This is a genomic window from Streptomyces diversicolor (assembly GCF_057537855.1).
In genome coordinates, this window is sequence record NZ_BAAJXA010000005.1 from 172,567 (window position 1) to 230,237 (window position 57,671).

The 57,671-nt window shown below is 71.9% G+C and carries 25 protein-coding genes and 1 pseudogene (2 of these 26 only partly in view); 19 read left to right on the top strand and 7 right to left on the bottom strand.

Annotated elements, in window-relative coordinates; translation table 11 throughout:
• Nucleotides 1–728 carry the 5' portion of a helix-turn-helix domain-containing protein gene (locus AC27LF_RS07815; protein ID WP_479656335.1) on the bottom strand. Its footprint begins 103 nt before the window's first position, so 728 of the gene's 831 nt are visible here — the first part of the coding sequence; it begins with the start codon at nt 726–728; the stop codon falls past the left edge of the window.
• 137 nt (nt 729–865) lie between these two features.
• On the opposite strand from AC27LF_RS07815, the gene AC27LF_RS07820 reads away from it, so the two are divergent.
• Nucleotides 866–1,135 carry a hypothetical protein gene (locus AC27LF_RS07820; RefSeq protein WP_479656334.1) on the top strand — a complete coding sequence of 90 codons (270 nt, stop codon included), beginning with the start codon at nt 866–868 and terminating at the stop codon, nt 1,133–1,135.
• Nucleotides 1,132–1,416, top strand: a complete 285-nt coding sequence (locus tag AC27LF_RS07825) for a hypothetical protein (RefSeq protein WP_479656333.1) — start codon at nt 1,132–1,134, stop codon at nt 1,414–1,416. Before AC27LF_RS07820 ends, AC27LF_RS07825 begins: the two co-directional genes overlap by 4 nt.
• A 114-nt stretch (nt 1,417–1,530) precedes the next feature.
• On the opposite strand, the gene pglW is transcribed toward AC27LF_RS07825, so the two are convergent.
• Entirely contained in the window at nt 1,531–6,129 is a 4,599-nt protein-coding gene (gene pglW / locus AC27LF_RS07830; RefSeq protein ID WP_479656332.1) for a BREX system serine/threonine kinase PglW, read from the bottom strand.
• Nucleotides 6,130–6,317: 188 nt separating this feature from the next.
• Between pglW and AC27LF_RS07835 the strand changes: the two genes are divergently transcribed.
• Both AC27LF_RS07835 and AC27LF_RS07840 read left to right on the top strand, forming a co-directional pair.
• Nucleotides 6,318–7,436 (top strand): AAA family ATPase, encoded by a 1,119-nt coding sequence (locus tag AC27LF_RS07835; protein WP_479656331.1) that lies wholly within the window; start codon nt 6,318–6,320, stop codon nt 7,434–7,436.
• Complete coding sequence (locus tag AC27LF_RS07840) at nt 7,433–8,104, top strand: DUF4276 family protein (RefSeq protein ID WP_479656330.1); 672 nt, start codon at nt 7,433–7,435, stop codon at nt 8,102–8,104. Before AC27LF_RS07835 ends, AC27LF_RS07840 begins: the two co-directional genes overlap by 4 nt.
• 711 nt (nt 8,105–8,815) lie before the next feature.
• Here AC27LF_RS07840 and AC27LF_RS07845 read toward each other — a convergent pair.
• Both AC27LF_RS07845 and AC27LF_RS07850 read right to left on the bottom strand, forming a co-directional pair.
• Nucleotides 8,816–9,775: a helix-turn-helix domain-containing protein gene (locus tag AC27LF_RS07845; protein ID WP_479656329.1), complete on the bottom strand. Its 960-nt coding sequence runs from the start codon at nt 9,773–9,775 to the stop codon at nt 8,816–8,818.
• Nucleotides 9,776–10,072: 297 nt separating this feature from the next.
• Nucleotides 10,073–10,705 (bottom strand): annotated as a pseudogene (locus AC27LF_RS07850) (trimeric intracellular cation channel family protein); the annotation flags it as partial.
• A gap of 730 nt (nt 10,706–11,435) precedes the next feature.
• Between AC27LF_RS07850 and AC27LF_RS07855 the strand changes: the two are divergent.
• Both AC27LF_RS07855 and AC27LF_RS07860 read left to right on the top strand, forming a co-directional pair.
• Complete coding sequence (locus AC27LF_RS07855) at nt 11,436–12,566, top strand: hypothetical protein (protein WP_479656328.1); 1,131 nt, start codon at nt 11,436–11,438, stop codon at nt 12,564–12,566.
• Between the two features lie 211 nt (nt 12,567–12,777).
• Nucleotides 12,778–13,770 carry an STM4015 family protein gene (locus AC27LF_RS07860; RefSeq protein WP_479656327.1) on the top strand — a complete coding sequence of 331 codons (993 nt, stop codon included), beginning with the start codon at nt 12,778–12,780 and terminating at the stop codon, nt 13,768–13,770.
• Nucleotides 13,771–13,919: 149 nt separating this feature from the next.
• Here AC27LF_RS07860 and AC27LF_RS07865 read toward each other — a convergent pair whose 3' ends face one another.
• Nucleotides 13,920–17,249: a right-handed parallel beta-helix repeat-containing protein gene (locus tag AC27LF_RS07865; protein ID WP_479656326.1), complete on the bottom strand. Its 3,330-nt coding sequence runs from the start codon at nt 17,247–17,249 to the stop codon at nt 13,920–13,922.
• Between the two features lie 231 nt (nt 17,250–17,480).
• Between AC27LF_RS07865 and AC27LF_RS07870 the strand changes: the two genes are divergently transcribed.
• Complete coding sequence (locus tag AC27LF_RS07870; protein ID WP_479656325.1) at nt 17,481–18,746, top strand: S8 family serine peptidase; 1,266 nt, start codon at nt 17,481–17,483, stop codon at nt 18,744–18,746.
• Between the two features lie 332 nt (nt 18,747–19,078).
• On the opposite strand, the gene eccCa is transcribed toward AC27LF_RS07870, so the two are convergent.
• Nucleotides 19,079–23,125 carry a type VII secretion protein EccCa gene (gene eccCa, locus AC27LF_RS07875; protein WP_479656324.1) on the bottom strand — a complete coding sequence of 1,349 codons (4,047 nt, stop codon included), beginning with the start codon at nt 23,123–23,125 and terminating at the stop codon, nt 19,079–19,081.
• A gap of 563 nt (nt 23,126–23,688) precedes the next feature.
• Between eccCa and eccD the strand changes: the two genes are divergently transcribed.
• The 12 genes from eccD to AC27LF_RS07935 all read left to right on the top strand — a co-directional run bounded on the left by eccD (nt 23,689) and on the right by AC27LF_RS07935 (nt 57,469).
• Entirely contained in the window at nt 23,689–25,089 is a 1,401-nt protein-coding gene (gene eccD / locus AC27LF_RS07880) for a type VII secretion integral membrane protein EccD (protein WP_479656323.1), read from the top strand.
• A gap of 171 nt (nt 25,090–25,260) precedes the next feature.
• Nucleotides 25,261–26,850: a type VII secretion protein EccB gene (eccB, locus tag AC27LF_RS07885; RefSeq protein WP_479656322.1), complete on the top strand. Its 1,590-nt coding sequence runs from the start codon at nt 25,261–25,263 to the stop codon at nt 26,848–26,850.
• 336 nt (nt 26,851–27,186) lie between these two features.
• Nucleotides 27,187–27,564 carry a hypothetical protein gene (locus AC27LF_RS07890; RefSeq protein ID WP_479656321.1) on the top strand — a complete coding sequence of 126 codons (378 nt, stop codon included), beginning with the start codon at nt 27,187–27,189 and terminating at the stop codon, nt 27,562–27,564.
• Nucleotides 27,565–27,625: 61 nt separating this feature from the next.
• A complete protein-coding gene (locus tag AC27LF_RS07895; RefSeq protein WP_479656320.1) occupies nt 27,626–27,946 on the top strand; it encodes a WXG100 family type VII secretion target in 321 nt (106 codons plus the stop codon).
• A 143-nt stretch (nt 27,947–28,089) separates the two neighbouring features.
• Nucleotides 28,090–28,581, top strand: coding sequence for a type VII secretion system-associated protein (locus tag AC27LF_RS07900; RefSeq protein ID WP_479656319.1), 492 nt, complete (start codon nt 28,090–28,092; stop codon nt 28,579–28,581).
• 69 nt (nt 28,582–28,650) lie between these two features.
• Nucleotides 28,651–32,277, top strand: coding sequence for an AAWKG family protein (locus AC27LF_RS07905; protein ID WP_479664355.1), 3,627 nt, complete (start codon nt 28,651–28,653; stop codon nt 32,275–32,277).
• A gap of 19 nt (nt 32,278–32,296) precedes the next feature.
• Nucleotides 32,297–32,788 (top strand): YbaB/EbfC family nucleoid-associated protein, encoded by a 492-nt coding sequence (locus AC27LF_RS07910; protein ID WP_479656317.1) that lies wholly within the window; start codon nt 32,297–32,299, stop codon nt 32,786–32,788.
• Nucleotides 32,789–32,831: 43 nt separating this feature from the next.
• A complete protein-coding gene (locus tag AC27LF_RS07915; protein ID WP_479656316.1) occupies nt 32,832–33,179 on the top strand; it encodes a hypothetical protein in 348 nt (115 codons plus the stop codon).
• Nucleotides 33,180–33,215: 36 nt separating this feature from the next.
• On the top strand, nt 33,216–51,941 hold the full coding sequence (locus AC27LF_RS07920) for a lonely Cys domain-containing protein (RefSeq protein WP_479656315.1): 18,726 nt from the start codon (nt 33,216–33,218) through the stop codon (nt 51,939–51,941).
• A 35-nt stretch (nt 51,942–51,976) separates the two neighbouring features.
• Nucleotides 51,977–52,702 (top strand): type VII secretion system-associated protein, encoded by a 726-nt coding sequence (locus AC27LF_RS07925; protein WP_479656314.1) that lies wholly within the window; start codon nt 51,977–51,979, stop codon nt 52,700–52,702.
• 193 nt (nt 52,703–52,895) lie between these two features.
• The gene (locus tag AC27LF_RS07930; RefSeq protein ID WP_479656313.1) at nt 52,896–56,174 is read left to right on the top strand and encodes a hypothetical protein; all 3,279 of its coding nucleotides are present in this window, start codon (nt 52,896–52,898) and stop codon (nt 56,172–56,174) included.
• Nucleotides 56,175–56,221: 47 nt separating this feature from the next.
• Nucleotides 56,222–57,469, top strand: a complete 1,248-nt coding sequence (locus tag AC27LF_RS07935; protein WP_479656312.1) for an RICIN domain-containing protein — start codon at nt 56,222–56,224, stop codon at nt 57,467–57,469.
• A 103-nt stretch (nt 57,470–57,572) separates the two neighbouring features.
• On the opposite strand, the gene AC27LF_RS07940 is transcribed toward AC27LF_RS07935, so the two are convergent.
• Nucleotides 57,573–57,671: the final stretch of a serpin family protein gene (locus AC27LF_RS07940; RefSeq protein WP_479656311.1), read on the bottom strand. Its footprint extends 1,101 nt past the window's final position; 99 of the gene's 1,200 nt are visible here — the last part of the coding sequence; the start codon falls outside the window, past its right edge — the gene reads right to left on this strand; the stop codon is at nt 57,573–57,575.

A 57,671-nucleotide genomic window follows, 5' to 3' on the forward strand; every position in this document is an offset into this window, starting at 1 on the left:
TCTACCAGGGCTGGTTCCTCGATCAGTTGGCCGACGCCGGGCCCTTCCGTATACACGACGGGGGGTGCATCCGGGAACGTCATGATGGATACCAGGCCATTCATGAATGCATCAGCCGCGGCTGTGAATGGGAGCACCTGCACCAGAGCCTCCCGACGGTGCACCATGTCCACGATGTGACGGAGCTGGTGACTCATCACCGCAGGTCCTCCCATAGGCACACGCAGCACTGTCTCGTGGAGAACTGCCCACAGCACGGGCCGTGTTGGTTCATCCAGGATTCGTTGCCGGTCGAGTCGCACACCGACGTACCCCTCGATCACGTCGTCACCGGCGAGAGGCAGAGTGGCTCGCGTGACGGCCCGTGCATACGCCTCCGTCTGCAGCAGCCCCGGCACCAACATCGGCGCGTACTCACTGATCGTCTTCGCCAGCTTCTCCAGCTCCGCCGCGTCCGCGAAGTAGTCCGCATGCTTGGACTTCCGGGCCAGCTTGCACAACCGCTGAAGATGCTCGCCCGAGCCCAGCACCCCGTCCAGCAGCTTCGACAGATCCGGCTGCGGCCGTCGCGTCGCCGACTCGAACTGGCCGATGTACGTGCCCGAGCAGAAGACGCGCTCGCCGAGCTGCTCCTGTGACCAGCCCGCTTCCTCCCGCAGGCGGCGCAGTTCGGCACCGTAGAACGTCCTCGGTGAGGTGTACGGGTCCAGGTGCTTGGGCTGGGTCATGGCCAACGCTCCTACGGCGCAAAGGTCTTGCTGGGTTGATCTCCCTGGTGAGCGTAGTTCCACACGGTCACGCTATGGGTGCGAACAGTGACATTCGCTCCGATCGTGCGAAGGCCGAAAGAAAGGCGCCGCCCTCCATGAACGCATCCCAGAACCAGCACGAGCATCAGACCCAAAGCCAGACCCAGACCCAGAACCCCGACCCGCTCACCGCCACCACCGACGTCGTACGCGACCTGAAGCAGGCCCTCGCCGCCCTCGCGATCACCCTGCCTTCGCTCGGCGTCGACCTCGCCTCCTGCATGGTCACCACGCCCACACCCCGCCCCCTCGTCGAGCTGGGCCGCTGCACCCCGGAAACGGCCCAGCGGCTCACGGCCGCGCTCCGGAAGGCGGAGGGGCCGTGAACGACGTACAGCCGAGCCCGAGCCGGAACCTGGACCTGAATCCGAACCCGGGCCCGGAACCGCAACCACGCCTCGCCCCCGGCACCGTCGTTCGGGACGAGCGGCGCGACCGTATCGGCGAGGTGATGGGAGCTGAGGGGCCGTACCTCCAGCTGCGCCCCCTCGGCGGTGGCCGGGAATGGGACGCCGAGCCCGACCGGGTCCGGCCGGCGACGGCTGCCGAGCGGCTCAGCGCCGCGGTGGCCGCCGCCAACGCGGTCAGCCGGGGCGAGCGGGCGTAGCCGCCGTACACGCTGCACCTGACCAGCCCACACGACTCCGCACCCGGCCGGAGCCGTACGACCGTGCCCCGGCCGGAACCGGCACGACCACGCAACCGCGCGACCGGACCACGGCTACGCGGCGCGGCCACCGCCGTTCCGGCCGGTCCGGTGCTGGTTGGTGACCCAGGCGTCCACGAGTCTGACCCACTCCTCGGGGTCCTGAAGCGGGACGGCCTCACCGTCCAGCTTCGGCGCCGCGGTCGGGTCGACCACCGAGGACAGCAGCCACAGGCCGCGCTGCCCCGGCCCGCCGGCCCGCGCGGTGTCCGAGAGCCGTTGCAGGACGCCCATACCGCTGTACCGGGCCATGACCGCCGCGTCATGGAGCAGCAGCGGACGGCGCTCACGGGAAGCGCCACCGGACGTGGCATCAGCCTTGCCGGACGTGAGCGTGGCCGTCAGCTGCTGCTCGACCGGCCCCCACGCCGCTGCCGTGTACTCGGCGAACTTCAGCGCCCCACGCGAACCGGGCTCGGCGATGTCCGCCTTGAGCAGGGTCTCCCAGGTCGGCTTGGGGCGGGCGGACACCAGGCGATGCAGCGAGCGCAGGTACAGCGCGCTCACGTTCACGGGCTCGGCGGCGAAACGGCCTCGCTGCTCCTGAGGCCGGACCAGCTCGTCCAGTGCCAGCTGGTAGCGGTCCATGCCCGCCGTCAGTACACGGAAGCCGGGCCGCTCCCTGGCGAGCAGCAGCTGATCCTCGGCACGGTCGGCGGCCTGCAGTTCCGGTGTCCGGTTGGCCCAGCGCAGTCCCGCCCGGGTGCCCCGGGTGGGACTGCGCTGGGTGACGACAGATGTCGGGTCCGCGGAGCCCGCGTCGCGCTTCGGATAGAACTTGCCGCGCTTGGTCTTCGGGTCCGTGCGCCACTGCACATCGAAACCGGCCTGGCGCAGCAGCTTGCCCAGCGGGTTGTAGTGATCGGGAAGCGGTGTGCGCAGCTCGGGAAAGCGGGCCTTGACCCGGGCGTGGACGTTCTCGATGGTCAGTCCGTGCTGTTGTTCTTCGGGGGCGCCGGTCAGGGGCTGGATGAGTCCGGCCTGGGTGAGGCGCAGGGCCCGTACGGGCGGCAGATCCCGTGAGTAGATCTCAAGCCGCGCGTTGGCGGCAGCATTGCGGGCAGCGGCGGCGGCCAGCGTGACCATGCGGGTCTCGTCCAGGGCGATACGCAGACGGGGGTGCCGGGCATGGAACGCGTCGCTCGCAGCCGTCACCTGTTCCAGTACGGTGCTGGGGCTGGCCAGAGTCCCGCGGTCCGCCAGGCTCTCCGCGGCCTTGCCGAGCCGGTCCGCGTAGTCAAGGAGGGAGGGACCGGAAGGAGTGTCGGGGCTGTCTGTGTCCTCGTCGACCTCCAGCGCGATGAGCATCACATTGTCGCCGGAATCGCCGTGCCGCCGCCCGCGCAGGCGTCGCGGGGTCATGGCCCAGTCCACTTCGTACGCCGCACGTGCGGCGGCCATTCCCAGGGCCGTACGCACCACGGGGTCGGCCTGCATGGTGCCGCGCTTGGCGACCAGGGTCTCGGCCAGCTCGGCAGCGGACGCGACCCGGCCGAGGTCGGCGAGTACCTCGACGACCTCGTTGCGCAGCTCGACCAGTGCCTGTTCCCTGACCCAGCGTTTGCGCTGGTCGCCGACGATCTGGTTGATCCGGCTCTCGGTGACCTGTTCGCTGGTGAGCGGGGCGACCGACTTGTACAGGGGCCAGTTCGGCAGCCCGTCCGGAAGGCTGCCCTGTTCGTCGGGGAGGCGTAGCAGCAGGCGGATGGCTTCTACCTCGGTCGCGTTGCGTCCCTTGGGGGCGGGCTTCGGCACGAGCAGGGTGACCAGGGCGTCCAGGCTGAGGCGGCGCAGCGGGAGCGTGCTGCCCGCCTCCTGCTGCTCGGCCCTGGCTTCCGCGACCTCGTCCGCCGAGTCGCTGCGCTCCGCTGGGGACAGAGGCGAGGGCTGCCGTGCGTTGAAGGCGATGCGCCACTGCTTCAGGCGGGAGTTGATCTCGTCGCGGGTCCGGGCTCCCAGGCCCGGCTGGTTGACCAGCCGCCGGGTCGAGTAGTCGAGCAGATCTCCGACGGTGTTGAGGCCCAGATTGTTGAGGAAGGAGACGGCCCGCTGGGAGAGACCGGAGACGGCGAGACTGGTCTCCCGCTTTGCCTGCGCGGCGGCTTCCTCCCGCTGGGCGGCCTCGTCGGTGCCTTCGTCGGCGGGCAGTTCCCCGATCGCCTCTTGGTGCTTCGAAGGGCGGCCGACCGCAGGCTGATCGGCGAGAAGGAGGACCCGCTGCCACTCCTTCTGCATTTCCTGCAGATCGGGGAAGCGCTGCCGTACGTCCCGGTGGAGAGCCCGTCGGAAGAACTTCACCAGTCCGTCGCGGAGGGAGGGATCGAAGGCCTCCGCGGCGACCAGCGGGTAGGGCCACTCCTTCGGATCGGTCTGGCGAGGGATGGTCTTGCCGTCGCCCCACACCGGCAGCTCGCCCGAGGCCATCTCATGCAGGGTGACGGCGAGCGCGTACCACTCGGCATGGGCGTCGTACCGGCCGCGGGTGATGATGCCCACGAACGGGTCGAGGTAGCCGTCCGTGCCTGAAGTGATCTGATCGACGGGGGCGTTGGCCAGTGAGAAGTCGAAGAGGACCAGCTGCTTGGTGCCATTGGGGCGGACCCGGATGGCGATGTTGTCCGGCTTGAGGTCGCGGTGCCACACACCCTCGCCGTCGAGGAAGTCGACAGCGGCGAACAGGTAGGTGGAGTACGTCCTCAGCTGGTCCGGCAGCAGCCGGCCTTCCTCCCGCAGCTGGCGGGCCACCGTGCGGTCGCCCGCGTGATCGAGAACCAGCACTGTGCGGGGACCGATGACGACGGGCTCGGGCAGGGCGAGCCGGATCACCTTGGAGTCATTGCGGAGCTGGGCGAGAATCCCCGCCTCGCGGCGCAGTACCTTGGCGTAGTCGTCCTTGCGGGCGATCTTCAGGACGACCTGAGCGCCGTCCCGCTCCGTGTCCTCGGCGAGCACGGCGCGGCTGGTCGAACCCTGCCCGAGACTGCGCCTGATCAGGAAGCGGCCACCGACCAGATCCCCGGGCCGGGCCTCCAGCGGGTCGCTCTCCTCGGCCGGGGCCTCTGAGGGCTCGGATTCGTCCGGTGGCGCCAGATCGAGATCGACGGAGTCGAGCATCTCCAGGAACTCGGCGACCGTACGGGTCCGGCGTGCCGGACTGTAGGCGGTGGCGGACTGGATGAGCTCGTCGACGTAGGTGGAGAGGCCGTCGACCAGGGAAGACGGAGCCAGGCCGTTGCTGTGCTCCAGCCGGGCGATGAGCTCCGCCTGGCTGGATGCGGGTGCCCTGCCGGTGAAGAGCAGATAGCCGAGTACGCCGAGCCCGAACACGTCCAGCGCCACCGGGTCGGGGGCGCGGGCGGTCAGCTCGGGGGCCAGATAGGGGTCGGCGGCTTCGGAGACGTACGCGGCGACATTGTGCGAAGGGACGATCTCGTGCCCGCTGGTCAGAGCCCCGCCCGAGCCGCCTGAGGCGGAGCCCGACGCGCGCCGCACCGCCGTCTGCCACTCTGCGATCTGGAGCTGCGGCCGGAGCCAGCGCTGCTCTTCACTCTCCCCGCGGCCACGCGGGCCGGGAAGGACATGCACGGCACGGGCACACAGGGTGCGGTGGTACAGGCGGTGCCGGTGCGCGAAGTTCAGGGTCTCGGCGAGCTGGCGCAGCAGGCCCGCACGGCTCTGTGCGTCCAGCTTGCCGCCGTACTGGACGAGATAGTCGTCAAGGCGGAGCGTGCGTGGATCATACTTGTAGACCAGCGCCGGGCCGGCGCTGTGGCCGCTCTCGTCGAAGTTCTCCAGAGCGACGAGACCCGGGTGCTCCAGACCCTGCAGGACCTGGGCCTCCCGCTCCGCGGTATGGCTTATCGACAGCCTGGTCTGCTGATCCCCGCCCCGCTCGCGCAGATAGATCCGCACCCGGCGGACCTTGCGCATCGAGTCGTGGTGCCCCAGGTAGTCGGCCCAGTTCGCTCCCGTGTCGAAGGGTTTGCGGTCCAGCCGGTACGTACCGACGTGGAACTCCGCGTCGGAACGGCCGATGCCCACACTCTCCAGGAGCTTGCCCAGGTGCTTGGAGAGCTGCGGATCGATGCCGCTCTTCACATCGTGGGCCGGGCGCTGGATCTCGGCCAGGACACTGGGGAGAGTGCTGTGGCCGTCCTTGCCGAAGACGCCGGCGAGGTCATTGGCAGCGAGGTTGACACGGAGTCCGGGAGCGGTGAAGAAGATGAGCTCCTGGACGTACGGGACCGGGCGGCGGATGCCTGCCCGCTGCATGGCGTCCTTGAGGAGTCCCTTGAGCTCCTTCGCCTTCTGATTGGCCAGGTGCCGAGGGTTGCGGTGCACCCTGGGGTGGCCCTCGGCCGTTGTCTGGACCCAGCTGGCTCCCGAGGACGTGACCGTACCTTGCCAAGCCTTCAATTCGATCAGGAAGAGACCCGCAGGGGCAGCGACCAGTAGATCGACTTCGCGGACGTGGCCGCTGTTCGCGGTGAAGGTGAAGTTGGACCAGGCGCGGTAGGGCTCGTTGTCGGGGAGTCGTTCCTTGAGATACAGCAGACCACCGCGCTCGTGCTGGAACTGCGATTCGGTGATTGTCGTCCACCGGCCGTCGCGCATGGTCGCCTTCCTTTCCTTCCCACAGGCTTTTGCCTGATTGGCCTGATCAGCGCTCCAGAGTATCCGCACCTGCTGACTGGCGGCCCGTGGGCGGGCCTCCGTTGTGGATGACGGGTGGAAGGCGGCAACAGGTCGGTTGCTGTTGTGGTCCGAGGACCAGGCCCGGTCGCGCCGCATAGGGTGAGGACATGCGTTACAAGCTCTCTGAGGTGTTCATCGAAGGGTTCACCTCGATCCGCTCCAGCACGCTCACGCTCGGTGATGTGACCGTGCTGGTCGGTGCCAATGGCGCGGGCAAGAGCAATGTGGTCGGAGCTCTGGAACTTCTCGGGCGGATGGCGGACGAGCAGCTGGCCCTGGAGGTCGGGCTCCGGGGTGGAGCGGGGGCCATGCAGTACGCGGGGCCGCGGGCCGAAGAGGGCATCCGGCTCAGAGTGACTGCGCCTCCGTACCGCTACGAGGCGCATCTGGTGCCTGCCGCCAACGATTCCTTCGTCTTCGCGACGGAGAAGGGCCACTTCCACGAGCCGGGCCATGGACGACCCCTGAACGAGAGCTTCGGGCAAGGTCACCGGGAGTCCCTCCTGCGGGAGAAGGAGATCGAGCAGCTTTCGCGCCTGGCCGGGCCGATGCGGGCGATCCTTGCCGGTTGCCGTGTCTTCCACTTCCAGGACACCAGCAGCAACGCACCCGTCAAGAAACTCGGATACACCGCGGACAACGAGGCACTGCGACCCGACGCGAAGAACCTTGCGGCATTCCTGCTGCGCCTGCATGACAGCGAACCGAAGGCGTACCGCCGGATCGTGCGAGCCGTAAGGACGGTGGCGCCGTTCTTCCGGGACTTCCTGTTGCGCGAGGAGCCGGGGGGAAACATCCGGCTGCGCTGGCTGCAAGAGGGAGTGGATGCCATCTTCCCGGCAGAGGCGCTCTCGGACGGAACCCTCCGTTACATCTGCCTCTGTGTGTTGCTTCTCCAACCGGATCCGCCTGCCCTGCTCACTCTGGACGAGCCGGAGCTGGGGCTGCATCCGTACGCCATCGTGCAACTGGCGGACATGCTGCGCTCCACGGCGACGCGAAGCCAGGTCGTCATCGCCACCCAGTCGGTGACTCTGCTCAACCAGTTCTCCCTGGACGACATCGTCGTGGTGGAGCGGGAAGACAGGGCGACGACCCTGCACCGCCCGAAGCGCGAGGAACTCCGGGACTGGCTGGAGGACTACTCACTCGGTGAGTTGTGGGAGAAGAACGTTCTGGGCGGTCGCCCGGTGCCCGAACTGCCGCTGCGAGGGCGCACGGCATGATCACGGTGGGGGTGCTGTGCGAAGGACAGACGGAGGAGACCATGGTCAGGGATTTCCTGGCCCCTGAACTCTTCAACGCCGGAATCAACCTCGTACCGACCATCCTTCTGACCGGGACGACTGCGGGCGGGTCGTCCGGACGGGGCGGCGTCAGTAAATGGTCGAAGATCGAGAAAGACCTGCGGAATCGGCTGTCCAGCACACCGCACTGGGCTGCTGTGACCATGCTGATCGATTACTACGGACTGCCGCAGGACAGCCCTGGCATGGCGGACCGGCCGAACGGATCGGCGAGGCAGCGCGCGGAGCATGTGGAGCAGCGGATCGCGGAGCGGATCGATCACCCACGGTTCATCCCGTATCTCGTCCTTCATGAGACCGAGACGTGGGTTCTCGCGGCGGCGGAGCACTTGGCGGACTGGTACGACGACCCCGCGCTGGGGGGTGAGCTCAAGAGACAGGTCGACGCGGCGGGTGGACCCGAATATGTGAACGATGGACCGGACACTGCCCCGTCGAAACGGCTCCTGCGTCTGCGCCCAGGGTACCTCAAGACCCAGGACGGCCCGGTGGCGGTTGCAGACCTTGGTTTGCCCGCTTTGCGTGCAGTATGTCCACACTTCGACGCCTGGATCGGCAGACTGCTGGCGCTGACGGGCCAGTGGTGAGGGGCTGCGTTCCGGGGCGTCCGTGTGATGACACGTCCTGACCGTGGTTTCGGATCCTGGCGCATCGCCGAGGTCGTCCTCTTTCGCTCCGACCTGTGCGGGTGACGCCGGAGGACCGGACCACGGTCTGGCGAAGCGGCGCTCGGGCGGAGGCTTGCACCTCCGCAGCAATTGGTGGACGGGCGGTGACGACGATCGGCGCTGGCCGATCTGGGCCCGACGCGGTGGCGGGCGGGATTCGGATGGGTGCTGGCAGGGCGTCAGTCCGCATGGTCCGCATGCTTGATCGTGACTCCCGGGCAGACGATCACCGCAGTCGCAGCGGAGCCGTCGACGTTCCGGTTCATCGTGTGAGCAGCTGAAAGAACACCACGTCGCTGATCTGGGGAGGGGGGAGAGAGTCCGTGCCGGGGCGTGCGCTGTCCAGGGCCTGGTGGCAGGAAGGGGTACGGGCGAACGCCCTCCCCATGCCTACTTCGCGGCTCCGGGATTCACCGATCGCCGTCACGGAGTTCCGGTCCCCGCTGCGGCACCACCCAGGTCGGCCAGGGACGTCGGACGCGGCACCCTGCCACCGGCTCGCCCTGGTCACGGCGCATCACCGCGCCTGCACCACGGAAGTAGCCTGCGGGTTCGGAGCCGTCCGGTGTCGGCCGTGCGCGGTGTCTCGCAGGCTGCGGCGAATCTGGTCGCGATCATTGGGCTGCCGGTTCAGACCGGTCTGTTCGAGTGTGCGTATTCGGTGGGTGTCTGGCCGTAGTGCTTCTTGAAGGCCCGGGTGAAGTGGCTGGTGTCCGCGAACTGCCAGTGGGCGGCGAGTTCCGAGATGCTCGGCCGACCGGACGGCGTGGTGAGCGCGCGCCGGGCCTCTTCCAGCCGTCGGCGGCGGATGTAGGCGGTAGGTGACTCTCCCGATGTGGCGAAGGCCCGTTGGAGGGTGCGGACGGAGACCTTCAGCTCGCGCGCCAGCATGGTGGGGGTGAGCTCGGGGTCGGTGAGACGGCGGTCGGAGAGCTCTTTGGCTGCCTGGGCGAGTGCGGGGGCCAGCAGGGGCTCCGCGTCGTCGAAACGCTGCCAGAACACCGCTTTGGCCAGTTCGATCAGGGTGCTGTGGGCGGCGTGGACGCCGGCCGGGCCGAGGTCGGCGACGGTGGCGTGGACCATGTGCGCGTGGGCGGCCAGGAGGCGCACTTCAGCGGTGTCCGCCGGTCCGGTGATGTTCCGCTTCTTGAGGAGCGGCGCGAGCGGCTCGGCGGGAAGGACGAGGAGTTCCCTCGTGGTGTGCGGCGCCGTCTCGAAGTGAAACGGCCGCCCGATGTGACGGAAGAGGAACTGCCCGGCCGATATGGTCTGTTGGCCGCGATCGGGTGATCCGCCCACCATCCACGTACCGCGCCGGACCACGTGCAGCCATACCTGGTCACCCCCACCCGCGGGTGCCGTGGTCCGGAGGGCGGACGCGGTGTGGATGTCGGTGATCACCACGTCACGCAGCCTGGCGACACGGGCCCTGGCCCGGAGGTCGTCGACCGCGGCCGGACTGAGACTCGGCAGCGGGATGACAGCGCCTACCTGCGTCTCCCACGCGTCGCGGAAGGCGTGGTAGCCCCGCGGTACCGCGCCGGGGACGGTGGAGTCCAGGGAGAACGCCCCACGCGATCCGTCAGCCACCGCTCCGGCACCGTTCCTCACCTTACGACCCGCTTCCGTGCGGCTCTCGATCGTCTATTCATCCTGTGGGGTCTGGTCTCGTTCCCTCCGCTCTCGTTGCACGGGCCGGCGGAGGAGAAGCCGCGGGTCGCGGCCGGGGTGCGGGGGCTGAACAGGGGACAGTGTGCTCTTGTCCCTTTCCGGGGAGGGCAGTTGGACCGTATCCGGTTCTGTGAAGGGTGACGGTGCGGAGCCTGCGGCCGGTTTCACCGTTGGCAACTGTTGCCGCATGCCTGCGAACGGATTGCGCCAGAAACGGGCACGGGGGGTGCGCCAGTTGTAGCGCAGGGCCAGGAGCCGCAGTCCGAAGGCGAACAGCGAGGTGCCGATGGCGGTGCCGACGTTCAGCAGCCCGGTGTAGTACAGCAGCGCGGTCGAGATGGCGCCCGCGAGGGCGGGCAGTGCGTACAGGTCACGGTTCCAGCGGAGCAGCGCCGGCTGTTCCAGCGCCAGGAGATGAGCGAGCACGCCGCCGCCGACGGCGCTGGCGCAGCCGAGCGTGACCGCGGCGGGAATGTTGAAGCCATGGGCGAGAGCCTTGATCGTGCCGGTGACGCTGAAGAGCCCGAGCGCCGCCGCGTCGGAGACGTCGAACAGCCTGCCCTCGGCCACTTTCTCGTCATGGCGCAGCCGGTGACCGAAGTACACGATCGCCGCTGCGGCGCAGGGCGTGAAGAAGTAGCCGAGATCGGTGAAGGCGACGGGGGTGACCCTGAGCACCAGGTCGCGGAAGAGGCCGCCGCCAAGGCCCGCGGCCTCGCTGAGGATGACTGTCCCGAAGATGTCGAAGTCCTTGCGTACCGCGAGAAATGCCCCCGAGAGGGCGAAGGCGAAGATACCGAAGAGATCCATCACATACTGGACGGCTCCGCTCAGTTCCTCTATCGGCATCGGACAGGGCCTTTCTGAAGGTCGGTGAGGAGGTGGGCTCTGAAGGCGCTGGGCATGGCAACGATGTCGCGGGCGGTTCCGTGGTGTTGTCCGCGTGGAGGTTGCCTGGTGCGGCGTCTTGTCCGTCGGGCGGTCGCCATGTGCGTGAAGGGGGGTGCTTCTGCCGGGGCAGCGCCTGGGCCTGCTGTCGGGTGCCGTGAAACGCCGTGCGCCACGGCGTCGGCGTCGCAGGTATCGCCGCAGTCTAGTCAGACGTTTTTGGCACCGGGCCTGTTCCTGGTGGTGCTGCGCGGCAGTTCACCTGCAGTTGTTCCTCTGGGGCATTCCAGTGGCGCGCATATTCCACACGGATGACGCTGTGGTTCAAGCGTGTGCGGCGCACCCCTGCCTAGGCTGCGACGGGTACCAGCCGCCCGGCCTGCTCGGCGCCCGGCACATACCTGGCCTGACCAGCCACCACCACGAGGACCACCAGATGAAGCACGTGCCTCCGCCACGATCCACAGCCGGTCCTTCCTCGGCGAGACGGCGGTTCGCCTCCATGGGGGCGCCGGCTTCATTCACAGCTCGTCAGCCCTCCCCTGACTCCGGTGGCGAGATACCGCAGGTCGACGGAGCGGCCGGCTCGGGAAATCCACTCGGATCGAATGCCTTCTGAATCGCGGCACGTGACGCCTGCCTCCGTGGGCATCACCGACCGGTGCCTCGCCAGTACTCCAGGATCACCGACATGACGCAGCGGGCACAGTCCCCCGACACCTGGTTCTATCCGCCCGAACTCAAGAACGACCTCAGGAATACCGGGCTGCCGCAGGAGATGGCGGACGAGACGCTTGCCTGTGCCTGGGAGTACGTCCGCTGCATCGTGCCGGAATTCACCGACTGGGACCGCTACCTCGCCCTGGTCCGGATCATCGCCGTCGCCACCCTCGCGGAAGTCCGCGGCTCCCTCGTCGACGTCACCGCCGGCGATCACCTGCTCGGCTACGACCTCGACGAACTCCTCGACACCCTCTTCTCCGGCACCCCCGGCCACCGGGACATGGCCCGTGAGTGCCGGGCCAACCTGCTCATCAGCGCGGAGAAGTCGAGCGGCAGACACGGATCGGAGCTGTTCCGCCGCTACGCGCACGCAGCGGCCCGGTCTCCGCGCGACTGGATCCGGATACGTGACTGCGACGCTCTGGCGCGGTTCACCATCGCCGGAGCGCTCGCCTGCAACGGCCTGCGCGACGCATGGTTCAGCGAGGACGAGTTCCGTGTCCTCGCGGGCCTCGGCGACACCCTCTACGACGCGGTTGCCTACTACAAGCACCGAGCCGAAGGAGAAACCAACAACACGTTCGCCTACGCCGGTGTCGAACTGCGCGACGACTGCTTCCGCCGGTACCGGGAGCTTCTTTGGGCGCTCGACGCGACGACGGCGCACGAGCCGAGATTCCGGGTGGCCATCAACTTCCTGCGCCCGTTCGGCGGTCCGATCCACATGATGATGCGGCGCTACCGCTTCACCGATGACGGCCTCACCATCGGCCTGCCGGAGACCGAACGCGTCGTGCACCAGACGCGACAGAACTACAAGCTCTGGTATCGCAACGACGCACGGGACAACACCCAAGGCCCGCGCTATGCGGACGTGATCGCCCAGGAGGAGCGCATCCTGTTCCCCGGGTTCCGCGCCATGCTGGAGAACTCCCGCACGCCCCCTTGCGATCGATGCCGCTACCGGGATTCCTACGCAGCCGAAGGATCCGGCAAGTTCGGGGGTGTGGAGCTCTGCGACGACTGCCGCCACGAGTGGCGGATCTACCTCACCGACTTCCCGGACAGAGCCGCCGAGGTCCTGCTGCTGCCGTCATGACGCCGCGACGAGGCGCCCCGCCTGAGCCTTCGCCATCGTGTGACGGGGATGGGCCGGCGCCGCGTCGGTTCCTCCGCCGCGCTGTCCGGAGCCGTCCATGCTCCCCTCGAAGCCGATGGACCGTCACCGGCCCAACCCGCCTGTTGTCAGACGCCGTTGGTAGAACTACCGCGCATCCCCCGTGACCCGTCGTATCGCAGGAGCAGCACGAATGAGAACCCAAGACCACCATCTTGAGGAGCTGTACGGTCTCCCCGCTCTCACCTTCCCCGGGCCCGGTGAGACGGCAAGGCCGACTCAGCCCGACGCCGTGGCCTGGCGGATCGGCCACAAGAGGTGGGAAGCCACGGAGACATGGGAGGACGCCTTCGCCCGCTTCTGTGCCGAAGTCGACATCACACGGGTCCGTGCCCTGATCATCGGCTGCTGGGAGGACCCGGAAGACACCGATCCCTCCGAGGTCGTCGAAGCGCTGCTGGCCGTACGCGACCGGCTGCCCGCGCTGCGGTCCGTATTCCTCGGGGACATCACGGACGAGGAGTGCAAGCTCTCCCGCATCAGCCAGACCGACGTCACACCGCTGTTGGCGGGCTTTCCCGCACTGGAGGAATTCCATGTGCGTGCGGGAGAGGGCACCAGCATGGGAGAAACCCTGAGACTGAGGTTTCCCGCCCTGCGTCATGACGCGCTCCGCAGGCTGACCGTGCAAAGCAGCGGTCTGCCGGCTGACGTCGTACGCGGGGTGGGGGCGAGCGAACTGCCCGCGCTGGAGCACCTTGAACTGTGGCTGGGCGGCTCGGACGACGGTGCGGACTGCGCGGCGGCCGACCTGGAGCCGATTCTGTCCGGTGCCCGGTTGCCCCGCCTGCGGCATCTGGCCCTGCGCAACAGCGACATCCAGGACGAGGTCGCCGTCGCGGTGGCGACGGCCCCGGTGGTCGCGCGGCTGGAAGTGCTCGACCTGTCCATGGGCACCCTGGGCGACGACGGCGCCGCCGCCCTCCTCGACGGCCCGCAGTTGACCCACCTCAAGAAGCTGGACCTGCACCACAACTATCTCAGCGAGCCCCTTCGGCGGCGCATACGCCAGGCGCTCGAACCCGCGGGTGTCGAGGTGGACCTCGACTCGGCCGACGCAGAGTCCAGCGAAGAGGACGACGGCACCGTCCTGCGGCACATATCTGTGGGACCGCTCAGCTACTGAACCCTCTCCGACGTCGCCAGGGCCGCCGATGTCGACCCGCCGGCACGAAATCCAAGGGCCGTCCCGTTGATTCGAGTGCTCCTGCACACTTCCGGGGAACGGTCGTCATGAACAACCGACCGGCTGCCCGCGGCCCCGCGAGTGGGCGGCTACGGGGTGGGCAGGTCTTCCACCAGGAGGGTTTGGAGTTGGGGCATGGTGGGGGAGGTCATCGCGGCCAGGCGGCGGGCCTGGCGGGTGGCCATCTGTTCGACGGTCTGGCGGGCCAGCCGTGCGTTGCCGAAGGAGCGGTCCCTGGGCTGGGCCTCGAAGAACGCGAGCAGGGCCTGCGGGACGTCGGGGGCGCACTCGAAGCCGGAGGCGGCGGCGTGCTGCTGGACGATGGTGACCAGTTCCTCCGAGCTGTAGTCGGGGAACTCGACGTGCCGTGAGAAACGGGAGGCCAGACCGGGGTTGGAGGCCAGGAAGCGGTGCATCTCGTCGGTGTAGCCGGCCACGATCACCACGACGTCCTCGCGGTGGTCCTCCATCAGCTTCAGCAGCGTGTCCACGGCCTCCCGCCCGAAGTCCGCGGGCGACCCGGGCGGCGTGAGGGTGTACGCCTCGTCGATGAACAGCACGCCGCCGAGCGCCTTTTCGAAGACCTCCTGGGTGAGCTGGGCGGTGTGCCCCACATAGCGTCCGACGAGGTCGGCGCGGGCCACCTCGACGAGTTGGCCGCGGGGCAGCACGTCCAGCGAGCGCAGCAGCTTCCCGTACAGCCGGGCCACCGTGGTCTTGCCGGTGCCGGGCGGTCCCGCGAACACCAGATGCCGGTTGATACGGGAGGCGGGCAGCCCGGCGGCCTGCCGTTGCCGGGACGCCGACAGCAGGTTGATCATGTCGGTGACCTCGTGCTTGACGGTGTCGAGGCCGACCATCGCGTTGAGTTCGTCCAGCGGTGAGGTGGCCCGATGGCCGGACGAGGCGGCCCTGACGGCGGCTGCCGCGGCCTCGCCGACGTCCTCGGGCAGCAGCACCGTCAGATCCTGTTCCCCGGCCTCCGGGAGCGAGGCCAGCCGGAACGCCTGCCGGTCCACCATCTCCTCGAACACCTGCCGGGCCACCCGGCCGTTGCCGAAGTTGGGGCCCCGGTGCATGTCGGCGAAGTGCGTGGCGAGCGCGTCCCTGGTGTCGGGGGCGAGTTCGTAACGGTGCCGCTCGCACAGGCTCTCCACGATGGTCACCAGCTCGTCGACCGTGTAGTTGACGAACTCGATGGTGCGCGCGAAACGGGAGGCAAGGCCGGGGTTGACGGCGAGGAAGGAGTCCATCTCCTTGGAGTAGCCGGCCGCGATCACCACCACGTCGTCGCGGTGGTCCTCCATCAGCTTGACCAGGGTGTCCACGGCCTCACGGCCGAAGTCGGCACCGGAGTTCTTGCTGTCGGAGGCCAACGTGTACGCCTCGTCGATGAACAGCACGCCGCCGAGCGCCCGGTTGAACGTCTCGGTGGTCTTGATCGCCGTACCGCCGACGACCTGGGCGACGAGGTCGGCCCGGGAGACCTCCACGAGGTGGCCGGAGCGCAGCCCGCCCAACTCGGCCAGGATCGAGCCGTACAGGCGGGCGACCGTGGTCTTGCCGGTGCCGGGGGCGCCCGCGAAGATCAGGTGCCTGCTCATCGGCGGGGCCGGCATGCCGAGGCTGGCCCGGCGCTGGGCCAGCCGGGTCAGATTGACCAGGCTCTTGACCTGGTGCTTGACCCCTTCCAGCCCGACCAGGGCCTCCAACTCCTCGACGGGGCCCTGCGGTTCGGCGGGCCCGTCGTCCTTGACGGCCGGACCGGCAGGGTCCGCGGGGTCCGCGGGGGCCGGTGGCGGTGCGCCGTCCCAGGCGTCCCGGGCGCCGTTCGCCACACTGGACAGCCGGTCCACGGTGAGCATGCCGTCCCGTGCGGTCTGCCGCAGCCCGGCGCCCCGGTTGTCGCTGACCGTGCAGTCACGCACGGAGACCCGTTCGGTGGTCTCGACCCGGATGCCGTCGGCCTGACCGCTGGAGACCTCGCAGTCGCCCAGCGCGGCCCGCGCCCCGGCGGCCAGCAGCACGCCGTGCGACCCGGAGGAGGTGATCCGGTTGCGGACGAGGGACACCTCGCCGCCTTCCTCGACCCGGACGCCCTCCGCCGCGCTGCCGTCCACGACGGTGTCGCGGAGATCGGCCAGGCCACCCCGGGCGACGAGGACACCGGGCCCCGCGGCGTCCGACAGACTGCTGTTGCCGAGGTGCGGGCGGCCGTCGTCGGCGACCCGCAGGGCGGCGCCGCCCGCCTTCTCGACCACGCAGTCCTCCAGCCGGCCGCGTCCCCCCTTGACGACCTCCACGCCGTGGCCGCCGGCCGCCACCACGCGGGCCCGCCGGATCAGCGGGTTGGCCCCGGAGAACACGGAGATGCCGACACCGGCGGCCGACGTCACCTCAAGCCGGTCGAACTCGGCCGCCGACTCCCCGGTCAGCAGCACCGCGGACGCCGCCGAGCAGTCCCGTACCACGGTCCGGGTCAGCATCGGCGCCGCGCTCTCGGTGGCCAGCACGGCGGGTCCCGCGCAGTCGGTGAACGCGCAGTCCTCGTACGTCCCCCGGGCCCGCCCGGTGACGGCCAGGCCGCTGCCCTTGGTACGGCTCACCCGGCAGTGCCGCAGCACGGGTTCGGCGCCCGAGGAGACCAGGATGCCGTGCTCGGCGGTGGCCAGGACGTCGAGTTCGGTCAGTTCCGGGCGAAAGGCGCTGGTCACCAGGGCGCCGATCGCGAGGTCGTGCACCCGGGTACGGAGCACCCGGGTGGCGCTGTGCTGCTCCAGCGCGATACCGGGCTTGTCGGTGGCGGAGATGTCGCAGTCCTCGACCGCTCCGCGGGCCTGGCCGTTGGCGAGGACGCCATTGCCGCGGGTGTCCCGCATCGTGCAGCCCCGTACGGTGGTGCGGGCGTTCTCGCTGATGACGACGGCGGAGCTGCCGAGGTTCTCCAGTACGCAGTCGGCGACGACGCTCTCCTCGGACGAGGTGTCGACGACGCCGGCGCCCTCCGGGTTGGTGATCCGGCAGCCGCGCATGGCCAGCGAGCCGGTGTTGCGGCTGAGCACCGCGGTCCAGCCGGTGCCGGCGATGTCGCATCCGTCGAGGGCGACCTGGCCCTGGAAGGCGTCCACGACCGGGACGTCGTCGCCGTCCGGGCCGCGCAGCACCAGATCGGTGAGCATCACGGCGTCGGCCGCCAGGGTCACGGCGGAGCCGGAGCGGGGCGCGATCTCCACGCTGCCGCGCGAGCCTTCGGCGACGATGGTGACCCGCCGGGAGATCCGCAGGTTCTCCTCGTACCGCCCCGGCAGGACGCTGATCACCGCGCCCGTACGGGCCTTAGCCAGGGCTTCGCTTATCGTTCGGAAGCTGTCCGGCCCATCGGGCCTTTCGGGACCGACCGAGAGCAGCTGGCGTGCCACGCTCGAATCTCCTCCTCGTCAGCGACGTCAGGGCGACGGCGGTCAGGTGGGGCGACAGGGGACAAGTAAACAGACTGTAGGACCGGGCGGTGAACAGCAGGCGGCGGCAGGGCGTCGCCGGGACCGCGGCGGATCCTCCCCGGGGGCGGTGCGGGTCGTGGTGCTGGGATCATCATGCCCGTTCGAACGTCAGCCCGGGCGCGCCGGGGGCGTCCCCTTATCATGCGCCTCATGAGGCAACCCCGGTTTCTCCGGTCCCCACGGCTTCCCCAACCCCCCTGCCCCCGCTTCCACTTCAGGCTGTCCGCGGGGCTGGGGGCGCTGGCGGCGACGGCGGCGTGCGCCCTGTACGCCCCGGCGCCCGCCATGGCCGCCTCCCCCTCTCCCGGCCCCTCGTCCGCGGCGTCCGCGGGCGGCGGCACCGGCCGGACGAGCCTGCCGACGATCCCGCTCACCCTCGGCGACGACGACCCCTGCACCGCCGCCTCGAACCGTACGGCGCAGGCCGCGACCTGGGCCCAGCGGAGTCTGTCGCTGCCCCACGCATGGCAGCTGTCCCGAGGCACCGGCATCACCGTGGCGGTGGTGGACACCGGGGTGTCGGGCAAGGCGGCGGCGCTGTCCGGGCGGGTCACCGCCGTCGGGGACGCCGCCGACGACTGCGTGGGGCACGGCACCCTCGTCGCCGGCCTCGTCGCCGCCGCGCAGACCGATGGCACCGACATCCACGGAGTGGCACCGGGCGCCCGGGTGCTCGCCGTGCGCGGCACCGACGAGCGGGGCGACGCCGACGCCGAGCGGGTTGCCGAGGGCATCCGCGCGTCCGTCGACAACGGCGCCCAAGTCGTCACCGTGTCCGCGGCGTTGACCACCGGCCAGGCCGAACTGACGGCCGCCGTCCGGTACGCCACCGATCACCAGGTCCTCGTCGTCGCCGCCGCGGCGCCCGACATCGAGCCCCGGGACGGCGAGGGCGCCGCGCGGTACTGGCCGGCGTCCGCGCCCGGCGCCCTGTCGGTGGTCGGCGTGACGGCCGACGGCGCCCCGCTGGACAGCGCCGCCGGTCTCGCCGGGGCGGACCTCGCCGCCCCCGGCGGCCCGGTGGTCGGCATCGGGCCGCGCGGCTCCGGGCACTACATCGCCGCGGGTTCCTCCACGGCCGCCGCGTTCGCCGCCGGGGCCGCGGCCCTGGTGCGCGCCTACCACCCCGACCTGACCGCCGCCGAGACCGCCGAGCGGCTGACCGCATCCGCCGCCCCGACCGGGGGCGCGCCCCGGCTCGACCCGTACGCGGCGGTCTCCATGGTCCCGCCCGGCTCCGGCCCACCCGCGGCCCCGCCGAGCACGGCCCCGCTGCACCTGCCCGAAGTGTCCACCGCCCCCCGTGACCGGGCACTCCTGTCCGCCGGTGCCATGGCGATCCTGGTCCTGCTGGTGGCCGCGGCGGCGACAGTGATCCCCCGCGGCCAAGCCCGAGGCTGGCGCCCACCCCCCTGACGCACCTGCGGTTGCGTACGGCGGTGGCTGTTGCTTGCCCGTGTCTGCGGGTGCCGCTGCGCCCACCCGTGCCGCCCCAGCGGCACGCCTGCCCGCAGCTATGCGGCCCGGTCAGCGGTCGCGCCCCGCAGGGGCGCGGGGAACTGCGCGAGCAACCACGACGGGCCTGCGGTTGCGTACGGCGGTGGGTGTTGCTGGGCGGTGGCAGGGCCGGCTTCGTCCGCGAGCGCTCACGGGGGTGCGCCCCGCAAGGGGCGCGGGGAACTGCGCGAGCAACCACGACGGCGCCGCGGATGAACGACGGCCCGATACGGCCAAGCCAGCGCGGCGTACTAGTCGGTCTGGGCCGTCTGGACCAGCGTCATGGCCCGGCGGGCCACCCGCATGGCGCGCCCGCGCGGCAGGATACGGGGCTTGATGTTCCCGAACAGATACCCCTCGGTGGGCGGGCAGGACAGCAGCAGACCGGGCGAGTTGACCTCCTGGAGGCGGCGCAGCAGGGCCTCCTGGAGGCCGCGCCCTGCGCCGGACGCGGAGCGGGCGACGACCATGTGCAGTCCGACCTCGTAGCCCAGCGCGAGATGGTCGAGCAGCGGCATGAAGGGGTTGTTGCCGGGCCCCGCGCCGATCATGTCGTAGTCGTCGGCGAGGACGAACAGCCGCGGCCCCGTCCACCAGTCGCACCGCCGCATCCGGTCCGGGGTGATGTCCGGCCCCGGCACCCGGAGCCGGATCGCCCGTGCCGCGCCGCTGACCAGCTCGCGCAGCGCGTCGATGGATACGGCGTGCCCCAGCCGGTACTCCTGCGGGACCGCCTCCACCAGGTCACGGCGGTAGTCCACGACCAGCACCCGGGCCTCCTCCGGCGTGTACCGCTCGGTGATGGCGCGGGCGACGAGCCGCAGCAGATTGGTCTTGCCGCTCTCGGTGTCGCCGACGACGAGCAGATGCGGGGTGACGGAGAAGTCGTGCCAGGCGGGGGCGAGTTTGTCCTCCTCCACGCCCAGCGCGACGCGCAGCCCGCCCTCCGCGGTGGTCTGCGGGGCCGGGAGTTCGCCGGCGGCCAGCAGCTGCGGCAGCAGCCGCACCTCGGGCGCCCGCGGACCCGTCCAGTGCTCCTTGATGTCCAGGATCAGGGCGGACGCGCCGGCCGCGAGGTCGTCGGCGCTCTCCACGCCGTCGATCCGCGGCAGCGCCGACAGGAAGTGCAGTTTGCCGTCGACGGTCAGGCCGCGTCCCGGGGCGGCGGGCACCGTCCTGGCCCGGCGGGTGTCCACCATGGACTCGATGGGGTCGCCCATCCGCAACTCGATGCGGGTGCCCGACTGGTCGCGTACGGCGGCGGCCAGCTCCACCCAGCGGGCGGTGGTGACGATCAGGTGGATGCCGTAGTTGAGACCGCGGGCGGCGATCCGGGTGAACGTCTGGATCAGGTCCTGGTGGTCCTGGCGGACGGTGGACCAGCCGTCCACGACCACGAACACGTCGCCGTGCGGCTGGTCGGCGAACTCGCCGGCCGCCCGGCGGGCGCGGTACTCGGGCATCGAGGCGATGCCGTGCTGGAGGAAGAGCCGTTCGCGGTCCTCCAGGATGGCGGTGACCTCGGCGACGGTCCGCCCGATCCGCTCGGTGTCGACCCGGGCGGCCACCGAGCCGACGTGCGGCAGTCCGACCAGCCCGGCCAGTGATCCGCCGCCGAAGTCCAGGCAGTAGAACTGCACTTCACGCGGGGTGTGGGTGAGGGCAAGCGCCGATATCAGGGTCCGTACGACGGTGCTCTTGCCGCTCTGCGGGCCGCCCGCGACGGCCACATGGCCGCCGGCGCCGGACAGATCGACCGTCAGCAGGTCCCGTACCTGGTCGAAGGGGCGGTCGACGATCCCGACGGGCACCGAGAGACGGCCGCGGCCCGGCCAGCCCACCGTGGTCAGGCCGTGCTCGGGGTGCGGCGCCAGCGGCGGGAGGATCTGGTCGAGGGACGGCGAGGCGTCCAGCGGCGGCAGCCACACCTGGTGGGCGGGCGGTCCGGAGCCGCGCAGCCGGTCCAGGGCGACCGCCAGCAGCGTCTGCCCGGCGCCGGGCTGCTCCTCCTCGTCCGGCACGGCGTTCCCGTCCGGTACGTCCGGTGCGTCCGGCAGCTCCGGATGGTCCGGCGTGTCCGGTGCCGGGCGCGGTGCGATCCAGTCCGTCGTCCAGGGGACGACCTGGCCGGCCGCCCGCGCCTGTGCCACCGGCCCGCTGCGGTGCTCGTAGGGCCCGGATACGTACGCGGCACGGAACCGGGTCAGCTCCTCCACACCGCTCTTCAGATAGCCGCTGCCGGGCTGCGGCGGCAGATGGTAGGCGTCCGGCACGCCCAGCACACCCCGGCTCTCCATGGCGGAGAAGGTGCGCAGGCCGATGCGGTAGGACAGATGGCTCTCCAACTGGTGCATCCGGCCCTCGTCCAGCCGCTGCGAGGCCAGCAGCAGATGCACGCCGAGGCTGCGCCCGAGCCGGCCGATCATCACGAACAGCTCCATGAACTCCCGGTGCGCTGCGAGGAGTTCGCTGAACTCGTCGACGATGACGAACAGGCTGGGCAGCGGCTGGAGCGGGGTGCCCGCGGCCCGCGCCCGCTCGTACTCCAGGGCCGAGGTGTAGTTGCCGGCGGCGCGCAGCAGCTCCTGACGCCGTATCAGCTCGCCGTGCAGGGCGTCCTGCATGCGGGAGACGAGCGCGACCTCGTCGGCCAGGTTGGTGATCACCGCGGAGGTGTGCGGGAGTTCGTCAAGGCCGAGGAAGGTGGCGCCGCCCTTGAAGTCCACCAGGACGAAATTGAGGGTGTCCGAGGAGTGGGTGAGCGCGAGGGCCAGCACCAGGGTGCGCAGCGTCTCGCTCTTGCCGGAACCGGTCGCGCCGATCAGCATGCCGTGCGGGCCCATACCGCCCTGCGCGGCCTCCTTGATGTCCAGCTCCACCGGGCTGCCCTCGGCGCTGATGCCGATGGGCACCCGCAGCCGGTCCGAACCGGCGCGGCGCGCCCACAGCTCCCGCGGGTCGAAGCGGTGCAGGTCCGTGAGGCCGAGCAGCGACGTCAACTCGATGTCCGCGGACATCGGTTCGGCGGCGTCACTGCCGAACGCCATGCGGTACGGGGACAGCCGCATCGCCACCGCCCGCGCCATGGCCGGTCCGAGCCGGTCGGGACGGCCGAGCAGCGTGTGCTGCTCCTGGCGGTTGCGGTCGGTGCGCACCAGCGAGACGGTGCCGGCGGTCCGGTTCCGCCGCACGGCCCCGGCCTCGTCCTCGCTGAACTCCAGGCGCAGCGTGGAGCGTCCGGGACGCCAGGTCAGCTCCCCGGACAGGTCCAGTACGACGGCGTTGCGGAACCCGGCGCCGTCGAACCGGTGGCCGCTCGGCACGCTCCCCTGGTCCACCACGATCACCGTGAACGGCTCCTCCCGGCCGGGCACGGCCTCCGGGTCGAACGGCGGCCGCTCCTGGAACTCCGCGCCCAGCAGGTCCTCAAGGCCGGTCATGGTGGACACCACCAGCCGCACCGGACCGGCGCCGTCCTGCTCCTCGGCGTGCAGGGCGTGCGGCAGCCACTTCACCCAGTCCCAGTCCGCGCGCCGGTCCTCGGACACGCAGAAGGCCAGCCACAGGTCGTCGGGTGAGTGGAACACGGCGAGCTGCGCCACCAGGGCCCTGACGGCGCCCCGGATACGGTCCTCGTCGCCCCGGAACAGCACCCGTGACCAGGCCCGCAGGGACAGCGCGATGGGCTGGTCGGGGACGGTCGCGTAGGCCCGTATGAAGCTGCGCAGGGCGTGCGCGGACAGCGGTTCCAGGTCCTCTACGGGCTTGGTGGACATCGGCGCCAGGCGCAGTCCCAGCCGCTGCCCGCCCACCGCGAGCCGGGCCTCGCCGAAGTCGTCGTGGCCGGGCCTGCGTTCCCACAGCCGGGAGGTGCGGGCCAGCGACGACAGCGCGGCGGGTTCGGGGTGCCGCCAGGACAGGGCGTACTGCTGCTGCACGAACGCCCCGCGGACCTGGGTCCGGGTCTGCCGGAGGTAGCGCAGGTAGTCGCGGCGTTCGCCCTTGAGCCGGCGTTTGCGGTCGCCGGCCTTGCGCATCACCTGGCCGAGGATCATCAGGCCGGAGGCGGTCACCATCAGGGCCAGGGCGGTGTAGCCGAGGGTCGAGCTGCCGGTGCCCATGCGGATGAACAGCAGCATCATCGAGGCCGACATCATGCCCATGGGCAGGTAGTTCCACACCGCGGAGGTGTCCGGCACGATCTCCGGCAGGGTGGGCGGCTCCTGGAGGCTCAGCTCTCCCTCGGGCAGGTCCGGGGCCCTGCGACGGGCCGGACGGCGGAAGAGAACCACACTCAAGGGACAGCCTCCTCGGCGGCGAAATCAAACGGCGGGCCGGTCGAAACGATCGAACAGAGCGGAACGGTCGCACGGACGGTGCGGTCGGCTGGTCGGGGCGGTCAAGTGGGCGGTTTGGCTGAGAGGTTGGAGGGGGACGGGCGGAGTGCTCGGGTGGGCGGGGCCTCCGCATGCGGTGGGGTTTGCCTGGTGTGAGCTGAGTGCCGTGTCGTTCGCCGGGTGGCGTGGTCGGGTCGGCTGTGTGGGCGGTGGGTGGAAGGGTGACCGGGCGGTGTGGGCCTCCGGGTGGGGCGGGGCGGGTGCACCGGAACTGTAAAGGGCCTCCGTTGGGGAACTCGTAAGGGGGCGTTCGGTGGCGGGGTTCTTCCGGGGTGGATTCCGCGGAGCGGATGTCCTGGGATGGGCCACCCCGGGCGGGGCCGGAAATGATTTTGTAGGGTACAGCCGTCCGATTCCAGACGCCGATGTCGCGCGTCGGTCCCGGCACCCCCACTGCCACAAGGTTTCTTCCATCCTCATTGCCCGAAGGCCCCTTGCCCACAATTCGGAGAGACGAGCGAGCCTTGACCGACAGCACGGTGGCACATCTGTGCCGGATCACGGTGCGAGCACCCGAGAAATCCATGGACCTGGCCGTACCCGGTGACGTACCGGTGGCCGATCTGCTGCCCGCGCTGCTCGACTACGCAGGCGAAGACACCCAGGAGGCCGGCCTGGAACACGGCGGCTGGGTGCTCCAACGCCTGGGCGGTGCGCCCCTCGACGAGGAGGCGACCCTCGACGAGGCGGGGGTCCGCGACGGCGAGACCCTGCACCTGAGGCCACGCGCCGACGCACTGCCCGAGCCGCACTTCGACGACCTGGTCGACGGCATCGCCACGACCATGGAACGCCGCCCGTTCGCCTGGACCCCGACGGTGAGCCGGCGGGTGCTGATCGGCCTCACGGTGACCGCGCTGGCCGCCGGCTCGGTCCTGCTCGCCCTGCCGGGCATGGACTTCGCGCTGCGCGTCGGCATCCTGTTCGCCGGCGGCCTGCTGATGCTGGCAGGCGCTGCCTCGGCGAGCCGGGCCGTCGGCGACGCGGGCGCCGGCGCCGCGCTGGGCGTGATGGCCACCGTGTACTGGACGCACGCGGGCTGGCTGCTGCCCGGCGGCACCTTCGAGGGCGACCAGGCCGACCAGGTACTCGGCGCCCGGCTGCTGGCCGCGTCCGCCGCAGCGGCGGGCGGCGCGGTGCTGGCGCTCGCCGTGGTGGCGGCCTTCACCCCGCTGTTCCTGGCCACGGCCGCGATCGCGGCGGGCGGTGCGCTCGGCGGGCTGCTGCTGGTCCTGTTCGACCTGACGCCGCAACAGGCGGCCGGGGTGACCGCCCTGGTCACCGTGTTGTTCGGGGCTTTCACGCCCGCGCTGTCCTTCCGGCTCTCGGGTCTGCGTACCCCGCCGCTGCCGACCAACGCCCAGCAGCTCCAGCAGGGGATCGACCCGCACCCCAGTGCCGATGTGGCCGCCCGCACGGCGGTCGCCGACGTGTGGATGACCGCGCTGTTCGCGTCCGCCGGGCTGCTCAGTGTGGCCTGTATCGCCGCGCTGGTCCGGCCGTTCGGCTGGCCCGGCGGTTGCATGGCCGCCGGGCTTTCGCTGCTCCTGCTGCTGCACGGCCGCGGCATGGGCAGTTCCTGGCAGCGGCTCGCGCTGATCGGCCCCGGCGTGCTCGGCGTGGCCGGCCTGGTGGTGTCCGCGGCCCTGGCGATCTCGCCCGGCTCCCGACCGGCCCTGCTCGTCGGGCTGTTCGCCACGGCGACGGCGTGCGCCATCGCGTCCTGGACGGTGCCGGGGCGGCGGCTGGTGCCGTACTGGGGCCGGGCCGCCGAACTGCTGCACTCGGCCGCGGCGATCAGCCTGCTGCCGCTGGCCCTGTGGATCCTCGGCGTGTACGGGTTCCTGCGGGCGCTGGACCTGTGACGCCCTTCGTGGACCTCCGAGATCTCGACGCCGAGTGTTCACGGCTGACCGCGGACGTCCGAGACCTCGACGCCGGGTGTTCACCGCTGACTTCCGAACGCCCGGCTCCTGAAGCTGCGTTGAACTCCGAGCCGCCCACCTCCTGAGCCCGACACCTCCAGGGAGCAAGACGTGCAGAACAGACGCGACCAGGTCCAGGCGCACATGTTCGTCATGGGGCGGCTGACCTCGGGGCTGCTGCGCACCGATCTGGACGCGCCGGAGAGCCCCGTCGGCCGCACCAACCGGGGCCTGGCGATCGGCATCGTCGTCGCGCTGCTGGTGTCGGCCGGCGCCTTCGTCTACGGCCTGATATCCCCGTCCACCACCAACTCCTGGCGGGTCCCGGGGACCTTGATCGTGGACAAGGACACCGGCGCCCGCTACTTCTACCAGGACGGCGAGCTGCGCCCCGTGCTGAACTACGCGTCCGCGATGCTGCTCGCCGGTGCGAGCGGCGGCGGGATGTCCACCACGGCGGTCGGCACCGAGTCGCTGCGGCACACCCCGCGTGGCGCCGCCGTCGGCATCAGCGGCGCACCGGACGTACTGCCGGACGCCGGAGCGCTCGCCGACTCCCGCCCCTGGCTGGTGTGTTCGGCGCCCGAAGGCGGCGCGGGCACGGATGCCACCGTGCTCTCCGTGGCCTCCACCGCCACCGAACGCCCGCTGCCCTCCGGCAGTGCGCTGCTGGTGGCCGACCCGTCCGGGAACCGTCATCTGGTGTGGCAGGGCAGGAGACTGCGGATCGACACCGGCAGCAGTGCCCTGGAGGGCCTCGGCTACGGATCCGCCGAACCCCGCGAGGTGTCCGCCGCGTTCATCGACGCCCTGCCGGCCGGTCCCGACCTGGCCCCGCTGGACGTGCCGGGCCGTGGCAAGGCCGGACCATCTCTGGGCGGGCTCGACACCCGGATCGGTCAGGTCTTCCGCACCAGCGTGCCGGGATCGGCGCGGGCCCAGTACTACCTGCTGCGCAACGAGGGCCTGGTGCCGCTGACGAACACCCAGGCGGCGTTGCAGCTCGGCGATCCGGACACCGCCAAGGACGCGTACGGCGGCGGCCCCGCGAGCGCACGACAGCTGGAAGCGGGCGCTCTCAAGGGCCACTTGGCGGCCGGCGGCGCGGGTACCGGCTCGGCGGCCGGCTCCGCCGAGGCACTGCCGAAGTCGCCGCCCGCCCTCGCGACGGTCGGGGAGGACCAGGGGGTCTGTGCGGCCGTGACGCCCGGCACCGCGGCCGGAACCGGGGTGCGGGTCGGCGTCGCGGTGGTGGCCCGGAGCGCGCTGACCCCGCTCGCCCAGCGGCCCGCTGTCCCGACGGCCGCCGCTTGCCTGGCCGTTGACGGGGTCGTGGTCGAGCCCGGCGGTGGCGCACTGGTCCGGGGAAGCAGCGCCGCCGGTGGCGACGCCGGGGGCAGCCGGTACCTGGTCACGGACACCGGGGTGAAGTACCGGGTGCCGACGGACGGCGACGGTTCCGCCCTCGGCTACAGCGACGGCCAGGTGCGGACCGTGCCCTCACTGCTGCTGTCGATGCTGCCGACCGGACCGGACCTCGCGGCGGCGGACGCGGCGGTCGCGGTCGTCGCCGCGAACGCGCGCAGCGCACCGGTGGACGCGGGCTGCACAGCCTCCCGACCGCGGCCGGGCGCATCGCCGGCACCGGGTGGGAAGTCGGAATCGCCCGAGAGGTCCCAGCGGACCGAAAAGGCGCGGTGACACCCGTCACCGTGGATGCGATGACGGCAACTCCCGCTCACAAGAGCGTATTTGGCCCTTCAAATGTCTTATCGGATACCTGAAGGTGACGGGAAGGTGAATGGGGGTGGAGGTGGTATTGATGCTTGTGCGTCAAGGGCCAAGAACTGTTGCACCATGAATTTGCCGCTCTTTAGGCTGGCAGCGAATCAAAACGGTCGGGAAAAGAGTCATGAAGCTCCTCCGGTCCTTTGCGTCGGTACCTGAACCAGCGTGCGCCGCACGGCGGTTCGGCCGGGGCGACGGTTCGACCAGCCGTGGGCCGGAGGCGGCGCCGTGGAGCAGGGAAGGGGCAACATGAGCGAGACCGGCGGTCAGCAGTCATCGGAATCGTCCACCCGTAGCGGGATCCAGGCGCTGGAGCAGGCGTACAGCGGCGTCCAGCGCATCCTTCAGGACGTGGAGGGCACCAAGAACAACCTGTCGAAGTCCTACCAGGGTTCGGACGGCGGCGCCTACGGCAGGCTGCTCGACCTGTGGGACGACCAGGTGGTCATCATCCTGAACAACCTCGAAGACATGATCGACAAGCTCAACACGAGCCTGGTGCAGCACAACCTGGCCCAGGGCTCCGGCAACGAGGCCATCGACCAGGCGTTCAGCGCGAGCGAAGCAGCCTTCGACGCCCTGTCGAGTTCCGGGACCATCAAGCCCGCCACCTCCCCCGTCGTCTGATGCCCGCGGCGGTCACCGCCGGTCCCGCCCCACTGGCACCCCCACGAGATGAGGATCGCCCATGTCCGACCTGAACGACGGCTACATCCACGTCGAGTACAACCCCGTCACCAACGCCGCCGACGACATGGTCCAGCAGACCCGGGCCATCGAAGGCACCCTGAGCAACCTGGAGATGGAGCTGAACGCGCTCAAGCAGACCTGGTGGGGTGACGACGCGTCGGTCTACGAGGAGAAGCAGACGGCCTGGGACAACGCTGTCATCAAGATGCAGCAGCTGCTGAACTCGCACGCCGACCTGCTGACCGATGTCTCGGACAACTACCGGTACACGGAGCAGAACCTGAGCCAGCTCTGGTCCGAGGTGTCCATCGGCAGGTGAGCCGTGTCGTGAGAGCCACCGCCTCCGGCAGCAGCAGGGCACCGTCGGCCGGAGGCGGTACCACGACGTGACACACGGCACGCACCCACACTCGGCCTGCCGTCGCCGCGGTACCGGGGACATCCGTAAGAGGGGAAACAGCCATGGCGGACCTGAGTCACCTGGACAAGACGTCCCTCCAGTCGTTCATCGACGGGGACCTCACGACGTTCATCGGGGACCTCAAGCAGATCCTTGAGGGCGATCCGTCCATGCGGGACCTGGCGGACGGCGTCACCACCAAGGACACCGTGGTCGGAATCTCCGCGGGCAAGCCGATCATGATGGGTCTGATCGCCGACGACGACCTCGTGTCCGGCGCCGCCTTCGCCGACGCGCTGGCCACCAACATCGATGCGGTCGTCACCGTGCTGGTGGGGCAGCAGGACACGTTCGACGAGATCGACGAAGCGCTGCGCACGACCGTCGACAAGCTGTTCAAGGCACAGGGCGACAACCTCGGCGACATCGAGGCGGACAAGTTTTCCGAGATCCTGTCCGACACCGGCTTCTCGGGCGAGTCGGACAGCGGTGATCACGGGGACTCGTCCGGCGGTGACAAGGGCGGCAAGGGAGGCAAGGGCGGCGACAAGTAGCTCCCACCCTGCCCTTCCGTCTTCTACCTCTCACGCCCACCCACCGGTTCCATCTCCGGGAGTCCCCCCATGGCCGACGAATCCGATCACTGGGCCAGAGCCGTCGAGTCGTTCACCGGCTACAAGATGCCCTCCCGTCACGACATGTTCAAGGACGTGACGGCCCTTGAGCCGAACGGCAACGCGCCGTTGATCTCGGTCAAGATCGAGGACCGCGAGTTCATGGAGATGACGGAGAGCGCGTACCAGCTCTACTCGGGACCGGACGTCGACGGGCACGACTTCGTGATCCACTTCTTCCTGCCGGGCAAGGAGGACCCGGACAAGGTGGATGTCGACGACTACTCCGAGGACGAGCTCAAGGAGAAGATCTACCCGAGGCTCCGCAAGGTCGTCATCGACTTCGTCGGTCCGAACGGTGCGGACGTCAAGCTCAACTACCTGAGCCCGTTCAGCTGGAGCGAGTACGACAGCAGCTCACTGGTCGGGATGAAACACCCCATGGGCCAGTACGTCGAGGGCGCGGGGAGCGCGCTGTACCAGCTCGGCTACCGGGGCATCACGAGCCACAACAACATCGACTTCGAGTCCAACGGCGTGACGGTGGACGTGTCCCGGGCCATGGACTTCGAGTCCTTCACCAGGACGGCCCAGGCGTACGACCGGGTGGCCAAGTTCTTCATGGACCACGCCGAGACGCTCAAGCAGTGGAAGGAGTCCCTGGGCGAGGACACCGCGGCCTGGAAGGGCAAGGCGGCCGAGGTGTTCGCCGATCTCATCGACGGACTGCACAAGAACTACGGCGGGTTCGCCGACCAGATGCATCCCAAAGGCTTCTCCGCCAAGCACGAGTCGATGTGGGACTACTACGCGTCGTCGAGCCTTCAGGGAGACGCGATCCTGGGCGCGGGCAACGCCGTGTTCACCGGGATCCGTGACCTGTACCAGGCGTGGACCGACTGGGAGACCGGAACCAACTCCGACTGGACCGCGCTGAGCACCGGCGAGGACCCCGTGGAGTATCTGCCGGGCCTCGGCAGCCCCTACGGCATCCTCTACTCGATGCTGGAGTCGGCCCAGACCTGGGCCTACAACCACAACGCCAGGTTCGCCGTGGAAGGCACAAAAGAGGGCACCAAGTCGACGTACTACTCGGGCAACTACACCGGCGCCGGCAGCTGGCACGACACGAAGACGACGACGCACTTCTACGTGCTGAGGTCCGAGGCCGAGCAGGTCATCCCCGGGCTCGGCAACCTCAACGACGTCTCCACGTGGGCCGGTCTTGGCACCAAGGCGGTCGACTCCTGGAACAAGGGCGTCGAGGAGCACCTGGCTCCCACGGCCGACAAGGTGCTGTCGAGCGTCAACAACGCCTTCATCGCGGCCCGGCGCGTCATCGACGAGGTGCTGGAACCCGAGGTCACCAACTTCTTCGGCGGGTCGGGCGGAAGCGGTTCCGGCAGTGGCGGCAAGGACGGCGCCCAGGACGCGATCGACAAGGCGAACAAGGCCGCTCAGGACGCGATCGACAAGGCGAACGCGGCTGCGGACAAGGCCAGGGACGAGGCCGAGGCGGCGATCAAGAAGGCCAACGACCAGGCAGAGAAGGCCGTCAACGACGCCAACGACCGGGCCGACACGGCCATCGACAAGGCGAACGAGGCGGCGGAGAAGGCCAAGTCGGACGCCGAGAAGGCGGCCAACGACGCCAACAACCAGGCCAAGGCGGCCATCGAGGAGGCCAACAACCAGGCCGACAAGTCGAACGCCGACGCCAACGCGGCCGTCGACAAGGCCAACTCCGAGGCCGACAAAGCCATCCAGGACGCGCACGACCAGGCCGACAACGCGGCCGACAAGGCGAACTCCGACGCCAAGTCGGCGATCGACGCGGCGCACGACCAGGTCGACAAGGCCGTGGACGAGGCCAACAACCAGGCGCGCTCCATCATCGGCGACGCCAACGACCAACTCCAGAACGGCAACCACCAGTCCGGCGTCCCGCTCGGGCCCACCAGCGGCTTCGTGACCTCCGCGCCGCCGGCGGACCGCTCCTCGGGCGACTCCCGCCGGCGCACCGGCGGCGTCACCGTGCAGAACCCCGACGGCAGCGAGACGACCACCTACTCCGACGGCACCGAGGTGACCACAGGACCGGACGGAACAGTCACCGAGACCGGCCCCGACGGCACCGTGACCGTCACCAAGCCGGACGGCTCCGTGACCGTCACCGCCCCCGACGGCTCCGTGCGGACGACGGGCCCGAACGGCGAGAACTCCGGCCTCCCGGGCGGCCGGACGACCATTTCCGGCCCCAGCGGCGAGATCACCGCCTCCCCGGACGGACACACGACCATCTCGGGTCCGAGCGGTGAGATCACCACGGACCCGGACGGTTCCACGAGCGTGGACGGCCCGAGCGGCCGTACGACCACGTCCTCGGACGGCACGGTCACGGTGACGGGCCCGGACGGCAGCACCATGGTGACGTCGCCGGACGGCAGCACCACCGTCACGGCTCCCGACGGCAGCAGCACGGTGACCTCTCCGGACGGCAGCAGGACGGTGACCTCGCCGGACGGCAGCACGCGGGTGACGTTCCCGGACGGGAGCGTGCAGGTGACGGATCCCGGCGGCAGGGTCACCACTACCCATCCCGACGGCAGCGGCAGTGTGACTGCCCCCGACGGCAGCAGGACCGTGACCTCGCCCGACGGCGGCAGGACGGTGACCTCGCCGGACGGCAGCACCGAGGTGACGCTGCCGGACGGGAGCGTGCAGGTGACCGACCCGGGCGGCAGGATCACCACGACGTATCCGGACGGCAGCGCCATCGTGACCGGGCCGGACGGCAGTACGACGGTGACGTCCCCCGACGGCAGGACCACCGTGACCTCCCCGGACGGCAGGACCACCGTGACGCCCCCGGACGGCTCGACCACCCACACCAGGCCGGACGGATCGACCACCGTCGGCAACCCCCACGACTCCAGCAGCGGTTCCGGCCCCGCATCCCATGTCGACACCCGCTACCCGAGCGGCGGTTCGGGGCGCATCGACATCAACACGCCGCACTCGTCGTCCGGTTCGCACGCCACCTACCCCTCCATGCCCGAAACCTCGGGCAATTCGTCGGGCCTCGGGTCGGGCGGCGGGCGCTCGTACGGGTTCGGGAGCGACGGGGGTTCCGACGGCTACGCGTACGACGACGCGGCCGCCGCGGCGCACTCCGGATCGGCCACCGGCTACGACGGGACCGGCTCAGGCAACCCGTTCACGCAGGGCGACCACGGCGGCGCGGGTTCCGGCGCGCTGGGCGCGGGCGGCTCCGGGAGCGGGGGCGGAAGCCCGATGATGCCGCCGATGGGCGGCATGCGCGGCGGCGGCGAGTCCCCGACCGAGCGCGAGCGGTCGAGTCCCGGGCCCCGGGTCAGCAGGGCGGCCATGCGGCGCGGTTCGGCGTCCTCGCAGGCAGCCGCCGGCCGCCGGGCCGCGGCGACGCCCGACGAGGAGGTGGAGGAGGACGTGATCACCACGCGTTCCGGCGCGCCGTTCGTGCCCGCGGTGCCACCGCCCGCGCAGCGCGGCCGGGCCACCCAGAGCGGCGACCGCGAGCGGGTGGCCTGGGTGGCCGAGGACGAGGACGTCTGGGGCACCGACGAGGGCACGACGCCCGCGGTGATCGGACGATGACAGGAGGGTGGGGCCGGCCATGAGTGACCACATCGAGCGGCTGGAGAAGCGGCTCGCGCAGGCGAACGCGGAGCTGGAGTCCGTACAGGCCGCCGTGGCGGAGGCCGAGCGGCGGATGGGCGCGTTCTCGTCCACCGTGGTGTCCAAGGACGGTTCGGTGGAGGTGACGGTCGGCGCGCAGGGCGAGTTGGCGGGCCTGCGGTTCCTGGACGGCAAGTACCGGTCCATGCCCCCCGCGCAACTGGCCGACGCCGTGCTGGACACGGTGCAGGAGGCGCGCTCGCACTTCGCCCGCGCGGTACGGGACCTCTTCGAACCGCTCACCCGGCCCAGTGAGACGCTGCCCGAGCTGCCCGGCATGGAGATCGACTGGGACCGGCTCGTCGGGCCCGCGGCCGACGCGCTGCCCGGGGAACCGGAGCAGCGGACGGCGAACGACCGGCTGCGCGACGAGATCGACGAGGACGACGACGCGGTCCGCCCGGCAGGCGGGGCACAGCGCCGCCGGTGAGCGGTGTCGTCGCGGGGTTCCGACCGAGAGCCAGGAGGCAGATGTGAGTGACGAGGATTCCTTCGAGGTGGATCCCGAGCGCATCCACCAGGGCAGCGCGCTCATCACGGAGTTGGGCTCGTACGCCTGGAGCATCCTGGCCCAGTTCACGAGCGCCATGGCCGACACCAGTTGGACCGGCGACGACGAGAACGGGCACAAGATCCTCAGCAACTTCGTGGAGAACCGGGACTCCACCACGGGCACCCTCCAGTCCCTCGGCGAGGCGCTCGAACGGACCGGCGAGGCCACGTTGATGAACCTGGAGAGCACGAAGGGCACCCAGGACGGGATCCTCGACGCGATCGGCGAGCAGTCGGGTGAGTACGGCGGCGGCGGCCGACGAGGCTAGCTCATGACGCTCAAGCCCAACGCATGGCAAGAAACCATGATCTTCATCCTCACGGGAGAGCGGTTTCCCAGGACGGACGAGGACGAGGCCAACATACGCAACCTCGACTACCTGGCCACCAAGGGCAACGTCGACATCCTGAAGGGGAAGATACGCGACGCCGTCAAGTACGTCGGCGACGCGCTGCCCGGTGACGTCGGGGCGAGCTTCATCGACTCCATGAACGAGGTCCTGCCGTACCTCGACAAGCTCACCGACGGCATGACCGAGGTGGCGGGCGGGCTGCGGAAGACGGCCATGGACGTCCGCGAGGCCAAGTGGCAGCTCATCGCCGAACTCATCAGGCTGGCCGTGGAGATCGCCGTGCTCACGGCGCTGTCGTACTTCACCGGCGGCACCTCGCTCAGCGCGATCGCCGTGCGCAAGCTGGTCGCCAAGGCGCGGATGCTGGTGATCCTGCTTGAGCTGAGCACACGTCTGCATTTCCTGCCGAGCATCACGGGGGCGATCGAGGAGGCGTTCCAGACCCTGGTGGTCCGGCTGGCCCTGATGAAGTGGGGCCCGGACGGCCAGCGGCCCGACGGCATCGACTGGAAGGACGTCGGGATCAGCGCGTTCGTCGGCGGGTTGGCCGACGCGTTCGCGTCGATCTTCAGCAACGTCGCGAAGGACATCACCGGCTTCATCGACAAGGTGTTCGACAACACCCTGAAGGACCCGCCGAACAAGTGGGGCAGGAACTTCGGCCCCGACGACATCAACGGCCCCGGTAGAAACCGGGGTGGCGGCAATGACGTACCGAACGGCAACCACCACGACTTCCCCGGCGGGAACCGCGGCGGCGGCCCGGACGGCGTGGATGGCCCCAAGGGCGGTGGCGGGCACGGCGACGGCAAGGGGCACCACGATGACGAGCACGACTTCGATCTCAAGGACCAGCCCTTGCAGTTCGTCGCCGACGGCGGGGCGGAGTGGCTGGCCGAGGCCATCACCATGGGGGCGTTCTACGGGAACTTCGGCGCGAGTTGGATGACCTTCGTGGGGGCCGGGCTCAGCGAACGGGTCGAGGCGGGCCTGGAGGCGGGCATCGGGAAAGTCTTCGGCTCGCTGCATGACCTCACGTTCAAGGCCCCCTCGCCGAACGGCTTCAGGGACACGAACTCTCGGGACTGGGGCGACAAGCGCTCCGGTGGTACGGATGGCAGGTACGGCCGTGGTGATACGTCCGGCAGTCGCGGGGAGGGCGGCGACGGGGGCGACCGGGGGGCCGACGGCAACGGAGCGACGAACGGCCGCCCGCCGTCGCTCGACCTGACGAGCAGCCCGACGAACTTCGGCACCGGCCTCGACGCCGAGGGCTTCGACGGGGGGAGCGAGGGGCACTTCGAGAGCGGCACCGCGAACTTCACTGGGGGCGTGGGGAACTTCGGGAGCAATGCGGGGGGCTTCACCGGGGGAGCAGGGCGCTTCGAGAGCAACGCGGGGAACTTCGCCACGGAGACGGGCGGCTCCGATGCGAACCTCGGGAGCTTCCACGGGAGTTCGGGCGGCTCGCACACCAGGGGCAGTGGCGCTGTCGACACGGACGTCCACGCACAGACGCCCCGTGGCGATGCCACCGGCGGAAGACCGGTCACCTCGTCCGCCACGGTCCCGGACGTCCCCGGCCGTTCCGGTCAGAGCCAAGGGCCGGGGGAGGGACGGGGGCCGGGGGAGTACCAGCCGCACGGGCAGGATCAGCCGAACGGGCAGAACCAGACACGCGCGCAGGATCAGCCGCATGGGCTGGACCAGCACGGCCGGCAGTCCACGGCCGACGGGAACTCGGCCGACACCACGACGCGGGCCCCCGGCAACCGCCCGCCGACCGCAGGCAGCGACGCCCCGCGCATTCCGGTGTCCTCCACGGGGTCCTCCCAGGGCCTGCCCGGAGACTCAGGCACCGGCAACGGTCACCGCATGCAGCACGGCGACGTCGACCGTGACAGTGGTGACAGTGAGGTCGGGGAGAGGAGCCCTGACAGCGACTCCGAGACCCACACCCAGACCCAGCTGCGGACTCCGGACCAGACCCGGAGCCGGGACCAGGTCGAGACACCGGAATCGGAGGCGAGCACCGGGCCGCCCAGTGCGTCGCCCCCGGTTTCCCCGTCCGTTCGGTCCCCGTCCCCGGTGACCACGTCCTCCGGCGCCGGCCATGCGACGGACGTGCCCGGGCAGCGCGCGCCGAACCCGTCCGGCACCACCCCGGACGGCAACACGAGGGGCAGGACCCATCTGCCGGAGGTCGACGGGCACGACGACTTCATGGGCGGCGAACACGTCGACACTCCGTCCGACGCGGACATCGCCTTCATCCGTGACCAACACGCCCAGGCGGTACGGGCGTTCACGGACGCCGTGCACTCCATGACCGAACTCCGGAACGGTACGGGGACGGATGCGGGCACCGGCGCCACCGGCCTTCACAAGGCCATGACCGACGCCGGGCGCGCCTGGGAGGACGTGGTCCGGATCGAGGGCCACCTGCGGGACCTGGGTGTGGATCCGTACGGCCCGGTGCCGGACTCCCGGCCCGACGGCGGTCCGGTCGTGTCCCACGACGGCGTCGAGCGTGCGTGGTTCGCCCAACAGGTCTCCGCCGAGGATCTGCCCACCGGCACGCCGGATTTCGCGGTCGACGGCATGGTCGGTCTCGACGCGCTGCGGGCGGCCGGGATCACGATTCCAGCCGGGATGCTGGTGCAGGAACAGCTCGGTGTCGAGCAATTCCCCTTGCAGGGCATCGAGTTGTCCACCGTCGAGCAGGCTCGGCTGTTGATGCTCGGTCCGGGGCCGTGGACGCAGTCGCTCGACGTCATCGCGGCGAACGTGACACGGCGGCTGTGGGGGGAGGCGTACACGGACTTCGTGAACTCCATGGCGGGGGAGGCGAACGGGAGCCCGGCCGTGGACCCGTCCCGCGCGTGGAACACGGCGACGGTGCTGGTGCTGCCGGTGGAGGCGCACCCCGTGGTCGCCGACTTCCGGTATGCCGGGGCACCGTACCGGGACGCCGTACGACAGGTCGCCGACCTGCTGGTGACGGGCGGGGACCCGCGGGCGGCCACCGATCTCGCCGACCGCCTCCGGACCGGGTTGGGCCAGCCGGCCCGTAACCGCGGCGGCGAGCGGACGCCCACCCACCCCTCTCCCCTCAAGCACCCGGTTCCGCCCCTGGTCACCATGTCCTCCGCACCGCCCCCGGCGGCGGACACGTCTTCGGACGCCCCGCCGGTCCCGGTCGTCACGTCGTCAGAATCGCCGCCGGTCGCGGACACGTCTTCCGACGCCCTGCGGGTTCCGGTCGTCACGTCCTCCGACATCCCGCCGGTCAAGCACCCGCCCACCGGCCTTCCGCCGGTCGCGGACCCATCCGCCGACGACACCCCGCCCGTCACGGACCCGCCGACCACCGGCACCCCGCCGACCACCGCCCCGCTCTCCGGCACCCCGCCCACCACCGCCCCGCGGACCCCCAAGTCCGTCGGTCCGAAGGCGCGGTTCTCTGCTCGCGGGGCGCGGGGCGTCGAGCCCGTCGTGCGGGCGGCGTCCGACGCGTCCGCCGGGCCGACGACCAGCGACAGCGCGCCCCCAGCCGGCCGTTTCCGGTCCGCCGCGCCCCGGCGTACGCACTTGTTCGCCACCCCGCTGAGCACCGTCCCCGAGGACGCGCCCCTGAAGGTCCCGCCGCCCGCGCCGCCCGTGCCGCCCGCGCCGCCCGCGCCGCCCGCGCCGCCCGCGCCGTCCCCGGCGGCCTCGCCGCCCCGCGGTGACCGGCCGCCCACCTGGGTCGGCCAGGACATCGACCGGCGGCGACCGCCGCGCATCGACCGCGAACTGCCGCCCGCCCCCGTGGACGGCGGCGGACCGGTGCGGTTCACCGACGGGTCCCGGCTGCCCGCCTACATGGGCGGCATCGCCGCCCTGCACACCGGGCTCTCCGCCGACATCGTGCGCCGTTCCTACACGTTCGGCCAGAGCGACCCCGTGCTGCGCGGCACCGACCAGGTCGCGGCGGAGGTCGTCGGCCGGCTCCCGGGCCGGGTGGCCGCAGCCCCGCCCAAGAAGCGGTGGGGCGCCGCCGGGCGGCCCCTGCGGGAGGACGTACAGCTGCGGCTGGCCCGGAATCCGCGCGGCTTCTTCGGCGACGGGCAGCGGTTCACGTACCGCACCACAGGCGGCCGTACCCGCGTCGTCACGGTGACCGCCCGCCCGTACGGGAACTGGAGCCGGTTCACGTTCGGCTACGCCAATCCGGTCAAGGTCGACACCATGCAGCGGACCACCACCACGACCGGCAGGACCGCCGTCAACAGCACGTCCACCTCACTGGTGCCGCTGGTGCCGCTCGGGCCCGCCAAGGAGCAGTTCCACGTGTGGGGGCGGATCCACTTCCGCAAGTCCTGGGGCAAGCGGGCGCAGTACGCGATGCAGAACCAGACGCTCAACCAGATCGAGACCCGTACCACCGACGGATCCCACCCCCACCTGGGGGACGTCTGGTACGACGTCAAGGTCACCGACCGCCTGGGCCGTCCCGTCGACGAGGCAGGCAGGGCCGTCCGGGACGGCAGCACCCGGGCCGTCGGCTTCGGTTTCGCCGTCCGGGACGGGGTGGGAACCCGGATCGCCGACAGCCTCACCCATGACAAGCCGCTCCCGGAGTCGCTGCCCGACCGGATGAACCTCGGCGGCAGACCCTCCTACCGCCTGGTCAACACCGAGGCGTACGGTCCCGTGGCACACATCCGCGACTGGACGCTGCAACAGGCCGGGGTGAAGTCGGACAGCGTCGCGGGTGCGCAGCTGAGCGACTTCTTCTCCACCGACGGCTTCCACCGGATGAGCCGGGTGCTGAACGCGGGCCGGACCACCACACCGCCGCTGTTCCGTGACTCGGCGGGCCAGTCACCGCTCGGCGTCTTCTCGGTGGAGGTCCGCTCCGGCGACGCGGTCCGCATCAGCGAGACCAAGGCCGCCGAACTGCGGGACATCACCCAGTCCACGATCCGCAACGAACGGGTGGTGGGCCGGTCGAAGAACACCGAGATCGGCGGCTCCGTCGGGCCTTCCTTCCAGTTCTTCGGCCTGGAACGGGGCGCCTTCGACCTGCGTCTGCTGTTCGGGATCAACGCCCGTTACGGCAGTTCCCGCGGCCGTGCCTCCACGACCGGCGGCACCGGCGCCGTCAAGGCGGCGGGACAGGCCAAGGGCGACCCGACCGGTCTCTACATCGTCCAGAAGACGATCACCGTCACCGCGCCGCCCGACACCAAGGCCCCGCTGCCCGACCAGCGGGGCGACGGCGGAGAGCGGCGCGGCAAACTGCGCAAGAACCCGCCGGGGACATGGAGCCTGCCGCCGCGCAGCCAGACCTTCCAGACCTGGGCCGTGGAACGGCTGACCCGTACGGAGGCCCGGCGGCTGGCCGGCCTCGACGGGGGCCCGCCGCACGGTGCGGAGCCCGCCGTGCCGCCGTACCTCGCCGAGAACGACCCGACGACCCTGGGCATGGCACGCCCGGAGGAGTTCACCTTCGCCGACGGTGCCTTCACCCGCACCACCGGCGGCCGGGAGCGCACCTTCCCCGAACACCTCGCCGAGCAGGTGCTCGACCAGGTCGCCCGGGCCTACCCGGACCTGGTCGCGCCGCCGGCCGAACTCAACCCGGACAACCCGCGCTGGCGCGACGCCGACCACTTCCAGATCGTGCTCTCCAACACCCTGGAGGTCCTGAACACCCTCACCCACCACAGCATGGCGGGCAACCTGGAAACCATGATGACCAGCGGGCTGCGCATCGCGCTGGTCGACTCCGGCCGGATCACCCGGGGTCTGCGGTACGTGTGGATCGACGCCGAACTGACCGGGCGTCGGTTCGAGGGGACGCAGAAGGACCTGAAGCTGCGGTTCAGCGCGCCCGGCAGCGAGAACCTGGGCGGACAGCAGAGCGGCGGGCGCGGGCTGCACGTCGGCGCTGAGGGCCTGCTGTCGGTGCGCGACTCCGGCACGGACAACATCGGCGTCCCGCTGCACGCGGGCACGGCCTCGCTCGGCGGACGGTACGGCACCCGGCACGACTCCGACAGCTCCCACGGCCCGAGCGTCACGCACGAGGCCATGTCCATCGGCACCAAGGGCTCCCACCTCTACAGCTACCAGCTCACCGTCACCGCACGGCGGGGCGGCTTCTGGCGGTTCCGCAGCCTGCTGCGCGGCATCCTCTTCCTGAACCTGCTGGGCACCCAGCCGTTCGTGTTCACCGAGCGGGAGAGCAATCTGATCGGGCCGGCCCCGCACGGTCACCCGCCGGTGGTCGGACGGGTGCTGCTGAGCATCCCGGTGGACCACGTCCCCACGGCCCGTACCACACCCCGTGACCCGCACCCCCTGCACGGCACGCCGCTGCGCATGCCGCCCCGCCTCGCCCGGGACCTGGCCCTGGCCACCCCCGCCCTGTTCGACCAGGCCGCGCGCCGCCGCCCCCAGAAGCACCAGAGGCACCCCTTCCTCACCCTGGCCGTCACCTCCCACCCCGGGCTCGCCCAGGCCGCCCAGGAGACGCTGGAGGAGGCGTCCGACGCTTCGTGGCTGCTGTCGCAGGAGGGCGCCCCCTCGCACGACGCCGCGCTGCGGGCCTTCCAGAGCCAGTACCTCACCGCCAACTTCGACCAGACCTCCGGCCCGCTCGCCTGGCGGGTGTCCGGGCTGTGGGACAAGGCGCCGTACCTGAACCGCTCCTCGGTCCTCGCGCACCGCACGACCATCGTGCCCGACACGCTCACCGCGCTGACCGGTCCCGTCCCGGTGGACACCGAGACCACGATCGGCGGCATCACCCCGGTCGCCGGCCGCAACGCCCGCGTCAGCACCCTGTTCTTCGGCGGCCAGCTCGGCTATCTGCACTCCCACCACACCGGGCCCGGAGTGACCGGCACCTACGGTGTCGCCGTCAGCCCGTACCGGCTCGACCGCTCCCGGGTGCTCACCGTGTCGCGGTCCGCCGTCGCCGAGATCAACCGCAAGGACTTCAACCGCCAGGTCCTGGTGAGCGGTGACGTCCAGCACGAGATCGCGGCCGCCTCCTCCACGGTCGGCCAGAAGGCGCTCGGCCGGCGCTGGGTACCGCGCCGGCTGGCCGGGGCCGCCGGGCGGCGGCTGCGGGTCGACGACGGCTGGACCGGACACATCCCGGAGAAGTCCGCCTACCGGCTCGGCCTGCTCACCGACCGCTGGAGCGGCGACCGCCACGGCGGCGTGCCGCTCTACACCGGCCGCTCCTGGTCACCGCAGCCGTGGCTGCTGGACAACCCCTTCGGGGGCTTCCCGGTGAACTCACTCAACGCGGCGTCCGTGCTGCTCGACTTCGACCGGCAGCTGCGCCCGCTCGGCTGGTCCAAGGCGGACCGGGACGCCGTCCTGCGGCTGATGTCGGACCGGGTGGTGCGGGCGCTCGGCAAGGAGATGGTCGGTGCCGGTGCCTCGGTCACCGCCGGTATCGGCCGCTGGGGCTCAAAGAGCGTGCAGTTCTGGGTCGGCGGGCGGCAGGCCAGGGCCCGCGCGGAACTGATCCCGGTCCGGGTGCCGCGCACCCGGGCCGACGCCGACGGTGCCGGGCCGGGATTCGGGGGCCTCGGCCACAGCGTGGAGCTGGAGGAGCACCGGCAGGCGGTGGAGACCGTGCAGGAGGGCCGTGACCGGGCCTCGGGCGCCAGCGTCGGCACCGTCGTCACCGAGGGTGTGCACACCGGCAACGACACGGTGCGGGCGGCGGGTCCCACGTACTCCGAGGTCGGCTCCACCCAGCAGAACGTGGGCCAGAGCCGTTCCGAGGGCAGTGTCCGCATCGCCACGGCGACGACCACCCAGGCACACGGCGAGTACGTCACCCGCTACCGGCTCCGGCTGAGCCTGGAGGTCACGGACACCGGGGACGCGCACGGCACCCCCGACGCCGGTCCCGCGGCCACCACCGGGGGCTTCACGGAGCGGGCCGGGCGATGGGCGCGCAAGGTCACGGGCCGGCGCCGGCTGTCCGTCGTCTCCGAGGGCGACGTCGGAGACCTCGTCGAGCACTACCCCCTCAGCCTGATGCGCCCCGACCCGCTCGCCCCGGCCGAAGGCGGTGCGCCGCGGCCCGACCCGCTCGCCCCGCCGACCCTCGCCCCGCCCGGCGCTCCCCGCAAGGTGGACCTGCCGCGCGCCATGGGCGCGGGCGGCTGGCACGACGTACCGCATCCGGGCGACGGCGGCACGAAACCGTTCACCCTGCCCGAGGACGGGTTCAAGGTCCGCCGCATCATCGGCCTGGACCAGCTGCACGACGCCAACACCCTGGCGCTGGCGGCCGCGTACGACCCGTCCCTGCACGTGCCGCGCACCGGCCGGCCGGGTGAGCAGCTGCTCGCCAAGGCGTTGGACACCCCGCTGACCCGGGCCGGCACCGGCTCCGCGCAGAACCTGGAGGACGGCACCGGCAACGGGGCGCTGACCGCCTTCTACGACCGCACCCTGACCCCGCAGGGCTACCAGGTGCCGGGCCTGACCGACCGGGGCTTCTTCGGCGGCGCGGACGGCGACCTGACGCTGTACTCCAAACCCGACTTCGGCGGGGCCCAACTGCTCGCCGTCACCGACGGGATGAAGCACGAGGCGCCCAAACGGGACACGCAGGCCGGCGGTATGTCCGCCACCCGCGTCGGCACCACCGAGTCCTCGCTGGGCGGCGGCCCCGTCACCTCCACACAGAACACCGGATCCAACCAGATGGGCGCGTCCGGACCCGGTGACTCCTCCACCGACTCCGACGCCTTCACCACCAGTGGTGACCGGCTGGCCTCGGTGAACGTCAAGCCGAACACGACGCGTTCGTTCCTGTTCGCCATCCCCACCACCTGGCTGAGCGTGGCCGCCGTCCGCCACCACGTCAAGGACAGCGGGGCGGTACGGCTGCTGCGGAGCCCGTTCGGCGACACCTCCCGCGTGCCGCAGGCGATGCAGACCGACACCGCCGTGCTGGCCTGGGTGCGCGAGGACATCGCCCGCGACCTCGGCCTCATCGACGACACCCGCTTCCCGCCGAAGGTGGCCAAGGCGTGGGACGCGGTCACCAAGGCGGACAAGGCGTGGACGGCCGCCGACAAGAAGTACTGGGACCTGCGCCGCGGCGAGGGGGCGCGGCTGGAGGCGGCGCTGGAACAGGCGGAGCGTGACCTGGCCGGGCTCACCGCCCGCGACCCCGAGACACTGCCGCAGATCGTCGCGGCCCGCGAGGCACTGCGGCGCGTCCAGGACGAGACCGAGTCCGCGGAACCCGCGCACGACGGCTGGGCCGCACTACAGGAAGAGCAGCTGGCACGGGCCGGGCAACGGCTGGCGGACCTGCGGCGGGCGGCGGCGGACGAGGTGGCCGCCGCCCGGCGCACCCGGGACGAGGCGCGGAATCAACTGGACACGTTCTCCGACCTGTTGCAGCGGGCCCGCACCGCCGCGGAGGCACTGGCCGACACGTACGCCCAGGTACGCGAGGACGCCGACCGGCTGACCCGCTACCACCAGCTCCACAGCACCGAGGAGGGCCGGCGGCACCTCGGCACCACTCCCGAACCGGACGCGGTCACCTTCACCCCGCCGCCGGCCGCCGGCGAGAGCAAGCCCCCGGAACCCAAGAAGGACGAGTCGAAGAAGGACGAGCCCAAGAAGAGCGAGCCCAAGAAGGACGACGGCACGAAGGGCGAGACCGAGGACCGCGGTGCCGCCCGGCCGGGCCGCCCGGCCCACGCACGGCCGCCCTGGCAGCCGGACCCGGCGGGGCCCGGCGTACGCTTCGACGCCGCCTCCGACCACCGCGTCCTGACCGCCACCGAACCCGACGGCCGCCTCCGCGTCTACGACCTGCACCGGCCGGAGGTGGACGGCAACGGCTTCTTCGCCGCCGTCGCCCACGCCCTCGGCGGCCGGCCCACGCCGCTTGCCGAGCTGGCCGCCCGGGTGGCCCGGAGCCGGTACATGCCCGACGATCCGGCCCTCGACCCGGACGCGGTGTTCCACACGCGAGAGTTGGACACCAGGATCGGCCGGGGCTTCTCACGCGACGCGGCCCTGCGCGCCGCCATCCAGGCGGGCGGGGGACGCCTGACCGACGCCGTACGCGACGGGCTCACCCCCTTCCAACGGCGGAGCCTGGTCCGGCTCCATGTGCAGCGGGCCCGCCGCTGGGACGACGCCACGGCCGACCTCGCCGCGTCCCTGACAGCGCGCACGCTCGGCGTGAACCTGACGGTGGTCCAGGAGGACGGCTCGGCGCGGCGGTACTCCGGCGCGGGGCCGCACGCGACCGGGCCGCTCGGCGAGGCGACCGTGTACCGCAGGGGCGACTCCTACCTGTCGGCCCTGCCGCGCCCCATCGGCCCCGCGACGGCCGCCACCGACCACACGACCACTTCACCACCCCCCGCACCCCCCACGCCGACGCCGGGGACGACGGCGCACGAGACGACGGTGACGCCGACGCTGACGACACGGAAGACGCCCGGTACGACAGTGACGACGACGCTGACGGCACCGGGGACGACGGCGCACGAGACGCCGGTGATGACGGCGATGACGAAGACGACGGTGCCGTCGACCGGGCCGTCGGTGGACAGGGGGCTGGGCCTGGACCCGGCCGCGCTCGATGTTCCGGTCGTCGACCTCGACGAGGCGCACCGCCGGTGGATCGCCCGGCAGGTGACGGACGGCGACCTTCCGGCCGATCGCTCCGGGCTCGGCATCCACGACCCCGAAGGCATCTACGACGCCGACGACCCCGTGGACCAGGTCCGCGAGCTGATGACCGGCACCGGTCACTGGCCGCAGCCGATCCGCGCCGTCGCCGCGCGCGCGATGCTGCGGCTGTGGAACGAGACGTACGCCCGGTTCGCGGACGCCGCGCTCGACGCCGACCCGGGAGCCGACCGGGGGGACATCCGGCGGAACTGGTACCGGGCCCTCGGCCTGATCACCCGGGTGGAACGGGAGTCCGCGCTCGCCGACCCCCGGTTCGCCGGGGACCAGGTCCGGGATGCCGTACGGCAGGTGGCGGACCTGCTGGTGACGGGCGGGTCGCGGAGCGAGGCGAGGGCGCTCGCCGACCGGCTCCGCGGCGACCTGGGCCTGCGCCCCCCGAAACGGCTCGACACCCCCGCCGCCCCACGGACGGCCCCGACGCCGCCCCCGGCGCCCGCGTCGCCCGTGCCCACGTCGCCCGCTCCCGTCCCGGAGCCCGTGTCCGAGCCGCCCGCTCCGGCCCCGGCACCTGTGTCCGAGTCGCCTTCTCCAGCTCCGGAGCACGTGCCCGCGTCGCCCGATCCAGCCTCGGCGTCCGTCTCCGCGTCGCCCGCTCCCGCCCCCGGGGCCGGGCCCGCGTCGCCCGCTCCCGCCCCCGGGGCCGGGCCCGCGTCGTCCGCTCCCGCATCCGCGTCCGTGCTCACGTCGGCCGCCTCGCCCGCGCTCGCGCCTGACGTCGGCTCTCGGGTTCTGGCGAGTTCCACACCGGCCGCGGATGTGCGGACATCCGGTGAGAAGCGCCCCCCGCACCCCGCCGCCGCGCTCTCGGTGGCCGCCGCCGTGCCGGTCCGGGCACGGCCCCGGCCGCACATCGACTTCGCCGAGCGCGACAAGAGCCTCGACGCTGATGGGCTTGAGCAGATCGGTGAACTGGCCAAGGAGATCGTGTCCCAGGGGCTGCGCGAACTGAGCGCCGGGCTGAGCGTCCCCGAGATCACCATCACCGGCTACGGCAACGGCCCCCGGTTCACCATCGGTTCCAGCGCCGTGCGACAGGCGGAGCGCACCGGACAGCGCCGGGCGCAGGCCGTGGCCGACGCGCTGCGTACCGCGATCCGCCGTGAACTGGCCGCGTCGGAACCGGCATCGGAGGCGGTGTGGGACCGCCTGGGCAGGGCGGTCGGGGTCGACGACTTCCCGATCGCCGTGCGCAGCGGGGGGCGTACGACCCCGGTGAGCGGTATGACCGATGCGGTGGGCGGGCCGGTCGAGCGGCGCCGGGTGGTCATCGACGTCGAGCGGTCGCCGCTGACACCTGTGCTCGACAGACTGCAGCAGCTCTACCCGCGACTCGATTTCTTCGAGTCCACGGTGTCGTCACTGAGTCTCGACGACGTCGCGGACCTTGCGCTGAGCTCCCCCGCCGGCACGGCCGCTCGCAGCGGGCCGGAAAAGCTGCGTGACCTGTACGACCTGGTGGCGGCCGCGATGACCGCCGGGCGGGACTCCAGTCCAGCGGCCCTGGCCGCCTTCCATCTGAACAGGCAGGGCTTGTTCGAGGACGACACCCTGCTCACCGAGAACGGCACGCCTCGGGGCCGCGACTGGACGTACGAGGCCGGTACGGAGGTCGACACCGCCACGTATCACGTGGTGCCGTTGACCGGGCGCAACAGCGTTACCAGCCCCGGACCTTGGGCGAAGGCCGGCGCGCCCGCCCCGTACGTGGTCGCCGCCCATGGCGACCACGAGACAGTCAGTCTGAGGCTGCCCGACGGCAGGCGGTGGCGGACCTCCCGGGAGGTGTTCGCCGAACTCCTCACCATGGATCCGGTCCTGGCGGGCCAGGATCGCGACGTTCCGGTGGTGCTGGTCTCGCCGAGGGCCGCTGACATGGGCCTGGACCTGCCCCGTCTGGCCTCGTTCCGTACCCGGCGGACGGTCTGGGCCCACAGCGGTCGCGTGCGGCTGAGCGAGGATCCGCAGACCTCCCGCCGCCGTATCGACGTGGACGACGAACGTGTGATCCTGCACCCGTTGGGCACCTGGATCGCGAGCGAACCGGACGACTGGGCCGAGGACGACCGGTCGGACGTGTCGGCGGAGCTGCCCCTGACGGACGGAACCACAGTCCACGCCGACGAGATCAAGAGCGTCACCTTGCCCCTCGACGGCCGTTCGACCGGCCGGATGCTGATGGACGCCCGTGACCACTGGGCGCGTGAACCGCACATCTCCGCCGCGATGACGGCGACGGAGTGGTACGCCATCGACCCCACCACCAACGAGCCAGTCGGCGGCCCGCGTCCGGTGCCGTGGAAGGGGCGCAAGCCCTACTTCCTGTGGGTGCACGGAAACCCCGGGCGAACCCGAGTGGTCGGTGCCGGCACCCGGCCCAGAACCATGCCGGGCTCTTCGACCGGCCGTTACGTCCGCCGTCGGCCCAGCCTGCGCAGACTCGCCCCGGACGTTCCGATCGTGCTCATCTCGTGCTGGGGGGACAGCCTCGCGAGCGAGGAACTGCCCGACGCCGACGGCCCCAACCCCTTCGTCAGCGATCCCCTCGCGGTCACGTCCGTCGCCCAGGACATCGCCAACGACCACCAGCGCACCGTCTTCGCCCCGACCCGGATCCACGTGACGCAGCCCCACGGCGGGGGAACCAGACACGGGGTGTACACATCCTCCCTGGGGACCGAGGCCGATTGGACGGAGGTGCGGCCGGAGCCGGACGCGGCCGGTCTGGACGCTGTCGCGCGGATGGCGGGTATCGATGATCCGGCGATCGGTGCGGAAGAGCGACGGGATGCCGCCTTGCGGCTGGTGCGCGCGATGCGTCGGATCTTCGGGGTGTCGGTGGAGGACGACCGGAACGACTACCGGGAACTGCTGGGCGGGCTGGGCGCGCTGGAGGTCATGCGGCGGCAGAATACGCAGCCGGTCGGGGGCGTGTTCACGCTTGATCTGCTGGAGCGGGCGACCTGGGCGCACACCGGACAGCCGCCCAAAGCCGGAAGCCCTGTGCCCCCGTCCCTGCGTCCGGCTGATGTACGGGCCACACTCCGGGCGGCGCGTGCCGCTCTGGACGCCGACGGTCGGATGGGGTTGTCGGGGTTCGTCTCGTTGCCGGCCGTGGACCGGGCCCGGGAGGTGCTGCGGACGGCGGGCGGTCTGGAGGGGCGGGCCCGCCGGGCGTTGGGCATACCGGCGGGGAAGAAGCTCACGCCGGCTGATGGCCGGGCGTTGTTGTGGGCCGTGGTGAAGGCCGTCGAGGCGGTGGACAACCATCCCGACGCGGATGCCCTCACACGGCGGGTGTTGCACCTGTCGGCGGGGCAGGACCCCCGTGATCCGGCGCATCGGGACGCGTTGTTGTGGACGGCTGCCGGGGCGGCGGCGATCGGCCGTGACGTCCACAGTCCGGTCGCGCTCGCCGCTTTCGACCTGCAGCAGCATGGTGCGTTGGACGACGGCAGCATTGTCTCGTCCACGGGTGGTGATGCCGTCGGGCGGAACTGGTCACCGCGTGCGGTCACCGGCCGGTTGGAGACCGAGCGGTACACCGTGGTGGATCCGACCGGGGGACGTGCGTCGTCGGAGCATCCGACGCCGTGGGCCGAGGGAACTGATCGCGGCGACCCGTACGTCGTGGTCCTCAGCCCGGGTGCCGAACCGGACACGGTCGCCATGGCATGGCCCGACGGGACGACCCGGTCCGTTCCCTATGCGGAAATCGCCGAACTGGTCCGCCATGACCGGGTGATGAGGCAGATGCCGTTTGCCAGCGAGGTGCGCGTCGTCCCCGTGGGTCTCGGACCGGACACCGGGAAACTCGTCGGCGTATTCACGGACCGGCGCTCCGCCAACCGTCCCGTCATCGCGACACCGCGCCCGCTGGAACTGCGTCACGACGCCACCAAGAACACGACGTCCCTCGAACTCACCGTGCCGCCGCCCTACAACGACAGGAACTGGACCCTCCACCGCCCCCGGCCGCTGCCGGGCCCGGCTCCGGTCACGGTCCCTGCCCCCGCCACGGCTCAGGCCCCGGCCCCGGTCACGGCCCAGGCACCGGTCACCACGTCCAACGGCACCACCGCCGGCCCCCGGACCCTGACCTCCGCGCCCGCCGATCAGGACTCCCCGGCCGGTTCCCTCGGCTCGGCGGACATGGATCTGGACACGCCCGAACCCGAGGAGTCGGCCCCGCCCGCGACGCCTTCCCCGGACGCCCTGTACCACCAGGCACTCGTCCGGATCTTCGGCGGCGGTATCACCCGTAACCGGCTGTATCCGCAACTGCACGACGCCGTCGGGCGGTTGGACCGGCTGCGGCAGTCCGCACAGGACCCCGCGGTGCGCGAGGGGCCGCTCGACGTGGACGCCGTGGCCCGCGAGGTGCTGCTCCTCGACCCGGGAACGCCGGTCACCGACGCGCACCACGGGGACCTGTTCCGGATCGCCCTCGACCCGGCCGTGGCACAGGCCCGCGGCCTGGCGGCGCTGACCGCGTTCGGTCTCGCCCTGCGGGGCGGCCAGTCCCCGGCGACCGCGCTCACCGGCTCCGACGGCACCCCGTACGGACGCAACTGGATCGACCCTCCGGGCACCGGCGAGCGCCTGGACCTGAACCTGGACACCACGGCGGTGCTCGTCGAGCACGACGACGGAACGTTCGAGCAGACCGATCCCCGGCCGGCACCGTGGCGGCCGGCGCCGGGGCGGCCACGGCCGTTCGTCGTCCTGGCGGGCGGCAATTCCGAGGCGGTCACCGTGGCGCTGCGCGACGGCACCGAGGTCACGGTCGGGCAGGACGTGTTCCTCGAACTGCTCGCCATGGACCCGGTGCTTGCGGGGCTGCCCAAGGACGTTCCCGTGGTGCTGGTCGTCCCGCGTGGCGGAGCGGGGGAGCTGGAGCTGCCGCGCGCGCTCGCCGACCGGCTGGGCCGCGAGGTGTGGTCCACCAGCGGTACGCCCGCCCTGAACACGAAGGACGACGGAACGCCCGCCACGCTCACCCTGGAGAAGAAACCGGGCGTGCCACGCGGCGAGTGGATCCGCAGCGGCCCCGGCGAGGTGGTGCCGGAGGACCGCACGCACGTCCCCGAGTGGGAACGGCGGATGGTCAGCTTCACCCTCGTCGCCGACGAGGACGGGCACCCGCAGCTCGGCCGGGCGCTCTTCAGACCGGCCGAACTGGCCGGGACACGGGAGCACCTGTACCGCAACCTCCACAAGATCACGTCCTATCGGCAGGTGCACCCGGGCTCGTTCGCCAGCACCCCGGACCTTCCGCTGAACGCCGGCGCGCGCCCCGGTGAGCGGGTGTACCACCTCATCCTGCACGGCCTGCCGGACAGCGTCTCCGTACCGCAGGAGGACGGCAGGACCTACCGCGCGTCGGGCGAGGGCTTCACGGGCTGGCTGAAGCGACGGCCGAGCGTGCGCCGGCTCCGCGACCAGGACTGGATCTACCTGGAGGCGTGCTGGAGCGGTCGAAGCGCCGACGGCGGGAGCGCGAACACGGCCGGGAACGTGGCCGTGTCCCTGCCGCCGACCGCCGATCCGCTCGCGGACCTCCCGGTCGCCCAGATCGTGGCGAACGGTACGCGGAAACGGGTACGGGCCACGGACCGCGCCACCGGTCACCAGGAGTCGCCCGGCCCGAACCCGGGCTTCTGGAAGGGGGTGTACACCGATGCGCAAGGGCGGTACGGCCGGATCCTGGAGTTCTGGCCCGAGCCACTGGACGCGGAACTGGCCGACCGCGCTCGCACCGCGGGTCTGCACACCGGCGCCGGGCCGGTGCCGAGGGAGGTCCTGGACCGGACCCTGCGGCTGGTGCGAGCGCTCCGGCTGGCCCTCGGCCCGGGCATCGACGGCGACCCCTCCTACGACGATCTGCTCCGGGGCATCGGCGCGCTGGAGGCGATGAGGCTCCGGGACCCCAAGCTCGCCGGGACGGGGCCCTTCACCATGGACCTGTTCCAGCGGGCGGCCCTCGCCGACCGGCGCGACCACGGCGGCGGCCCGGGCCCGGTGGACGCCGCCGCCTACCGCGCTCTGCTCACGCGGGCGGCGGCCGCGCCCCAGGGCACCGCGCTGACCGACTTCGTCCGGGTGCCGCACCTCGCCGGGATCGCCCAGCAGACACGCTCCTTCAAGAACCCCGCGGCGACGGCCGCCAGGGTGCTGCGCCTCGACCCGTCGGCCACGGTCGGCGAACGGGAGACCTCACGCCTGTTCTGGGCCCAGGTGCGCTCCTTGGAATGGCTCAGCGGGGTGACCGACGTGGGCGCCACCGCCGCCACGGTGCTGCACCTGAACGCGCCCGACCCCGCGAAACGCGCCGAGCTCGGCTGGCTGGCCACCAGGGCGATCGCCGCCGGACGCAACCCGCACAACCTGGTCGCGCTGGCCGCGTTCCACCTTGAGGAACTGGGAGCCTTCGCCGCACAGACCGGGATGCGCGACGCCGCAGGCCGGCCGTCCGGCCGCAACTGGGCGCAACCGCTGCCGACGGGCGCGCACCTGGACGCGTCCGTGCTCGGCACCGTGGCGCCGGGGCCCGGCGGCGGGCTGCGCCGCACGGGCGAGGACCCGTCGCCGTGGCTCGCCCAGGGCAAGGATCCCGCGTACGTCGTCTCGGTGGGCGGTGCCGGCTCCGGCCGGACCTGGCTCACCCTGCCCGGCGGCCGGCTCGCCGTGCCGGACGCGGAGGTCGCCGAACTCATCGCCCGCGATCCCGATCTCATCGGCCGTGACCTGCTGACCACCGACATCGTGCTGGCCGGCGTGCCGGCCGGTGCCGCGGCGCCCCAGCCCGGCGCCCCGCTTCCGCTGCGGCACGAGGTCTCCTGGGTCACGGCCCGGCCCGTCTGGACGTCGACGGGCATGGCGGGCCTGGGCCGGGCCGGGAACACCGGGCCGTTCTCCGTGGGCGGAAGCTCCGCCGCCGACTGGGCCGTCACCAGGCCCGGCGACGCATGGCAGGCGCGGCAACTCACCCGGTTCTCACCGCCGGCCGGCCGGCCGCCGATCGTCATCACCGCCGACACCCCGGCGGCCGGGTTCACCCCTCTCAACGCCGCCGCCCCGCCCCCGCCACCGGAAGCGGTGGCCGGCCCGGACACCGACACGAGTTCCGACGACTGGTCCGACCGGGACGACGACGTGTTCGACACGGACCTGTCCGATGCGGATTGGTCCGATACGGATCTGTCGGACGCGGATCTGTCCGACGGGGATCCGGACGAGCTGTCCGTCCGGGACGGTGCGACGTCCGATTCCGGTCCGGACAAGCCTTCCCGCACGGACCCGCACCCCGCCCCGGTCGTCCGCGCCACGTCGTCCCCCGTGCCGGGTGCCACGCCGGCCGGTGACGCGCCGGCCTCCCCGGAGGCGCCCTCACCCGACCCGGCGCGCACGCTCGCGGTGACCGCCGCCGTACCGGTCCGGGGCGGCGACTGGTTGCCGGGAGCACTGGCGGGCGCGCTGCGCACCCAGGCGCCGGGGCGCCTCGGCCGACCGGGCCTGGGCGCGGCGCTCTCGGGGCCGGACCCCGCCGGCCCGCTGCACCGCTGGGTCGAGTCCCGGCTCGCCGCACCCGACGCGGCGCACCATGTCCCGCGCCTCGCCGCCGCCGACTGGGCCGGGGCCCACCCCACCCTGACCGTCGACGAACTGAAGGCCGTCGGCGTAGAACTGACAGATGATCAGCTCGGGTACGCCACCCTCGCGGGAGGGCTGACGTCACAGGAGGTCACCCTCTCCCTCGCCCAGCGGTACCGCCTGCTGCGGCGGCGGGCCGACGCCGGCGCCGCCGTCACGGAGATCGCCGCCGCCCTGGCCGCGGCCGATCTCGGCATCCGCATCACCCTCACCGAACCGGACGGCTCCGTACGGCACTTCGACCCGTCCCCGGCGGGCGAGCCACTGCTGGACCGACCGTGATCACCTGGCCACCTCCCCACCACCTGGACGACTTCATGCCCTCTCAGCCCACGACCGCGCCGACCGCCGCGACCGCCGCGACCGCAGCGACCGCAGCGCACGACACCGGCACGACCTTCCGGGACGCCCCGCCCGAGCCGCCCGAGGAGGTCGTGGAGGCCGCCCGGCGCGCCCCGGACCACTGGATCAGCGCGGTCGATCCGGGCTGGCGCGGTGAGGGCGTGCCGCCCGACTTCGCCGTGGCCGGCCGGTGGCGTTCCGGCACCGGCGGGGAGATCGAGGAGTGGCAGGACAACGACGCCTACCGGCCCTCACCGGAGACCCTGGGCTGGCCCGAGCCCACCGACGCCGTCGACGCCGCCCTCCAACGCGCCGTCACCGGTTACGGACCGCCCGAGGACGTCGCCCACGCCCTGGCCGCCGCGGACCTCGCGGTGCTCACCCTGCCGGACGGCTCGCCGGTGACCGCGACGGCGGCGGACGGCACCCCCGTGGTCCCCGTCTTCACCTCCACCGTCCACCTCGACCTCGTCGGCGGCTTCGCCTTCGCCCGCCGGACCATGACCGACCTGCTGCCCCAACTCCCGTCCGGGCACAGGCTGTACGTCAACCCGTCCAGCCCCGCGGGCGCCGTACTGGAACCCGGACCGCTGGCGGAGACGATCGCGCACGGGACCGGCGCCGGGGCTGAGGCCGATGCCGGTGGTGGGGTCGAGACCGGTGGCGGGGACATCGCGCAGATGTCGGCACGGACCCGGTGATCCCATGTCGCCCGACGTTCACCGATGTCGAGCTTCACCAGCAACCAGTGTTGGTCCAGAGTTAGTTGAGTGAATTGAGGGCTTCGTGAGTACGTGGAACGGGCGTGTGACCGGTGGAACTGCAACGTAGGGCATGTGTGGTGGGGAGAGGCGTACGGGTGTGTGACGCGAGCACGCCGGGGGAGGACGCCGGATGAGCCGCTGGAACGGCCGTCCGGCCCGCCGCCGTGCCGCCGGCGCGGCCTCCCGCGCCGAGCGCGAACGGTCCGCCGCCGCACCGGGTCCTGGGCCCGGAGCGGAGCCGCGGGTACTGGTCGAGGACCATGACGGCCTGCTCCTGCTCCGCCTGCCCACGGACGACACCCTGCTCCCGGCCGACGTCGCCGACCTCGCCCGCGCGTTGCGCGCCGCGGACGACGGCACCGTCACGATCGCCGCCGTCGCCGAGGGCGACGCGGCGGCGGCGCTCTGGCCCCGGCTGAGCGAGTCGCTCGACTCCCTGCGGGACACCGGCACCCGGTCGGTGCGGCTGGTGATGTCCGGCGCAGGACACGACCGCACGGACCGGCCCGCCCTGGCCCGCCGGATCGCCGACACCTGGGACCTGACGGTCGAGGCCCCCGACGGACCGGTCCTCGTGGTGCCCGGCGGCTCGGTGTTCGTACCGCCCGGTGACGGCGGCTGGTGGCGGTTCGCCGCGGGGCGTGAACCCGAACCGCTCGGGCCGCGCACCCCGGCGCCCGACTGGCAGGCCGCGGTGCGCCGCACGCCGGCCCGTACGGCGGACGGCTGCGTGGTCGACCAGATCCCGGCGGGCCTGCTGATCCGTCCGGCCGAGGCCGGCGCGCCCCGGCCGGGCGACCTGTTCCACGCCATACCGGTGGACCCGAGGCGCCTCGCCGTGGTGGTCGGCGTGCCCTGGGGCGAGGACGTCGTCGCGACCGATGTCGCCGAACTCCTCGGCGCGCTGCCGGCCGCCGTGCGCCCCGGTGTCCGGCTCGTCCCCGGAGGGCGGCGGGACCTGCTGCCGCTCGGCCAGTCGGTGGCCGCCCTGCTGGACGCGGAGGTCGAGGTCACCACCGGTCTTCCGCTCTTCGCCGCCGACGGCCCGCTGGGCACCTACCGGGTACGGTCCGTGCTGGTCGGCCCGGACGGGGACCCGCGCTGGCTGCCGTTCGTGGACGCGGTGATGTGCCTGCCCGCGCGACAGACGGCCCCGGAGCCGGCGCCCGGACCGGACGCCGGACCCGCGCCCGCCCCGCGACCCGCCCCCGCGCCCCGGCTGCTGCGCTGGTCCTCGCCGGTGCCGGACCTCACGGGCTCCGCGGACGGCGTGATCGGCCTCTCCGACGCCTGGCAGGCCGTGGTCACCCGGGCCGGGCTGTGGGTGGGGCCCCGCGACGGCACTCCGCCGCTGAGGAGCGCCCGGCAGGTGAGCGTCGAGGGCCCGGTCATCGAGGTCGGCCGGGCCGGGGACCGGCTCGACGCCTCCCTCTGGCCCGTGCTGTCCCGCTTCCTCGGCCGTCTCGCCCCCGACCTGCGCGCCCGTACCACCCTCGACGTGCACGCCGCCGCGCCCGACGGCGGTCGCGCCCTGCGCGTCCTGGCGGCGGAGCACGCCCTGCGCGTCATCCGCTTCGCCCCGGCGCCACGCACCGCGCCTGCGGTACGACGCGACGGGCCCGCGGCGCGCGTGGGCGGCCCGGCGGGAAGCCCGCGGAACGGCTCGGTGAACAGTCCTGGACTCGGCCCTGTGAACGGCCCTGTGCGGGGGGCGGGTTCGCGGCCCGTACCACTGCCGTTGCCGGTGGCCGGTGCGGCTGAGGACACCGCGGCAGCTGGTGAGGGGACGTCAGTTTCGGGTGGCGCCAAGGCGGTTGCCGTGGCTGCGCCCGTTCCGGACGGTCCTTCCCAGCCGCTGAAGCCGCCGAAGCCGAGCCGGGTGCCCGTCACCGCGACCGGCGGATCCGCGACCGGCCCGACGGCCCCCGGTCGCCCGGCCACCGTGTCCGGGGGCGATCCGGTCGGCGGACCCTCGGGGCCAACGTTGTCACCCGCCGGGCCCGCCCCGGAGCCGGAGCCCGAGCCGGTCGCCGTTCCCGTCGCCACGCCGGTGTCCGGGCCGGTCACGGCACCACGCACGGAACCCGTAGCGGAACCGTCCTCCGAGCCGCCCCCCGGGCCGTTCTCCGGGGCGCCTGCCGGGCCGTCTTCCGAGGCGCCTGCCGGGCCGTCCTCCGAGGCGCCCTCTGCGCCGTCCTCCAAGGCGGTGGTCTCGACTCCCCTGGTCGTCGAGCCGGCGTCCGCGCCGGTGCCCGCGGTGCGGACGCCCCGCCCGGATCCGGTGACCGTCGGCGCGCCCGCCGCTCCCATCGCCCCCGCGCGTCCCGTACCGACCGCCGGCGGTGCGGTGCCCCGGCCGCCGTCCCCTTCCGAGACGACCGTGGCCCCGCACGCGGAGACCCCCCGCACGGAAGCCCCCCGCACGGAAGCCTCCCGCACCGAAGACCCCCGTACGCAGCCACCGCTGGCAGCGGAGACCCTCCGCACCGAAGCCCGCAGCACGGAGACACCACGGACAGCGGAGACACCCCGTACCGAGAAACCCCGTACCGAGACACCCCACACCGAGGCCCCGCGCGAGCCGGACGCCGCCGGTGCCGCTCCTGCCCCCGCTCCCGCACCCGCCGTCCCGCCCCCGGCCGGGACCGGTGGCGGTCGGCCGCTGCCCGCCGTACCCGTGCCGCCGAGGCACCGCAGCACCACCCCGGAGCGGGACTCCTTCCGCAGGCTCGCGGAGCCGGTGTGGGAGCGGCACAGCGCCGCCGTGAACCGGGCGCTGGCCGGCATGCCCGCGCTGCGGGGCGAGGAACAGGAGGCGGCCAGGACCGACCTGATCGCGCTGCGCATGTACCTCCACAACGGCGAAGAACCCCTCGGGCACGCGGAGTTGACACGTTCCCTGCGGGCCGGCGAGCAGCGCCTGCTGCCCTACGCCGGGTGTCTGGCGTCCGGGCTCGGGCGGCTGCCGTCGTACCGCGGGGCCGTGCTGCGCGGCGGTACCGACGCGCCCGGCCCCGGCGGACTGCGGCCCGGTGACGTGCTGCGCGACCCCGCGCCGCTCAGCGGGCTGCCGCTCGACCCGGCCGGCAAGGACCGGATCGCGGGCGTGGGCTTCGCGATCTGGTCGATCACCGGCCGCCGGGTCCGGCAGTTGCTGGACGGCGGCGACGAGGTCGTGTTCGCTCCGGGCACCGCCTTCAAGGTGCTCGACGTACGGACCGGCGCCGCGACCCGTCTGGTGCTGCTGCGTCAACTGCCCGACACCCAGGCGGTGTCCCCCGTTCCGGAGGACGCCGACGACACCGCGCTCGCGCGGCTCGATCACGCCCTGACCGACCGTACGGCCCCCGGCCCGGGCGACTGGCCCGACCGGTGCGCCGGACCCGTCGGCGCGCCGGGCGAGAGCTGACGAGAGCGCACGGCAAGCCCCCCACCCATCGACAAGGAGCAGTGTTCATGCCACGTCAGCACGAACCTCCGGCCGGCGAGACGACGCCCTCCGTCGCCGTTCGCCGTGCGGTGTCCGTGCCCTCGCCGGGTGCGGACCCCGGCGCGGACCTCGGACCGCGCACCCCCGACCCCGGCCCCGATCCGGCCGCCCCGATACCGATACCCGAGTCCCCCGCGCCCGCCCCCAGGCGGCTCTTCGGGCGGCGCTCCGCGTCCGCCACCGCGGAACCTGCGTCCGCCGGGCAGGGGCAGCGGCCGGATCAGCCGGAACAGCAGCAGCGGCAGGCGGCGGCGTCCGACGGACCGGAGCCCGACGCGGGGACCGGGGTCCTCTTCGCCGGGGGCGACGACGGCTCAGACGATCCGGACGCGGCCGGGTCGTCGCCGGGACGGCCGCGCGGCCCCCTGCTGGCCGCGGCCGCCATCGCGGGCGCGGTGCTGATCTCCGTACCGTTCCTGGTGCTCGGCCTGGGCGGTGACGACGAACGCACGGTCAACACGGCGCCCGTCGGCGGTACGACGCTCGATGCCGGCCTGTCCGACGACGAACCGGCCGCCGACTACGCGGCCGAGTCCCCGTCGCCCTCGGCCTCGGCCTCGCCGAGCCCGTCCAAGTCCGCCTCGCCGAAGGCGACGGCCGTCGAGGTGAAGGCCGCGCCCCCGCCCGTCGTCGAGGAGACGGCCACCGCGAAGCCCACGCCGAAACCGAAGACCGAGACGAAGACGAAGAAGGCCACCGCGCCCACCGCGCGGCAACTGGCCAACGGGCTCTCCAACCGGACCAACGTGCTGTTGAAGAACGTCGCGACCGGCAAATGCGCCGACCTCCCCAACTTCGGGAAGGGCCAGGCGACCGGCCCGGTGAACCAGTACATCTGCCGGCCCACCGACACGGACAACCAGCTCTGGGACCTGAAGGTGATGGACTCGGACGGCGGTCCCGGCGGAGCGAGCCTGTTCGTCGTCAAGAACCGCCAGGACGGGCTGTGCCTGGACCTGCCGTACTACAGCAGCGTCTCCCCGGGGACGAAGGTCAGCGAGTTCTACTGCGACGGTACGAACGCCGACAACCAGCTCTGGTGGCTGGATCCGCGCCCCGAGGGCTACTGGATCCGCAATGTCGCGAGCAACCTGTGCCTGAGTGTGTTCGGCGGCAGGAACGCCGGGGACGACGCCAGGCTGTACGTGGTGAGCTGCGGCGACAACCAGCTGAGCGCGCAGCGCTGGACAATCCCCCAGGTCGTCGAGCCCTGAGCGGGACGGCCCGAACGGGCGCGCGGCCGACCGGAGTTCACCGCGGTCGGCGGCGCCTCCCCGTCCGCCGGGGTGCCGCACCGAGGCGCGGCACCCCGCGCGTTCACACCGGGCCGGGTCCCGCCGGATAGGCCACGGCCCCCGCGACCCAGCCGGCCACCAGGGCCAGCCGGGTGGGTCGGTGGACGGCCAGGAAGGCGAA

Bases quoted from the DNA above. Each gene is read 5' to 3' on its own strand.
- AC27LF_RS07820 (WP_479656334.1), top strand. From the start codon at position 866: ATGAACGCATCCCAGAACCAGCACGAGCATCAGACCCAAAGCCAGACC.
- pglW (WP_479656332.1), bottom strand. From the start codon at position 6,129: ATGCGCGACGGCCGGTGGACGACAATCACCGAATCGCAGTTCCAGCAC.
- AC27LF_RS07835 (WP_479656331.1), top strand. From the start codon at position 6,318: ATGCGTTACAAGCTCTCTGAGGTGTTCATCGAAGGGTTCACCTCGATC.
- AC27LF_RS07840 (WP_479656330.1), top strand. From the start codon at position 7,433: ATGATCACGGTGGGGGTGCTGTGCGAAGGACAGACGGAGGAGACCATG.
- AC27LF_RS07855 (WP_479656328.1), top strand. From the start codon at position 11,436: ATGACGCAGCGGGCACAGTCCCCCGACACCTGGTTCTATCCGCCCGAA.
- AC27LF_RS07860 (WP_479656327.1), top strand. From the start codon at position 12,778: ATGAGAACCCAAGACCACCATCTTGAGGAGCTGTACGGTCTCCCCGCT.
- AC27LF_RS07870 (WP_479656325.1), top strand. From the start codon at position 17,481: ATGAGGCAACCCCGGTTTCTCCGGTCCCCACGGCTTCCCCAACCCCCC.
- AC27LF_RS07890 (WP_479656321.1), top strand. From the start codon at position 27,187: ATGAGCGAGACCGGCGGTCAGCAGTCATCGGAATCGTCCACCCGTAGC.
- AC27LF_RS07895 (WP_479656320.1), top strand. From the start codon at position 27,626: ATGTCCGACCTGAACGACGGCTACATCCACGTCGAGTACAACCCCGTC.
- AC27LF_RS07900 (WP_479656319.1), top strand. From the start codon at position 28,090: ATGGCGGACCTGAGTCACCTGGACAAGACGTCCCTCCAGTCGTTCATC.
- AC27LF_RS07905 (WP_479664355.1), top strand. From the start codon at position 28,651: ATGGCCGACGAATCCGATCACTGGGCCAGAGCCGTCGAGTCGTTCACC.
- AC27LF_RS07910 (WP_479656317.1), top strand. From the start codon at position 32,297: ATGAGTGACCACATCGAGCGGCTGGAGAAGCGGCTCGCGCAGGCGAAC.
- AC27LF_RS07920 (WP_479656315.1), top strand. From the start codon at position 33,216: ATGATCTTCATCCTCACGGGAGAGCGGTTTCCCAGGACGGACGAGGAC.
- AC27LF_RS07925 (WP_479656314.1), top strand. From the start codon at position 51,977: ATGCCCTCTCAGCCCACGACCGCGCCGACCGCCGCGACCGCCGCGACC.
- AC27LF_RS07930 (WP_479656313.1), top strand. From the start codon at position 52,896: ATGAGCCGCTGGAACGGCCGTCCGGCCCGCCGCCGTGCCGCCGGCGCG.
- AC27LF_RS07935 (WP_479656312.1), top strand. From the start codon at position 56,222: ATGCCACGTCAGCACGAACCTCCGGCCGGCGAGACGACGCCCTCCGTC.